We start from the raw sequence: 57,671 nt of genomic DNA on the forward strand, positions 1-57,671 counted from the left end.
TAGATAACGGATGAGATACCGTACAGACCCGCTCGACACAGACGAACCCTCCTGCACCCCGACACAACCAACAAGAGGAGGGCGGCGCCGGCGGAAGGGCTGAAAACGGACCCACCGCCGGCACCGCCGGCAGCGGGTGCACCGCCGGCACCGCCGGCAGCGGGTGCACCGCCGGCACCGCCCCGAGTGCCACCGGGACCGTCCCGTCCCCGGCCACCGGAGAATCCCGTCCCGCCGCGCGCCCAGGCACCGGATCGTATGACCGGCCCTCCGTCCCACGCGGCCCCGGCGCCACCACCGCGAGCGGTGCCTCAGGCGGAGTCGCGGGCAGTGCCTCGGGCGGAGTCGCGACCGGCACCTCCCGTCGGCGCGTCGCAGTCACCACCTCCTCGACAGAAACCGCCGGTCGTGGACGAACAGCCGACCGTCAAGATCGACGCGGTTCCTTCCGGGGACGACCGTCCGCCCATCGAGGACGACGCGAAGGCACACAACCCCGCGCTGCCCCGACCGGTGGGTAGTGGCACCCTCGGCCGTCTCGCTCAGAGCAAGCAACGCAAGCGGAAACGCCTCCGGTTCGCAGTGCGAGCGGCAGTGGCCTTCGTCTCGGTCCTGGCGCTGCTGGGCAACGGTGCGGTGTGGGGATACGTCCGTTCCACGGAGGCCGGCTTCTCCCAGATCGCCGCACTGGACACCGAATCGGACGACATCGTCGACCCGATCGGCCAGACGGGCGACGAGACCTACCTGATCGTGGGCACCGACACCCGCGCCGGCGCCAGCGGTGCGATCGGAGCCGGAACCGTCGACGACGCCGAGGGCGCTCGTGCCGACACCGTCATTCTCGTCAACATCCCCGCGGATCGCAGCCGCGTGGTCGCGGTGTCGTTTCCCCGCGATCTGGACGTGGAACGCCCGGTATGCCGCGGATGGGACAGCGCGACCGGCGACTACGATTCCGAACTGTATCCGGCCGCCGAAGGCGACAAGCTCAACGCGACGTACGCGCTCGGCGGGCCGAAGTGTCTGGTCAAGGTGATCCAGAAGATCTCCGGGTTGAAGATCGGTCATTTCGTGGGCATCGACTTCGCCGGCTTCGAATCCATGGTCGACGAGATCGGTGGGGTCGAGGTGTGTACCCCCATACCGTTGATCGACAACGAGCTCGGTCCCCTCATCGAGACACCCGGCACCCATACGCTCGACGGGAAACGCGCACTCGACTACGTCCGCGCCCGCAAGATCGATTCGGAGGGCAACAGCGACTACGGCCGGATCAGCCGACAGCAGAAGTTCCTGTCGTCGCTGCTGCGTTCGACATTGTCGAACAAGGTGTTGCTCGATCCCGGGAAGCTCAACGGGTTCATCGGCGCCTTCACCCGCGCTACCTTCGTCGAGAACGTCAACACCGAGTCGCTCGTCAAACTTGGGCGTTCGATGCAGAACGTCGAGGCCGGCGCGGTGTCCTTCCTCACCATCCCCACCGCCGGCACCAACGACTGGGGCAACGAGATTCCCCGGACGGACGACATCGAGGCGATCTTCACCGCCATCATCGACGACCTGCCCCTGCCGGGTGAGAAACGCGAGGACGTGCCGGAGGAGACCGCACCCGCACCCGCCGAACCTCTGCCGGCACAGCTCGCCGTCGATCCCTCGTCGGTGTCGGTGCAGGTCTCGAATGCCTCCGGTGTTTCCGGCCTGGCGAACCGGACCGCGGAAACCGTCGCCGCCTACGGTTTCCCCGTGTACTCGATCGGCAACTACGCCTCGGGCACGAGCACCCAGACCGTGATCCGCTTCGGTGCGGGGCAGGAAGCCGATGCCGCGACCGTCGCCTCGGCCTTCCCCGGGGCGGTCCTACAGGAAGCTCCCCCGTCCGCCCAGCTCGGCAGCATCGTGGAGATCGTCCTGGGCACCAGCTTCGACGGCACCGTTGTCGCTCCGACCCCGGCAGGCACACCGCTCGCCCCGATGAAGATCCAGACCCGGTCGGAGTCGTCGGTGGAGCTTCCCGCGGATCTCGCGATCACCAACGCCGCCGACGATCTGTGCACGTAGAGGCCACTGTTCGGCCGATGCCGTTCACCTGCGGTTCATACGATGCTCGCCGTTCGGACCGGTCGAGGTCGTAGGCTGTGCCATTATGCGCGTCGTCTACAACGAACAGATGGGCGAGCTCGGCGATCTCCTCGGGGAGATGGCCGGACTCGCCGGAACCGCGATGGAGCGGTCCACCAGAGCTCTTCTCGAAGCCGATCTCGCTCTCGCCGAGCAGGTGATCGACGAGCACGAGAAGATCACCGAACTCGGCGCGATCTGCGAGGAGAAGGCGTTCCAGCTTCTCGCGCTGCAGGGTCCGGTCGCCGGTGACCTGCGTGCCGTGGTCAGCGGGATCCAGATCGTGGCCGACATCGATCGCATGGGTGCGCTCGCACTGCACATCGCGAAGGCGACCCGCCGGCGTCACCCCAATCATGTGCTTCCGGACGAGGTGAAGGGGTACTTCGCCGAGATGGGACGGATCGCGGTGGCTCTCGGTGCCGCGACCCGCGAGATCCTCGAGACCCGCGATCCCGCCCGTGCCGCCCGCCTCCACCACGAGGACGAGGCGATGGACGACCTGCATCGTCACCTGTTCACCGTTCTCATGGACCGCGAATGGGAGCACGGCGTCGCCGCGGCCGTCGACGTCACCCTGCTCGGCCGCTACTACGAGCGCTTCGCCGATCACGCCGTCGAGGTGGGTCGCCGGGTGATCTTCCTCGTGACCGGCAAGCTCCCCACCGAGGAGGAGATCCGTCAGCTCGTCGAGAAGGTCGACAGCCTGACCGTCTACCCCGAGAGTCACTGACCTTCGAGTCACCGACCTTCCGAACCGACGAGACCCCGACCGGACGAATCCGGTCGGGGTCTCGCACGTCGGGGCAGGCTCAGCCGAAACGGCCCGAGATGTAGTCCTCGGTGGCCTTCTTGCTGGGATTGGAGAAGATCTTCTCGGTGTCGTCGATCTCCACCAGACCGCCGGGGCGGCCCGTCGCCTCGAGGTTGAAGAACGCCGTCTGGTCGCTCACGCGCGCAGCCTGCTGCATGTTGTGCGTGACGATGACGATGGTGAAGTCCTTCTTCAGCTCACCGATCAGGTCTTCGATGGCCAGCGTCGAGATCGGGTCGAGCGCCGAGCACGGTTCGTCCATGAGCAGCACGTCGGGCTGCACCGCGATCGCGCGGGCGATGCACAGACGCTGCTGCTGACCGCCGGACAGGCCGCCGCCCGGCTTGTCGAGGCGGTCCTTGACCTCGTTCCACAGGTTGGCGCCGCGCAGCGACTTCTCGGCGATCTCGTCGAGCGTCTTCTTGTCGCGCACACCCTGCAGCTTGAGGCCGGCCACGACATTGTCGCGGATCGACATCGTGGGGAACGGGTTGGGCCGCTGGAAGACCATGCCGATCGTCTTGCGGACGCCGACCGGGTCGACGTTCGGATCGTAGATGTCCTCACCGTCGAGGAGGACCGAGCCCTCGACATAGGCGCCGGGGGTCACCTCGTGCATGCGGTTGAGCGACCGCAGCACGGTGGACTTGCCGCAACCGGACGGGCCGATGAAGGCGGTCACGCTCCGCGGCGGCACGGACAGGGTCACGTCGGCCACGGCGTGGAACTTGCCGTAGTAGATGTTGACGTCCTTGAGGTCCAGACGTTTGGCCATTACCGGCTCCCTACTGGTGTATCGATGTGAGAAAAAGTCTGCGGACTACTTCTTGCCGACCTGCGAGTACCGGCTGATCAACTTGGCGGCGATGTTGAGGATCGCGATGACCAGGATCAGGGTGAGTGCGGCACCCCAGATGCGCTGCGAACCGGCGGCGGTGGGGTTGTTCATCTCGGCGACCATGACGCCCGGGAGGGTGCCCTGCTCGCCGCCGAACAGTCCGAAGTTGATGAAGGGCGCGTAGCCGACGAGGATCAGCAGCGGCGCCGTCTCACCCATGACGCGGGCGAGGGCGAGCATGATGCCGGTGATGATGCCGGCGAGCGAGGTGGGGAGCACGATGCGCGCGATGGTCTTCCATTTGGGCACACCGAGGGCGTAGGACGCCTCGCGCAGATCCTGCGGGACGATGCGGAGCATCTCCTCCGTGCTGCGCACGACCACCGGAACCATGAGCAGCACGAGCGAGAGCGAGACCGCGAAACCCGACTTCGGCATGCCGAAGGTCGACACCCACAGGGCGTAGATGAACAGCGCCGCGACGATCGAGGGGACACCGCTGAGGATGTCGACCATGAACGTCGTGATCCGGCCGAGCCGGGACTTGCCGGCGTACTCGACGAGGTAGATCGCCACGAAGACGCCGAGTGGGATCGAGATGATCGCACACACGAGTCCCTGCAGGAGGGTGCCGACCAGAGCGTGGTAGACGCCGCCGCCCATCGACGAGGACGTCAGTCCGCTCAGCGAGTGCGTGAACCAGGTCGGCGACACGAGCGCGGGAAGACCCTTGGCGACGACCGTGATCAGCACCCAGGCGAGCGGGATCAGCGCGACGACGACCGAGAGGGTGACGAGCACCGTGGCTGCGGTGTCCTTCGCGCGGCGACGTCCGCTGACACGCTGGAAGGCCGGGGTCTTGACCGGAGAGGTGAGCGTGGTGGTCGACATGGATCAGTCCTTCTTTCCTGCGACGATCATGCGCGCGGCGGCGTTGACCACGAAGGTGAGCACGAAGAGCACGAGGCCGGCGGCGATGTACGCACCCGCCTGGATGTCGTTGTTGAATTCGGCGTAGCCGAGCGCGATCTTGGATGCGATCGTCGCGCCGCCGTCGAACAGCGACCAGGAGAACGCCTGCGAGGTGGTGCGCAGGATGAGGTACAGCGCCATCGTCTCGCCGAGCGCGCGGCCGAGGCCGAGCATCGATCCGCTGATGTAGCCGGACTTGCCGAACGGGATGACGGTCGTCCGCACGACCTCCCAGCGGGTCGCTCCGAGCGCGAGAGCGCCTTCGATGTGGGCCACCGGGGTCTGGACGAACACCTCGCGGCTGACCGCGGCGATCGTCGGCAGGATCATCACGGCGAGGACGATGCCGGCGGTGAAGATCGTTCCGCCGCCCACGATGGAGCCGCTGCCTGTGGCGAACAGCGGGAACCAGCCGAGATCGGTGTTGAGCCATTCCGCCACGGGGCGCAGGAACGGGGCGAGGACGAGCATCCCCCACAGGCCGTAGACGATCGAGGGGACCGCGGCGAGCAGATCGATGACGTACGCCAGCGGTTTCCGGAGCCGATCGGGGCAGTAGGAGGTGAGGAAGATCGCGATGCCCAGAGCGACGGGCATGGCGAGGAACAGCGCGAAGAACGAGACGAGCACCGTCACCTGGAACAGATCGAGGACACCGAACGCCATGTCGGCGATGTCCTGCGTGATCCACTCGCGGCTGGTGAGGAAGTTGACCTGGTTGCGCTGCAGGGCCGGGACGGCGCGCCAGACCAGGAAGACCGCGATCGCGCCGATGATCACCGAGATCAGGACGGCGGAGCCCGATGCCAGTGAGCTGAAGATTCGGTCTCCCGGCCGCACGACGGTCTTGCGTGCCTGGTCCGGGGATGGGGATGGGGTGCTGATCGTGTCCTCCGTGATGCCGGTGACACCGCCCGTTCCTGAGCGGGTCGGTTCGTCGGCCGCGATGGGAACCGACGTGTTGTGCGCGTCACTCATGTGCGCTCGCAATCCTTCTCAGCGTATTCGTCAGGAACGGGCGGGTCGATGATCGCTCGGTCACTCGGGACCGGGCGATCTCGCGGTCATCCGGCGGCGATGGCGTCGATCGACTCGGTGAGGCGGCTCTTGAAGGCGTCGGGCAGCGGGACGTAGCCCTGCTCGGACAGACCTTCCTGGCCCTCGTTGGCAGCGGAGATCAGGAACGACTTGACGGCGGCCGCGGTGTCGGCATCGTAGCCGCCGGAGCACACGATCTCGTAGGTGGCCAGCACGAGCGGGTACGCACCTTCCTCGGTGCTGCCGAAGATCGACGACAGGTCGAGGGTGAGGTCGCCCTCGGAGGACGGCACGAACTCGGCACCCGCGATGGCCTTACCGGCGGTCTCCTCGTTCAGGTCGACCGGGCCGGAGCCGTTGTCGATCTTCGCGATGCTCAGGTTGTTCTGGTCCGCGAAGGACTTCTCGACGTAGGTGATCGAGTTGGGCGAACCGGAGACGGCCTGCGCGACACCCGCCGAGCCCTTCGCGCCCTCACCGACACCACCGGTGAAGTCGGAACCGGCCCCGCTGGTCCAGGCACCGTTCGAGGCGGTCTCCAGGTACTGCTGGAAGTTGTCCGTCGTGCCCGACGAGTCGGAGCGGACGATCGGGGTGATGTTCGCGTCCGGCAGCGCGGCACCCTCGTTGAGCGCAGCGATGGCCGGATCGTTCCACTTGGTGATCGAGCCGTTGAAGATCTTGGCGGCGGTCTCGGCGTCGAGCACGAGATCGTCGACACCCTCGACGTTGTAGGCCAGCGCGACCGGGCCGAAGACCAGGGGCAGGTTCCATGCCGGGTTTCCGGCGCAACGCTCGGCGGCCTGCGCTGCCTGCTCGTCCTTGATGGCCGAGTCCGAACCGGCGAAGTCGATCTGGTTCGCGATGAACTGCGTGCGGCCGTCACCCGAACCGGTGGGGTTGTACGCGATGTTGACGGTCGCGTCCTTCTCGGAGCACACGGCGATGTAGGTGGAGACGAACTGGTCCATCGCGTTCTTCTGCGCCGACGAGCCCGCACCCGAGAGGTTGGACTTGCCGTCGCAGGCCGCGGCGGACGCGGACGCGTCGACGTCTACCGATCCGGCGTTGTTGTCGCTACCGCACGCAGCGAGCGTGAGGGCTCCCGCGGCCACAACACCGAGCAGGGCGCCATTGCGCTTGAGGTTCACCTGTTCTCCTCCGGAAGTAACTTCACACGACCGCGGCGCCGAACGGCGGCGGCATCGTGGCGCGGGCCGTGCCGGCGCCGGGTCGGCAGTACTCGACCCGTTAGAGAAGGTAGGAGGAATCGGTGGACACTCGGACGACCGTAGGTTAACGCGGGATGAACACGCCGGATACACCTGGCGATGGTGTTGCGACCATCACTCGAACTTCACCCGGATCCGGTGTGTCGGGTGGGCGGTGTTCACCTTCGTGGGGAACGGAGGTGTTCACTTCCGGGCGTAGGCGACATCCACGTGGAACCGCTCGAAGCCGAGCTTGCCGTAGGTGTTCAGCGCTGCGGTGTTGTCGCCTTCGACGTAGAGCAGGACTCCGGGCAGACCGCGATCGCGGAGGTAGTGCAGACCCGCGAGGGTGAGCAGGCGACCGAGCCCACGGCCCTGGGCGGACGGGTCGATGCCCACCACGTAGACCTCGCCGAGCTCCGGGTCGGATGCGGTGGCCGGGTGCACCTTGGTCCAGTGGAAGCCGAGCAGTCGATCGTGCTCGGCGGGGTCGAACGCGAGGAACAGACCTTCGGGATCGAACCACGACTCGCGTCGGCGTTCCTCCACGTCGGCGGCCGTCCAGCGGCCCTGTTCGGGATGCCATTCGAACGCCGCGGCATTGACACGGAGCAGTTCGGCGTCGTCTTCCGGGCCGCCGTAGGTGCGCAACTGCACCGACTCGGGGACCTCGAGGGCGGGAAGGTCGTCCTCGGTGAGGGGGCGACGCAACTGGAGGAGTTCGCGCACTCCCGTCAGACCGAGATGTCGCGCCACCGCCTGCGCGGCAGGCAGATCGCCGTGCGCCCAGACACGGGTGCCGTCGCCACCTTCGGCGAGTGCACGTCCGACGAGTTCGCGGCCCAGTCCACGGCCGCGCCGCGACGGGTCGACGACGATCTCCGCCATCGCGGGATGGCCGTCCTGGGCAGGCACGACGTTCGCGTAGCCGGTCACGGCACCGTCGCCCGCGAGCGCGACGAGATGCCGGGCCGAGCCTTCCCGGCCGAGGGAATGTACCGCCTGTTCGGAGATCGGCGCGGTGCCGTCGGCCTGTGTTGCCCGGGACAACACGGCGCGCACGGCTTCGGCCTGCTCGGCGGACGGGAGGTCGACGAATTCCGTATCGGTGCTCACGGAACGAATTGTGCCCCGGAGTCCCCTGCGCCGGTGTCCCCCGCGCCGGAAGGCGGGATCCGCGGGTCGTCGAGAAGCGTGCCGTCCACATCGTCGTCGTCGACGTCGGGAGTGACAGTGCCGCCCTTGCCGGCCCTGGTGGACGGACGCACCGCCTTGTAGCCGACGTTGCGGACGGTTCCGATCAGCGCTTCGTGCTCGGGGCCGAGCTTCGCGCGCAGGCGCCGGACGTGGACGTCGACGGTGCGGGTGCCACCGAAGAAGTCGTACCCCCAGACCTCCTGCAGCAGCTGGGCGCGGGTGAACACCCGGCCCGCGTGCTGGGCGAGGTACTTGAGGAGCTCGAACTCCTTGTACGTGAGGTCGAGCGGACGTCCGCGCAGGCGGGCGGTGTAGGTGCCCTCGTCGATGGTGAGTTCGCCGAGGGTGATCTTGCCCGTGTTCTCCGGCCCCACCGCGACTCCCGAGCGGCCGATCAGCAGCCGCAGGCGTGCATCGAGCTCGGCCGGTCCCGTGGTGGACAGCAGGATGTCGTCGAGTCCCCATTCGGGGTTGACGGCCACGAGTCCGCCCTCGGTGAGCACAGCGACGACCGGCACGGCCGAGCCGGTACTGCCCAGCAACCGGCACAGCCCTCGCGCTGCCGCGAGATCGGTGCGGGCATCGACGATCGCGATGTCCGCGGAACCTGCTTCGAGCAGCGACGATACTTCTGTGGGAGCCGGCCTGACCGAATGCGGGAGCAGCGTGAGGGACGGCAGGACCGCATCCGGATTCGGGTCGGAGGTCAGAAGGAGCAGCTCCACCGGGCCTCCAGTTCTTCGCGCGACCAGCGCGGATAGGGGTCGTCAACGTCGTGCAACAGGGTAACGCCCCGATTGTTACCGCTATGTAAGCACGACAATTCCGTGAACGGCCTCCGAGCGGACGGGCCCGGTCCGGCCTCCGGCGCATCCGACACAATGGTGGGCGTGCGCAAACTGATCTTCGGTCTCGTAGTCCTGCTCGGACTCGCGGTCCTCGCCGATTTCGGCGCGGCGGCGTGGTCGGAATACCGCGTCTCGCGTGCGCTGCGGGAGGGTGGCGTTCTCGAATCCGATCCGGCGGTGACCATCCACGGGTTCCCCTTCCTCCTCCAGGCCCGCAACGGTCACTACGAGAACGTCGAGATCGTGGCCGACAACGTCCACACCGATCTGCTCGGGGACATCACCGTCGAGGCCAATCTGATCGGTGCGCACGCCGAGGCCGGCGAACTGCTCGACGGGTCGATCCGGACCGTGCCCGTCGACCTGCTGTACGGCCGGGTCATGCTCGACGCCACCGAACTAGGACAGCTCTACGGCATCCCCGACCTGCAGGTTTCCGCTCCGCCGGCGAACAAGTCCGACGGCACGGGCGGATCCGGTGGCTCCGGGCCGACGACGGCCGGCGGGGTCGTCCTCACCGGAACGGTGCCCGTCGGACCGGTGGAGGCCACGGTCAGCGTCCAGGCCGATCTGGTGCTCGACGGCGACCGCGTCCACATCGTCGCGTCGGATCTCTACTTCGGCCCCGAGGGACGCGCCGATTTCTCGGTGCCCGACATCCTGAAGCCGGCGGTGCTGGGACTGTTCACGACGACGATCGAACCGCAGAATCTGCCGTTCGGAGTCCGGCCCACCTTCGTCGAGGCGCGCGGCTCCCGGATCGTCATCGAAGGTGAGGCCCGCGACGCCGTCATCGATCTGCAGGAGGTGCAGAGCCCGGCATGATCGCAGTGATCGTCCTCATGGTCGTGACAGTCGCCACACTGGTGGTGGGCACGGCCCTGCGCACCCGTTCCGGCAGACTCCGCGCCATCGGCGTCGCCGCACCGGCCGGGACCCACGAACTCGATCCCGCGCTCGCCACGGCAGGAATCGGGGACGGTGTTCCGGTGGTCCTGCACTTCTCCGCACCCTGGTGCGGACCGTGTGCGGCGGTGCGGCGTGTCGTCGTGCAGGTTCTGGACCGCGCCGGCGGCCCGGCCCGCGAGGTCGAGCTCGATTTCGACGAAAATCCCGCCCTGGCACGGAAACTCGGAGTCCTCTCGCTGCCCACCACGTTCGTCTTCGACGGCGACGGGCGCGAGCGGTTCCGCGCGTCCGGCGTTCCGACGGCCGACGACCTGCGCACAGCACTCGCGTCGTTGTGATCCCGGGGGTCCCCCAACCACGGTGACGTGGGTTAAACTCCCTCGCGTGCAGAACCGCCACGAGCTGATGCTCACCCGACGCCGCGCAGTCGATCTGTGCCGCCTCGGTGGCTGTTGTTGTCCCTGCTGAACGTGTCGGCGGGTTCGTCCCGACGCTGCGGCTGACGCCGCTTCCACCGATACGTCGCCCCGCGGTAGTACGTCGCCTCCGCCCAGCGAATCAGAATCCAGCAGGAGCTTCTCCATGTCCGTATCCACTTCCGGCACGCCCGGACGGCAGGTCGACGTGCGCGGCCCCCGATTCGCGGCGTGGATCACGACCGGCGTCCTCGTCGTCGTCCTGATCGTCGCCGCCTTCTCTCCCGTCGCTGCATCCGTACTCCTGGCCCTGCAGACGATCGTGTTCGCTCTCGGAGCGGCACTCGGCCCGCGACGCAGCCCGTACGGTGCACTGTTCGCGCGGCTCGTCGCTCCCCGCCTCGGTGCTCCGATCGAGACCGAGCCGGTGGAGCCGCTGCGGTTCGCGCAGCTCGTCGGATTCGTCTTCGCCCTCGTCGGAACCGTCGCGTTCTTCGCCGGCGCGACCGTCGTGGGCTCGGTGGCGGCCGGCTTCGCGCTGTTCGCGGCACTGCTCAACGCCGCCTTCGGCGTGTGTCTCGGCTGCCGGATCCACCCGCTGGTCGCTCGGATGCGTCGCGTGCCCGCCTGACCGGCGGTCACCGGACTCGACACCCTCACCTCCACCGGCACGGAGCCCGCCCGGGTTCCGGTCCCGCAAACCTCCCGATTCCCTCACCGAAAGGAACACCCATGGCTCGCTCCGATGTCCTGGTCTCCGCCGACTGGGCAGAGCAGAACCTCCACGCGCCGAAGACCGTTTTCGTCGAGGTCGACGAGGACACCAGCGCCTACGACGGTGGCCACATCGAAGGTGCCGTCAAGCTCGACTGGCGCAAGGACCTGCAGGACGGCGTCCGCCGCGACTTCCTGAACCGCGAGCAGTTCTCCGAGCTCCTCTCGCGCAAGGGCATCGCGAACGACGACACGGTCGTGCTGTACGGCGGAAACAACAACTGGTTCGCGGCGTACGCCTACTGGTACTTCACGCTGTACGGCCACCAGGACGTCAAGCTCGTCGACGGCGGCCGCAAGAAGTGGGAGCTCGACGGCCGTCCGCTGTCGAAGGACGAGGTCACCCGTCCGGCCACCGAATACAAGGCCGCCGAGCCCGACTACTCCATCCGCGCCTTCCGCGACGAGGTCATCGATTCGATCGGCACCAAGAACATCGTCGACGTGCGTTCGCCCGACGAGTTCTCCGGCAAGATCCTCGCTCCGGCCCACCTGCCGCAGGAGCAGGCGCAGCAGCGCGGCCACGTCCCCGGTGCCATCAACATCCCGTGGAGCACCACCGCCAACGAGGACGGCACCTTCAAGTCCGACGAGGAACTCGAGAAGCTGTACGCCGAGAAGGGCTTCGACGACAGCAAGGAGACCATCGCCTACTGCCGTATCGGTGAGCGCTCGAGCCACACCTGGTTCGTGCTGCAGGAGATCCTCGGCAAGCAGAATGTGAAGAACTACGACGGCAGCTGGGTCGAGTACGGCTCGCTCGTCGGCGCCCCGATCGAACTGGAGGTCAACTGAACATGTGTGGAGCACCCGTCCAGACCCAGACCCTGCCCGCCGGCGTGGACACCGAGAAGGAGACGGTCATCACCGGCCGCGTCCTGAACGCCGACGGTGAGCCCGTGGGCGGCGCGTTCGTGCGCCTGCTCGACGGCACCGACGAGTTCACGGCCGAGGTCGTCGCTTCGGCGACCGGCGACTTCCGTTTCTTCGCCGCTCCCGGCGACTGGAAGATCCGCGCTCTGTCGAGCTCCGGCAACGGCACCTCCACCGTGAGCCCCACCGCTCCCGGCGTGCACAACGTCGATGTGACGGTCGCGAAGTAGCACGACCGGAACACTCACGAAGGGCTCTGCTCCATCAGGAGCGGAGCCCTTCGTCGTACCGGAAGAGCCGCCGTCTAGAATGACCGCGTGGTCATCTTCTTCGAAATCCTGCTGGTCGCCGCAGCGCTGCTCATCACCTGGTTTGCGCTCTACACCATCTACCGTGTCGTCTCCGACGGATCGTGACGAACGGCGGATCGGACGGTACGCGGCGTAGCGGCGACGAGGCGATCGCCCGCGCCGCCGAACGCGCTCGCGTCACCGCCGAGCTGAACATCCCCGTCCTGTCCGGGCTCCCGGGCGCCGAGGACACCGCGAACCTGCGGCTCGGCCCCGACCTGAACCCCGCCCTCCTCGCCGTCCTGCCGCTGGTCGGGGTGTGGCGCGGCGAGGGCGAAGCCAACGATCCCGAGACCGGCGACTACCCGTTCGGTCAGCAGATCACCGTCGCGCACAACGGCGGCCCGTATCTCGTGTGGGAGGCGCGTTCGTGGCGTCTCGACGAATCGGGTGCCTACGCGGGCGAGGATCGGCGCGAGAGCGGCTTCTGGCGTGTGTCCGGAACGGGCGCACCCGACAGCGACGATCCCGAGACGCTCGAACTGCTGCTGACGCACAGCTCCGGCGTCGTCGAGCTGTTCTACGGCACCGCCCTCACGCAGTCCTCGTGGGAGCTGGCGACCGACGTGGTGATCCGCACCAAGTCCGGTGAGGTCGTCGGCGGAGCGAAGCGCCTCTACGGCATCGTCGAGGGTGGCGATCTCGCCTACGTCGAGGAGCGCGTCACCGCCGACGGCGAGCTGAAGCCCCGGATGTCCGCCCGCTTGTCACGCCATATCGGCTGATCGAGCCTCTTCCCTCCGACCGGGCCGACCGGGCCTGATCCCCGACGGGGCGGCCCGGCCCGCTCCTGTCAGTCGTCCTTCAGGGCCGTCGTGCCCTGGTTTTCCCGTGCATGCGCGCCGCTCCCCCGCGCTCCGAGCGCCTCGAGTTCGTCCGCGTGTACCTTCGCGATGCCGGCATCCTCGGCATCGGTTCCGTCGTCCCCGCTCTCGTCGGGGATGGCCCGCGTCCGGACGACGACCTCGGGGGCCGGTAGTTCCTCGGCCGCCTCGAGGTCTTCGGCGGACCGCACCTCCGGCCACTGCCGGGTGACCGGTTCCGGCCGTTCGCCGAGGTCCTCACGGATACCGCGCACGAGGCTGTACATCATGACGAAGCCCATCACGAAGAACGGCAGACCCACCACGGTGATGACCTGCTGAAGTGCGTCCAGGCCGTCCTTGCCGGTCGCGACGAGCATGGTCGCGGCGACCAGGCCCATGAGCACCGCCCAGAACAGACGCTGGTGGATGGGCGCCTTCTCCTCGTGGCCGGAGGCCATCATGTCGAGCACCATGGCGGTCGAGTCCACCGAGGTCACGAAGAAGATCACCACCAGGATGATCGCGATCCCCGAGACCAGTCCGGTGAGCGGGAAGTTTCCGAGGAACTCGAACAGCGCACCCGGGATGTCGCCGTCGTCCACGACCCGTTCGACGAGACCGCCGTTGCCCTCGAGTTCGATGTGGAACGAGCCCATCCCGAAGATGCTGAACCAGATCACCGAGAACAGCACGGGCAGACCGAGGACACCGCCGACGAACTCGCGGATGGTCCGGCCTCGGGAGATGCGGGCGATGAAGATACCGACGAAAGGCGACCACGTGATGGTCCACGCCCAGTAGAAGACCGTCCAGGTGTTCTGCCAGCCGGAGTCGGCGAAGGTGTCGGTCCAGAACGCCAGTCGCGGCAGGGCCTCGGCGTAGATGCCGGCCGATTCGATCATGCCTTCGAGCAGGAACAGGCTCGGACCGGTGACGAGCACGAAGACCAGCAGCATCACGGCCATGCCGATGTTGATGTTGGACAGACGTTTGATGCCCTTGTCGAGACCGAGAGCCACCGAGATACCGGCCATCACCGTCACGACCGCGATGAGCGCGATCTGGATGATCCCGGATTCCTGAATGTCGAACAGCTGCGCGAGACCGGCGTTGATCTGCAGGGTGCCCAGGCCGACCGAGGTCGCGACCCCGAAGATCGTACCGATGATCGCCACGACGTCGATGGTCTTGCCGATGGGACCGTAGATACGGCCCCCGAGCAGGGGCGCGAAGATCGAGCTGACGCGCGGCGGCAGGTGCCGTTTGTAGATGAAGTAGCCGAAGCCCAGGCCGGGCAACGCGAAGATGGTCCAGGTGTGCAGCCCGAAATGGTAGAGCGCGAAGCCCATGGCCTCTTCCGCAGCTTCCACCGACTGCGGCTCGACGTCCTGCATGGGTGGGTTCGCGAAGTGCGAGATCGGTTCTGCCACGCCCCAGAACATGAGAATGGTGCCGATACCGGCTGCGAACAACATGGCGAACCACGCCAGGGTCGAGTGCTCCGGCCGTTCGTCGTCACCGCCGAGCCGGACCCGGCCGTAGTGAGTGAAGGCGATTCCGACGAGGAACAGCAGGAAGGTCGTGACGCCCAGGATGTAGAACCATCCGAGATTCGTCATGATCCAGCTGGACGCAGTACTGAAGATCGAGTCGACGCTGTCGGTGAAGGCGATCGTCACTACGACGAAGAGCAGCGCGATGATCGCGGACGAGAAGAAAATCCCCGGTGACGTGCGTAATTTCAACGAATCGTGAGCTTTTTGAAGTACCGGCACCCCCTCGGGGTACCCACAACGGATGATCTTGCACACCCGGAATGCCGACCTCGCCCGAGACGCGGACAGCCCCCGAGCCGCACCGCCGGACGGATCTCTTTCGCATCTCGGCGGTCCCGATCGGACGGACCGGGAACTCGGGGGCCGGGTGACTACCTGGGATTCGCCAGCCGCACGCGGTCGGTGAATTCCGTCGTCGGCAAGCAGCTAGCGGGTAGCCACCTCACGCGTCCGAATATCATTCACTTCCAGACCACCTCCTTCCTCGTGTACCTGCGAAATTACGCCTCGCCCGGGGAGCTGTGCAACGGATTTTTCTCGACGCGAACGACCAGGTCGGCGGCCGTGTCCGCGGGTAGGCGGTGGGTGACCACCACGACGCTGCGTTCGGGGCCGACCAGACACGCATCCCGGTCCAGGAGGAGCCGCTGCAGCCGCTCCGCGCTCTCGTCGTCGAGATGCTCCGTGGGTTCGTCGAGCAACAGGATCCGCGTGGGCGACAGCAGGGCCCGGGCCAGCAGGATACGACGGCGTTGTCCACCGGAGACCGTGCGGGCCCCGGCTCCGAGAACGGTGTGGACGCCCTGCGGGAGTCCGTCCACCCACTCCCCCAGCCCCACCGCCCCGAGGGCGGCCGACGCCTCGGTCTCGTCCACGTCACCCCGCGCCACGCGCAGGTTCTCGAGGATCGACGTGTCGAACAGGTGGGCGTCCTCCGCGAAGAACCCGATCTGCCGGCGCACCGCACCGGGATCGATGTCCGCGAGGTCGACACCGTCGAGGGTCACCGTGCCCTGGCGTGGGTCGAGCAACCCCGCGAGTGTCATGAGCACGGTGGTCTTGCCGCTGCCGCTGCCGCCCACGATCGCGACGCGACAACCCGGCCGCACGTCGAGGTCGACCGGTTCGGTGGCCGGTCCGCCGGGCCATCCACCTCGTAGCCCCTCCGCACGCAGCCGGCCGGGGCCGTGGGCCGGTGCGGTGCCGTGCGGGACCGTCCGATCGGCGCGGTCGAGCAGATCAGTGATACGACGGGCTGCCAGGCGTGCTCGGTTGAGGGTCTGCGCGGCGGCCGGCAGTGCGGCGGTGGCCTCGAACGCCGACAGGGGCAGCAGGACGAGGACGCCGAGTGTCGTCGGGCTCATGGCCGCGGGTCCGGAACCGAAGACCGTGATGCCGACGAGAAGGGCACCGAGCACGCTCGCCCCCACGGCGAGGGGTGCGGCGGCGTCGGCGAACGCGGCGGGGACCGCCGACCGGTCGGTGGCGCGGACGGAGGCGACGTTCGCGGCGCGGGCCCGCCGGGTGAGCGGATCCAGCCGTCCCGCGACCCGCAGTTCCGCCGCGTGGTCCAGCACCGTGACCGCGTCCTCGGTGAACCGGGTGCGGGCCGCGTTCGCATCGGCGTCCGCGCGTGCGGCCGCGCGTGCCGACAGCCACGGCGCGAGCAGCCCGGCGACGAGCAGAGCCACCGCGAGCACCGCACCGGCGGCGGGCGCGATGACGGCGACGGTCGCGACCGCCGCGAGGGAGAGCACGGACGCGACGGCGATGGGCACGAGTGCGCGCACCACGACGTCACCGAGGGCGTCGACGTCGGCGCCGGTGCGAGCGAGCAGATCGCCGCGACCGAGGCCCAGGGCAGCGGCCGGATCGCCGTCCGCGAGTCGCCGATAGAGATTCGCCCGGGCCGACGTCGTGCCGCGCAGAGCGGTCTCGTGCGTCGCCAGACGTTCGAAGTAGCGGAACAACCCGCGGGAGATGCCCAGTGCCCGTACCGCGACGACCGCGACGGTCAGGTCGAGGACGGGGGGCATCTCCCACGCGCGCACGATCAGCCACGCCGACAGGCCGGCGAGCAGCAGCGCGCTGCCGAGGGTCGCGACACCGGCGAGGACGGCGAGCAGCACCCGGCGCGGTTCGAGTTCGAGCAGGGCCATCGCGCGGCGCAGGTCCTTCATCGGGATTCCTCCGCGGCCCTCATCGGGTCACCTCCGTGATCGGTGCCGCGTGGACGGTGACGACCTCGTCCGCGATGGCGAGCAGGGTGGGGCGGTGCGCGACCACCACCACCGTCCGCCCGGCCGCGGCGAGACCGCGCAGTGTGTGGAGCACGGTGGCCTCGGTGTCTTCGTCGAGGTGGGCGGTCGGTTCGTCGAGCAGCAGCACCGGACGCGAGGAGGCGAGGGTGCGGGTGAGCGCCAGCCGCTGCCGTTGGCCGAGCGACAGACCTGTGCCGCCCGCCCCGACGACGGTCTCCCAGCCGTCCGGGAGTTCGGCGAGCACGCTGTCGAAACCGGTGGCCGCACAGACGTCGTCGAGGTCGGTGGTGTCCGGGTCGACACCGGTGAGCCGAAGATTGCCGGCGAGGGTGCCCGGCAGCAGCACCGGTCGTTGCGGGAGCCACGCCACCTGCGACCACCAGCCCTCGTCGCCCACGACGGGCCGGCCGTCGACGGTCACGGCCCCTTCGCTCGGCTGGGCGAGACCGAGCAGCGCCAGCAGAGCCGTGGACTTGCCCGCCCCGTTGGCACCGGTGAGCGCGGTGATCTTCCCGGGACGGCAGACCGCGTCGAGTCGGTGCGGGGCGTTCCCGCCGCGTCCGGGGACGCTCATGCCGTCGAAGACGATCTCGCACATCTCCGCTCGGCCGGTGCCGATCGTTCTCGCGGACTCGCCTCGCGGGTGCACCTCGCCCGGAGCCGAGTCGAGCACGGCGAACGCCTTGTCGGCCGCGGCCATCCCGTCCTCGGCGGCGTGGAACTTGTTGCCGACGGTCCGCAGTGGGAGGTAGGCCTCTGGCGCGAGGATCAACGCGATGATGCCGGCTTCGAGGGGCATCGATCCGTAGACCAACCGCATACCGATACTCACGGCGACCAGCGCGACCGACAGCGTGGCAAGGAATTCCAGCACCGTTCCGGACAGGAAAGCCACGCGCAGAGCCGACATCGTGGTCGCGCGGTGCTCGTCGCCGAGTTCGCGCACGCGATCGGCGGGCCCCTTCTCGCGCCCGAGTGCGCGCAGTGTCGGGAGTCCCGCGAGCAGGTCGAGCAGTTGCGACGAGAGGGTGGTCATCGCGCGCAGGGTGCGGTCGGCCTTGCCCTTGGTGAGCAGGCCGATGAGGATCATGAAGATCGGGATCAGCGGGAGAGTGACCACGACGATGATCGCCGAGGTGAGGTCGTGCACGGCGATCACGACGATCGTCACCGGCGTGAGGATCACCGCCAGCACCAGGGCCGGCAGGTAGCCGGTGAGATAGTCCTTCAGTCCGTCGAGCCCGCGGGTGAGGACCACCGCGATCTCGTCGCGTCGCGGATCGAGTGCTCGCGGAGGCAGATTCGCTGCGGCATCGAGGACGTCGTGCTCGAGTCCGGCGACCACGCGGGTCGCGGAACGGTGCGCGTACCGCGACTGCAACCACGTCACCGCGACCCGCACGACGATCGCCGCGGAGAGGATCACCAGTTCGGTCGTCCAGTCGGCGATCGACCGGGCGTCGGTGGTGATGACACCTGCGAGCACCCGGCCGATCATGAGCGCGGTGACGACGACCATCACGACATCGACCACCGAGGTGGCCACCGTCAGGACGAGATATCCGCGAGCCGCGGCCGAGTAGCGCCACAACCGCGGGTCCACCGGTCCCCGCCGGCGCGCGGAGGCGTCGGCAGGGACGGAGGAGTGCGTCGTCGTCACTTCGAGCCGATCTTCAATCCGATCGAGTGCGGGATGTGGTCGGTGGACAGACGCCGGCGGAACACCCAGTACGTCCAGCCCTGGTAGGCCAGGACGACCGGAGTCATGAACGCTGCGGCCCACGTCATGACCTTCAGTGTGTACGGGCTCGACGAAGCGTTCTCGATCGTGAGCGACCACGCCGGGTCGAGCGTCGAGGGCATCACGTTCGGGAACAGCGACGCGAACAGCAGGACCACGGTCGCGGCGATCGCCACGGTGGTGAACACGAACGCCCAGCCCTCACGCTCGGCGACGGTCAGCGCGACCACCGCGAGCAGGGAGACCGCCGCGACGGCGACGAGGGCGATCGTCCAGCCCTTGCCGTAGGCGAGCTGTGTCCACACCACGAACGTGCCGGCCACGAGGACCGCGGGCACGGCCAGCTTCCGCGACAGCGCCACGGCGTCGGTCCGGACCTCGCCTTCGGTCTTGAGCGCGATGAAGACCGCACCGTGCAGGGCGAAGACGAGCGCCGTCGTCGCCCCGCCGAGCAGGGCGTACGGATTCAGCAGGTCGAAGAAGCCGCCGATGTACTGCTTGTCGGCGTCGATCGCCACGCCGCGCACGATGTTCGCGAACGCCACGCCCCACAGCACTGCGGGGACCCACGAGCCGAAGATGATCCCCCAGTCGCAGCGGCGACGCCAGGCCGGGTCGTCGATCTTGCCGCGCCATTCGATGGCGCATACCCGCACGATCAGGGCGAGCAGGATCAGCAGCAGCGGGAGATAGAAACCGGAGAAGAGGGTCGCGTACCACTCCGGGAACGCCGCGAACAGCGCACCGCCCGCGGTGATGAGCCAGACCTCGTTGCCGTCCCAGACCGGACCGATCGTGTTGAGCAGCACCCGGCGCCTGGTGTCGGCCTCGGCGGTCCTGCCGCGCCCGAGCACCGGGAAGTGCATGCCGACACCGAAGTCGAACCCCTCGAGGACGAAGTAGCCGGTGAACAGCACTGCGATGAGGATGAACCAGATTTCTTGAAGTCCCATGTCCGCCCACTCCTAGTACGCGAAGGACAGCTGTGTCGGCTGCGTGTCGTCTGTGTCGTCGCCGGAACCCGGCGGCTGGGCGTCGTGTTCCTGCGGACCCTCCATCGCGTACTTGCGGATGAGCCAGAACCATACGACTCCGAGTGCCGCGTAGACGAGGGTGAAGGCGATCAGCGAGGTGAGCACCGTGCCGGCGGCGTGATCGGAGACGCCCTGGTCGACGGTGAGCCGGATCATGTCCACGCCTGTCGGGTTGGGGTGCACCACCCAGGGCTGCCGGCCCATCTCGGTGAAGATCCAGCCCGCGCTGTTCGCCAGGAAGGGGGTGGGGATCGCGATCAGCGACAGCCACGAGAACCATTTCTGATCGGGTACCCGGCCTCGGCGGGTGACCCACAGCCCGGCCAGGGCCAGGGCCGCGGAACCGGCGGCCAGGCCGATCATCGCGCGGAACGACCAGTAGGTGACGAACAGGTTGGGCTTGTAGTTACCGGGGCCGAACTGCTCCTCGTACTGCGCCTGCAGATCCTCGACGCCCTGCAGCGTCACGCCCGAGAATTCACCCTGGGCGAGGTAGGAGAGGACGATCGGCACGTCGAGGACGTGGACGACGCCGTCGCAGTCGTTGTGCGTGCCGACGGTGAGGATCGAGAAATTGGGGTCGGTCTCGGTATGGCACAGCGATTCGGCCGAGGCCATCTTCATCGGCTGCTGCTCGAACATGAGCTTGGCCTGGACGTCGCCGGTGACGAACAGCCCGATGCCGGAGATGATCATCACCATCAGCCCGAGGCGGGTCGCGGGGCGGAACAGTCCGCGGGCGTCGTCCTCGAGCTTCTGTGCCTCTTCGGGTTCCGAGGCGCGGATCGCGGCGGCGCGTCGCATGTTGCGGACCATCCACCAGCCGCCGATGCCTGCGACGAAGGTTGCGGCGGTGAGGAATCCGCCGGCGACCGCGTGGGGGAAGGCCGCGAGCGCGGTGTTGTTGGTGAGCAGTTCCCAGATGCTCGTCAGCTCGGCGCGTCCGGTCTCGGGGTTGTAGACCGCCCCGACCGGGTGCTGCATGAACGAGTTCGCCGCGATGATGAAGTAGGCGGAGGCGTTCACGCCGATCGCGACGAGCCAGATGGTCGCGAGGTGTACGAGTTTCGGCAGCCGTGTCCAGCCGAAGATCCACAGGCCGAGGAAGGTCGACTCCATGAAGAAGGCGACGAGGCCTTCGAGGGCGAGGGGTGCGCCGAAGACGTCGCCGACGAAGCGGGAGTACTCGCTCCAGTTCATGCCGAACTGGAATTCCTGCACGATGCCGGTCGCGACACCGAGCGCGAAGTTGATCAGGAACATCTTCCCGAAGAACTTCGTGAGGCGGTACCAGTGGTCCTTGCCGGTGACCACCCACATCGTCTGCATGATCGCGACGAGCGGCGCGAGGCCGATCGTCAACGGCACGAGGATGAAGTGATACACCGTCGTGATCCCGAACTGCCACCGGGACAGATCCAAGACGTCCATTGCCACTCCGAGGTGAGGCCCGGGTCGGTACGGGAATCCGAGCGTGGGCCGACGCTGCGGTTCTCGTTCGCACAATCATGCCGGTAGCACTTCTCCCGGCCTTGTTACTACCGAATGTAGTAGCGATTGCGGACAGTGGAACACGTTCGTGTCACCCGACACATCGGACACACGTCACATCGGAGGTGGAACAGCGCAGCGGACACCCGCCGCCACTCACCCGGCGGCGTCGACCGCCTCGTTCACTTGGCGGCGTCGACCGCCTTGCTCACGAGACCCTCGATCTCGCCCTCCTGCACACGTGACACCAGCGCGTGCCCGTTGAGAGTGTGCACACGCACCGCGAGAGCCACGCTCGAGATCAGCCAGACCCCGTCGGCGACGACGAGATCCGCCGGGCGCAACGGCTCGTACCGGACCGCGAAATCCTGTTCACCGGCCAGATCGAACAGCGCCTGCTGCGTGGTACCGGGGAGGATCCCCTGCTCCGGCGGCGGTGTGACCAGCGTCCGTCCGCGCGCGACGAGCACGGTCGAACGCGGACCTTCGAGCACAGAACCCTCGGCGCTGACGAAGATCACGTCGTCCGCCCCGACCGCCTCGGCGTGGCGCAGCGCCGCCATGTTCGTCGCGTACGACAACGTCTTGGCGCCGAGAAGTTGCCACGGCGCCTTCTGCGCGAGGTCTGTCGAGTAACCCCGCTCCAGGGTCACCACCGACACACCGTCGCGCCGGACCGTGGCGACACGTTCGGCCACCGGCGTCACGAGCAGGAAGGCCGTCGGGGTGTCGCCGCCCTCGCGACCACGCGTGTAGACCAGCCGCAGGACACCCTCCCGCTCCGCGCCCCACTGTTCGAGGGCCACATCGACGGCCAGCCGCCAGTCGTCGCGATCGGGCTCGGGCAGCTGCACGGAGGCCGCGGACGCCACGAGGCGGGCAAGGTGCAGTTCGAGCGCACACGCCCGACCGCCTCGCACGAGCAACGTCTCGAACACCCCGTCGCCACGAAGAACACCGAAATCGTCGGCGTGCAGAAGGGGTGCGTCCGCATCCCTCACCTCGCCGTCCAGCGTCACCAGCACCCGCTCAGCCATGGGGCTCAGCCTAGCCACTGGCAGACCTGCCGGCCGGTTCCCCATAGACTGGTGTCGTGACCGAGTCTCCGATCGTGTCCGAAAGCGCCCTTCTCGCACTTCCCGGCGCAGTCGCCTCGCCCTCCGGTGGGCCCGATGCCGGACTTCCCTGGCATTACGGCGACCCGCTCGGCGAACAGCGTGCCGCGTCCACTGCAGCCGCGGTGGTCGATCGTTCCACCCGCTTCGTCATCGCCGTCCCCGGCGATGAACGCCTGAGCTGGCTGCACACCATCACCAGCCAGCACATCGCCTCGCTCCCCGCGGGTTCCTCCGCCGAGAACCTCAGCCTCGATGCGAACGGCCGCGTCGAACACCATTTCGTGCAGACCGACCTCGACGGCGTGACGTGGATCGACACCGAAGCCGATCGCGGACCCGATCTGCTCGCCTTCCTGAAGAAGATGGTGTTCTGGGCGAAGGCCGAACCCCGCGACGGCAACGAACTCGCGATGCTGAGCCTGCTCGGGCCGGAGTCCGGAAGCCCGGCCGTGCTGTCCGCGCTGGGCATCGACTCGTTGCCGACCGAGCCCTACGCGGCCGTCGCTCTGCCCTCCGGCGGGTTCGTGCGCCGGATGCCGTGGCCCACCGAGCACTCCTTCGACCTTCTGGTGCCGCGTGAGTCGCTCACCGCGACCTTCACCGCGCTGCGAGACGCAGGCGCACGCCCCGCCGGCAGCTGGGCCTTCGACGCTCTGCGCGTCGAAGCGGTCCGTCCCCGCATCGGTGTCGACACCGACGAACGCACCATCCCGCACGAGGCCCGCTGGATCGGTGGCCCCGACCAGTACGGCGCCGTCCACCTCGACAAGGGGTGCTACCGCGGCCAGGAGACCGTCGCGCGCGTCCACAATCTCGGTAAGCCCCCGCGACACCTCGTCCTGATCCATCTCGACGGCTCGGCCGACGGACGACCGGAGACGGGCGACGACATCACGGCGGGAGGCCGCACGGTCGGGCGGATCGGCACGATCGTCGACCACCACGAACTCGGGCCGATCGCGCTCGCGCTCGTCAAGCGCACCATCACGCCCGACACGGCGCTCGTCGCGGGGCCGTGCGCGGCATCCATCGACCCCGACTCCATCCCGCCCGACGACGGCATCCAGGCAGGAAGGGCGGCGGTCGAGCGATTGCGCGGCCGGTGACCGCCGATACAGCCGGCATGCGGCCGGCCACCTCGGGGACCGTCGCAGCGGCCTGCATCGTGCACACGCTGCACGAGACCGGACTGCGACGCAATCCCGTCACCGCGATCGACAAGCGTCCCGTGGACGGTCCGGTGCACGTCGGCGAACTCGGACTGGCCGGCGACCGCCAGTGCGACACCGCCAACCACGGCGGTCGTTTCAAAGCCGTCTACGCCTTCTCGCAGGCCGAGTCGCGGCGCTGGGGCACCGAACTCGACCGCGAACTGCCCATCGGCTGGTTCGGCGAGAATCTGCACGTCGCCGGGTTCTCCCCCACCGACGCCGTCATCGGTGAGCGGTGGCGTGTCGGTGGGGGCGGTCTGCTCCTCGAGGTGACCGGGCCGCGCACGCCCTGCCGCACCTTCGCGATCCGTTCGCACGAGGGCGACTGGGCCACGCGGTTCACCGCCCGGGGCGACTGCGGCGCGTACCTGAAGGTGATCGTCGAGGGACCGGTGGGTGCGGGCGATCGGATCGTCGTCGAGCACGTCCCCTCCCACGGAGCGACGGTGCGCGATCTGTTCACCGGGCGGGGCCACGAGCGGGTCGCCGCGATGCTCGAGCAGCAGTCCGGTCTCGCTCCGAGCGTCGTCGCCAAGGCCCGGCGCCTCGCGGGACGACCACAGAAGGGTTCCGTGGGTCGGTCACGGAAGGGAGAGGCCCGTTGAGCGTCGAACTGGTCGAGGTGGTGCGTTCGGGTTTCCGGGAATGCGTCCACCGCGGGTCGCTGATCGTCCTGGACCCGGACGGCGAAGTGCTCGTCTCGGTGGGCGAGGTACACACGCCGATCTATCCGCGGTCGTCGAACAAACCCCTGCAGGCGGTCGCGCTGCTGCGCGCCGGCTTCGTTCCCCGCGACTCGGCGGAACTCGCGATCGCCACGGCCTCGCACGAAGGTGAGGCCGACCACGTGGAGGCCGTCGACCGGCTCCTGACCGGCGCGGGTTTCACCGAGAACGATCTCCGCTGCCCGACGGACCTGCCCGGCAACGAACTCGCCCGCGCCGAGGTGCTCGCCGCCGGAGGCACACCGCGGTCGATCTACATGAACTGCTCGGGCAAGCACGCGGCCATGCTCGCGGCGTGCACGGCGAACGGCTGGGACACCGACGGCTACACCGACAGCGGTCACCCGCTGCAGCAGTGGGTGACCGAGACGATCCTCGAGCTGACCGGCGACATCGAGGACACCGACCTCGGGATCGACGGCTGCGGACTGCCGATCGTGCCCGTCCCGCTGTTCAATCTGGCCCGCGCCTACTCGCGGCTGGCGACGGCGGAGGCCGGCACACCCGAACGCGCCGTGGCCGACGCGGTGCGCGAGCATCCGTTCCTCATCTCCGGCACCGGTAAGGACGACCTGAAGCTCATGCGTGCGGTGCGCGGCCTGCTGTGCAAGGCGGGCGCCGACGGAATCCACGCCGGTGCACTGCCGGACGGCACATCCTTCGCTTTCAAGATCGACGACGGGCACGAGCGGGCACGCCTCCCGCTCACCGCGGCCCTGCTCCACCGCCTCGGTTCGGGAACCGCCGCGGGCTCCGCGACCTTCGACTCCGAACGGCTGGCCATGCTCTCGTCCGCGCCGGTGTTCGGCGGCGGCGTGCGAGTCGGCACCGTCCGGGCCGTCCCGGGGGTGTTCTGAAGGGCATCTTTATCACATTTCACCAGCATTCATGCAGGTCGGGTCGTTATGAGGCGTAACGGACACCGGCCCAGCCGGGTGTGTGGAGGCGCAACCGAACTTTCCACGCTAAAGTGGGCGTCAGGAAAATACTCAACACACCGGGGCCGCCACTTTTCCCCAGGCCGCCCCGTCAAAGCGCGAGGGGGTTGGCCATGGGCCGCGGCCGGGCTAAGGCAAAGCAGACCAAGGTTGCACGGCAACTCAAGTACAGCTCGCCGTCCACCGACTTCGAGAGCCTCCAGCGAGAGCTGTCTGGCGGAGCAACCAACTCGCAGCGGGACGAAGTCTTCGCCGAGCAACGTTCCGGATGGGACGACGACTACGACGACGACTGGCGTCGCTGACCTGAATCACTCTCCGACGGAGGGGGAGGCCGATCTTTCGGCTCCCCCTCCGTCGGTGTGGTCGGCATTCGACGCGAGGCCGGGCGGCGCTCGTTTCCGTCCTCGGCCTTCGAGTCTGTGACTTCCGAGTTCACGACACGGCAGTAACCGAAAGGCCGGTCTCCCAGTTTTCCTGGGGGAACCGGCCTTTCGTCGTGTTCGCGTGGGGCGACGCGTGCGCCTGTCAGAAGCGCGGATGATCTCCGAGCAGCACCGCGCGCTCGTCGGCGCCGTCCTGCGCCTTGCGGACCGTGCCCAGCGTCCAGCAGTCGATGTGCCGGGCGGTGAGCACCGCCAGAGCGCGATCGACATCCTCGGGGGCCACGATGGCCACCATGCCGACGCCCATGTTGAAGGTCTTCTCCATCTCGGCCCGCTCGACCCGTCCGCGCTGCGCGATGAGGCCGAAGACCGGAGCGGGGCTCCAGGTGGTGCGGTCGAGTTCGGCCACGAGCCCCTTGGGCATCACACGCGCGAGGTTCGCGGCGAGTCCGCCACCGGTGACGTGGCAGAAGGTGCGCACCTCGGTCTCGGCGGCGAGCGCGAGGCAGTCCTTGGCGTAGATGCGGGTGGGCTCGAGCAGTTCCTCACCGAGGGTGCGACCGAACTCGTCGACGTGCGCCGTCAGGCTCATCTTGCCGATGTCGAGCAGGACCTTGCGGGCGAGCGAGTAACCGTTCGAATGCAGACCCGAAGCGCCCATCGCGATCACGACGTCGCCGGGGCGCACACGGTCGGGTCCGAGGAGCTTCTCGGCCTCGACGACACCCACGCCGGTCGCGGACAGGTCGTAGTCGTCGGCGGCCATCACGCCCGGGTGCTCGGCGGTCTCGCCACCGAGCAGCGCGCATCCGGCCTGGACGCATCCCTCGGCGATACCCGCGACGATCTCCGCGACGCGCTCGGGCACGACGCGACCGACCGCGATGTAGTCCTGCAGGAAGAGCGGCTCGGCACCGCAGACCACGAGGTCGTCGACGACCATCGCGACGAGGTCGAGACCGACCGTGTCGTGCTTGTCGAGTGCCTGCGCCACCGCAAGCTTGGTGCCGACGCCGTCGGTGGACGCCGCGAGCAGCGGCTCCTTGTATCCGCCCTTGAGGGCGAACAGACCGGCGAACCCACCCAGGCCGCCCATGACCTCCGGGCGGGTGGCCTTCTTCGCGTGCGGGGCGAACAGTTCGACGGCTCGGTCACCGGCCTCGATGTCCACGCCCGCCGCGGCGTAGGAAGCTCCGGGGGTTGCGTCCTCGGTCATGAGTTGTCGGCTCCAGCCTCGAGTTGTGTCTTGTCGTGAAAAATCTGGCTACGCGCGGGCCGGGTACCTGCGTCCGGGCATGCGAAACGCACGCCGAACCGGGCCGACCGCGGCACTTACGGTACCCGACCAGCTTCTACGGCCGACTGAGAACGTCCGCGTTGTCGTTGTCCAACACGGTCGGAGTGACCGAATCGGTGTCGACGACGCCGAAGGCGTCCTTGCCCGCCCGGTGTTCGGTGGGAAGGGCGATCGGGTAGTGACCGTCGAAACATGCAGCGCACAAACGGGATGCGGGCTGCTCGGTGGCACCGATCATGCCGTCGATCGAGATGTAGCCGAGCGAATCGGACCCGATCGACCGGCGCACCATCTCGACCATCTCGTCGTAGTCGTGCCCCTCCTCGACGCTGTCGCGGGTGCCTGCGCCGTTGGCGATCAGCTCGGCCGGCGACGCGAAGTCGATGCCGTAGAAACACGGCCACTTGACGGGCGGCGACGCGATGCGCACGTGGATCTCGAGGGCACCGGCCTCGCGCAGCATCCGGATCAGGGCGCGCTGCGTGTTGCCGCGCACGATCGAGTCGTCGACCACGACGAGCCGCTTACCGCGGATCACTTCGCGCAGCGGGTTGAGCTTGAGCCGGATACCGAGCTGCCGGATGGTCTGGCTGGGCTGGATGAAGGTGCGTCCCACGTAGGCGTTCTTCATCAGGCCCTGCCCGTACGGGAGTCCCGAACCCTGCGCGTACCCGACGGCGGCCGGGGTGCCCGACTCGGGCACCGGGATGACCAGATCGGCGTCGATCGGATGTTCCTTCGCGAGCCGGCGTCCGATCTCCACGCGGGTCGCGTGCACGGAGCGACCGGCGATGGTCGAGTCGGGGCGCGCGAGGTAGACGTACTCGAAGACACAGCCCTTGGGCTCGGGGTTGGCGAAGCGCGACGAGCGCACACCGTTCGCGTCGATCGCGAGCAGCTCGCCGGGTTCGATGTCGCGGACGAAGGACGCGCCGACGATGTCGAGAGCGGCGGTCTCGCTGGCGACGACCCAGCCGCGGTCGAGCCGTCCGAGGCACAGCGGGCGGATGCCCCACGGGTCGCGGGCCGCGTAGAGGGTGTGCTCGTCCATGAAGGTCAGGCAGAACGCGCCGCGCAGCTGCGGGAGCAGCTCCATCGCGGCCTCTTCGATCGTGCTGTTCTTCGCGCCGTGGGCGAGCAGCGCACCGACGGTGTCGGAGTCCGAATTCGCCGCGCCGGGCCGCGTGGGATCGAGCACACCGAGGCGGCGTCCGCGTTCGGCGAGTTCGGCGGTGTTGACGAGGTTGCCGTTGTGGCCGAGCGCGACGCCCGAGCCGGAGGCGGTGGTGCGGAAGATCGGCTGCGCGTTCTCCCAGGTCGTGGACCCGGTGGTGGAGTAGCGGCAGTGACCGATGGCGATGTGCCCGGTCATCGCGGCGAGCGTCTGCTCGTCGAAGACCTGGCTGACGAGTCCGAGGTCCTTGAACACGAGCACCTGCGAACCGTCGGCCACGGCGATGCCCGCGGCTTCCTGTCCGCGGTGCTGCAGCGCATAGAGACCGTAATAAGTGAGCTTGGACACGTCCTCGCCGGGAGCCCACACTCCGAACACTCCGCACTCTTCGCGGGGTTCGTTCTCGGGTTCGGTGGAGGCGAGAAGATTACGTGTGTGGACCGACAGATCGGCACTGGTCACGGACGTGCTCCCTGAGGCTGGACAAGCGGGGCTCCCCCCATTCTACGGCCCGCGGGAGGTGCTCCTCCCCACACACCCGTTGTGCACCCCGCCGGACGTCAGAGTCGGGCGATCGGGAGCAGCCGGCCGATCTCCGCGGCGCGCCCACCCGATGCCTCCACCGCCCCCGAGGTCACGGCCCCGTCGAAATCGATGCTGCCGACCACCAGGCGCAGCCACGTGCGCGGATCGGTCTCCACGACGTTCGGCGGTGTTCCCCGCGTGTGGCGGGGGCCTTCGATGCACTGGACGGCCACGAACGGCGGCACCCGCACCTCCACGCTCGATCCGGGCGCGAGTTGCTCGAGGGTGCGGGCACTGAGCCGCACCGCGGCGGCGAGGTCGGGTCGCGGCGGCTTCTCGTCGCGCTCCCCCGTCACCCACGGACCGACCCGCTCGAGGGCGGTGCGCAGCTCGGCGGGGTCGACGGGTCTCCGTGGTGCCATATCGCCGCAGCCTAACGACCCGCGTCGCGCTCGGAGGTTTCCGGACGGGTCGCGACACCCACCGCGACGGCGCCACCGGCATTGATCGCCAGGTGCAGGAGCATCGGGGCGAGGACGCTGCCCGTCCGTCGTCGTAGTTCGTCGAACACCACACCGCTCGAGGCAGTGAGCACGACGGTTCCGGGAACGGAGTCCCCGGCGTGACGGGCGGGCACGACGTGCCAGAGCCCGAAGGCGACGGCCGTGAGCACCCGGTCCCGGCGTCGCGACGCCCGGCGCGCCAGCGCGTACAGCACCGAACGGAACATCAGCTCCTCGGCCAGGACCGTCCCGAAGGGAATGTGCACGAACACCCACTCGGTGTGGTCGGCGCGACGCGCTCCCGCCGCCATCCGTCGTCGCACGGGCGGGACGGCGAGCATCACGGCGTAGGCCGCGACCGGCACCACCGCCGATGCCGTCCCCCACAGCACTCCCCTGCCCGTACGGCGCCAGCCGAGCTCGGCTGCGGAGACACCGGCCGCGCGGGTCGCCGCGGCGAGCGCGAGTCCGAACCCGGCGTTCGCCGCGGCTCTCCCCCGCGGACCGAGATCCACCGCCGGAAGGACGAGGTTGTTCCACGCGACCAGCACGGCAGCGCATCCCGCAGCGAGGAATCCCCCAGTGGGCCGCGCGCTCACTTCTCGGGCCCGTCGTGATCGGCGAACGCCTCGAGGGCGATGCGTACCCGTTCGGTGTCGTTCTCGGTCCAGCCCTCGGGCCGGGTGACCGCGATCCATCCCTCGAGCACCGCCGACCCGTAGTTGTGGCCGTGCCCGTCGGGCACGCCGGCCGCGTTGGTGAGATCGGCGGAGACCTGCCAGAAGGTGACGAACGGGAACCACCGCATCTGCGGCAGCCGGTCGGGTCCGGGCGGCTCCGACAACCAGTCGGGGCGGGAGAACAACAGGTCGGGCGACCACCAGACGACAGGATCGGAGGCGTGCTGGATGTAGAGCACGCGCGGCGACAACCACGGTGTGTCCGGCTCGTGGATCGCCTCCCGGCTGTCGGCGAAACGCACGACGAGACCGTCCGCGTACACCGGCTGCACCTCGGTCGTCCCGGGATCGCGGCGCTCGACGAGCTGCCGCCACAGGCGGTTGGAGTTGGGCGGGCCCACCCACAGCACCCCGTCCATCCGGGCGCGGATCTCGGCGAGACTGTCGAAGGCACCCTCCCCGGACTGCGTCCCGAGACTCTCGCCGTAGAGGAACAGGTCGGGGCGATCGTCCTCCGGCAGCTGCGACCAGCGTTCGTACACCCGGTCGACCAGCATCTCGCCTGCGGCAGCCGCCTTCTCGCGGTCGGCGAGGAACGAGATCCAGCTCGGGAGGTACGAATACTGCCAGGCCACCATGGCCAGGTCGCCGTTGTGGACGAGTTCCATCGCGCGGGCCGCCGTGGGGTTGACCCAGCCGGTGCCGGTGGTGGGGATCAGGACGAGCGTCGACCGCTCGAAGGCGCCGGTCCGCTCGAGTTCGTCGAGGACGAGATCGATGCGCTCTTCCGGCGTGGGGGCGGTGTCGAGACCGACGTACACCCGGATCGGTTCCAGGGCGGGACGGCCGTTGACCGCGGCCAGTTCCTCCGCATCCAGGCCTCGTGCGACGAAGTTGCGGCCCTCGAATCCGAGGGTCTCCCAGGGCGCGAGGGATTCGGGGCTGCCGGACTTGGCGGGCTCGACCGGCTGGACGGCGCCGGGACGGGTGGTGTCGTCCTGCAGACCGAAAGCCTGATTGACGACGGCATAGGTGCCGCGGATGAGTACACCGTCGATGAGCATGAAGGTGGCGAGCACCACGACGAGCACGCCCAGTGTGCGAGCGAGACCGAGCGGCATCCCCGTGCGACGGCTCAGCTGGGCGGATATCCAGCGCCCGATGTCGCGTAGCCCCCGCCACAGGGCGATGAGGGCAGCGGCGACGGCCAGGCTCAACAGGATGGTGCGCAGATATCCGCTCGTGGTGCTGCCCTCTGCCCCCATCAACGCCGCGAGCTGGCGTTGCTCACCGGCGGACAGGACGAGCGCGACGAGTGACGCGAGGACGGCGGCGACCGGAACCGCGACCTTGATCGCGCGCAGCACCGGGAGCGGTGGCGGCCACCACCGCCGCCCGGGGAGCACGAACCGCGCCACGGCCCAGCCGACGACGCACCCGACGCCGTAACCGATCGCGGCGTTGATGCCGCCGATGAGGCCCTGGAAGAGCCAGTCGCGCGGAAGCAGCGAGGGTGTCAGCGACCAGCAGAAGAACAGTGCGGCGAACGCGATACCGGTGAAATCCAGGCCCAGCCACCCCCACACCCGGGCGGTGAGGGGGTGGCGATCACCGAAGTCGGTGACCGCGGCGATGATCCGGCCCTGCCGGGCCTCGAACGCCGCCAGCCGATCGACCCGGATGGCCGGCACGGTTATCCGAACAGAGCAGGCAGGGTCCCTTCCCACACCTCGCGCAGCTCGGTCATGGGGATCGAGAACAGGCCCTGGACCTCGACGGAGTCGGATCCCTCGTCGACGACACCGATGCGCACCCACGGCATGTTGCGCGCGGTGCACATGCCCGTGAAGCGAGACTCCTCGGTGCGCGGCACGGCCACGAGCACACGACCGGCCGACTCGGAGAACAGCGTCACGAACGGATCGGCACCCTCCGGAAGCAGCACGCGGCAGCCGGTCTCGCCCGCCAGCGCGGCCTCGACGACGGCCTGCGCGAGACCACCCTCGGACAGATCGTGCGCGGCCGAGATCAGGCCGTCGCGCGAACCGGCGGTGAGGATCTCCGACAACAGCCGTTCACGATCGAGGTCGACCTGCGGCGGAACGCCACCGAGGTGGTCGTGCTCGACCTGCGCCCAGATCGATCCGTCGAACTCGTCGCGGGTCTCACCGAGCAGGATCAACGTCTCGCCCGGTTCGAGGCCGATGCCGGTGGGGATGCGGCGGTGCACATCGTCGATCACGCCGAGCACCGCGACGACCGGGGTCGGCAGGATCGCGGTGGCACCGGTCTGGTTGTAGAAGCTGACGTTGCCGCCGGTGACGGGAATGCCGAGCTTCGCGCAGCCGTCGGCGAGGCCGCGCACGGCCTGCTGGAACTGCCACATCACGCCCGGATCCTCGGGCGAACCGAAGTTCAGGCAGTTCGAGACGGCCTTCGGCGTCGCGCCGGTGACGGCAACGTTGCGGTAGGCCTCGGCGAGGGCGAGCTGGGCGCCCGCGTACGGATCGAGCTGGGTGTAGCGGCCCGAGGCGTCGGTGGCGAGCGCGATGCCGCGTCCGGTCTCCTCGTCGATGCGGACCACACCGCTGTCGGCGTTCTCGGCGAGCACGGTGTTGCCGCGCACGTAACGGTCGTACTGCTCGGTGATCCACTTGCGGCTGCACAGCGCCGGCGACGCCAGCATCTTCAGCAGCGTCTCACGCAGTTCGTCGGTGGTCTCGGGTCGCTTCAGGCCGGCCGTGGTGTTCGCGACCAGCGCGTCCTGCGAGGACGGGCGTTCGATGGGACGCTCGTAGACCGGGCCCTCGTGAGCGACCGTGCGCGGCGGCACGTCGACGACGGTCTCGCCGTGCCAGTCGATGACGAGACGCTCGCCGTCGGTGACCTCCCCGATGACGGTCGCCAGGACGTCCCACTTCTTGCAGACGGCCATGAAGGCGTCGACGTTGTCGGGCGTGACGACCGCGCACATGCGTTCCTGCGACTCCGAGGACAGCACCTCGGCCGGGGTCATGCCCTTCGCGCGCGTCGGGACACGCTCGAGGTTGATGTGCATACCGCCGTCGCCGGCGGCGGCGAGCTCGGAGGTCGCGCAGGACAGTCCGGCACCGCCGAGATCCTGGATGCCGACGACGAGCTTCTCGCGGTAGAGGTCGAGGCAGCACTCGATGAGCACCTTCTCGGTGAAGGGATCGCCCACCTGCACGCTCGGCAGCTTCTTGGGTCGGCCGCCGTCGCTGTCGTCGAACGTCTCGGATGCGAGGACGGAGACACCGCCGATGCCGTCGAGACCGGTGCGAGCACCGAACAGGATGACCTTGTTGCCGGTACCCGAGGCGTGGGCCAGGTGCAGGTCCTCCACGCGCATCGCTCCGGCGCACAGCGCGTTGACGAGCGGGTTGCCCTGATAGGAGGCGTCGAAAACGGTCTCGCCACCGACGTTGGGCAGGCCGAGCGAGTTGCCGTAGCCACCGACACCGCGTACGACACCGTCGACGACGCGACGGGTGTCGGGGTGATCGGCGGCACCGAAGCGCAGCTGGTCCATCACGGCGATCGGGCGGGCACCCATGGCCATGATGTCGCGGACGATGCCGCCCACGCCGGTCGCGGCGCCCTGGTACGGCTCGATGTACGAGGGGTGGTTGTGCGACTCGACCTTGAAGGTGACGGCCCAGCCGTCGCCGATGTCGACGACACCGGCGTTCTCACCGATACCGGCGAGCATCGACTCGCGCATCTCGTCGGTGGTGGTCTCGCCGAAGTAGCGCAGGTGCACCTTCGACGACTTGTACGAGCAGTGCTCGGACCACATCACCGAGTACATGGCGAGCTCGGCGTCGGTGGGGCGCCGGCCCAGGATCTCCTTGATCCGGGTGTACTCGTCTTCCTTCAGACCCAGCTCCCGATAGGGCTGAGCGGCGTCGGGGGTTTCGGCGGCGTGGGAGACGGTATCCACGTGCGGTGACACTGGGCGTCGGGTCCCTTCACTCTGGGATCGAAAACGGCAGGCCGGGCGGGAACTGCCGCGGACCAGTCTATCGGTGTGCAGGGGCGACGGGGTTCACCGGTGCGGGCACGAGCTCCGAGGGTGTGACGGTCACCTCGGTGCCCAGCGCATCGAGGGTGACGGTGCCCGAGTGTTCGCCGTCGAATCGGTACCACCCGTCGACGAGGGTGAAGGTGGCGAGCACGGGCGGCCCGCCGAGATCGACGATCCAGTACTGCGGGACTCCGGCCTCCGCATATTCGGAGAACTTCGTGACCCGGTCGGTGCGGGCCGTGCCGTCGACGGTGACCTCCACGACCAGCTTCACCTCGGCGATCGGGGCCCGATCGGGGTCGGCGTCGACGAGGGACCGTCCCACGACGATCACATCGGGGCACCGCACCGTCAGCGGGTTCTCCGCGACCAGCACCTCGACGCCTCCGATCGCAGACCATTCGTCGGGCAGCTTCTCGTCGAGGAGCAAGGCCAGGGTCACCGCGGCGTGATCGTGTGCTGTTCCCGGCCGGGGCGCAGCGATCAGCACGCCTTCGCACACCTCGACGTGGTGCCCGTCGGATTCGGGCAGGGCCGACCACTCGTCGAGGGACAGCAGCCGATCGGGATAGGACGGGACGTTCATTGCATTCCCCCGTTCTCGCCGATCGGACACGACCGTCTTCAGTGTGTCACCGGTGGGCGTGGCGGGGTGGGCGAACGCGGTCACGACGCGGGGGTCAGGAAAGCGGTCAGGGCCTGCGCGTAGCTCGTCACGTCGTCCGCGCCCATGAACTCGCGCGCCGAGTGCATGGCGAGTTGCGGGGCGCCGACGTCGACGGTCGTGATGCCGGTCCGCGACGCGGTGATGGGGCCGATCGTGGAACCGCACGGCAGGTCGGCGCGGTGCACGTACCGCTGCAGCGGAACCCCGGCCTGCTCACAGGCCAGCGCGAAGGCGCCGGCGCCGGTCGCGTCGCTCGCGTAGCGCAGGTTCTGGTTCACCTTCAGGACCGGTCCGCCGTTCACCGCGATCCGGTGGGCGGGTTCGTGTCGCTCGGGATAGTTGGGGTGCGTGGCGTGCGCCATGTCGCCCGACGCGACGATCGAGCCGGCGCGGGCACGCAGGAACTCCTCGCGTCCGCCGCCCCGGAGCAGGACGATCCGCTCGAGGACGGTGTTGAGCAGTTCCGAGAAGGCGCCGCGGTCGGACATGCTGCCGACCTCCTCGTGGTCGAACAGAGCGAGGAGCGGCATCGGGCCGCCGTGCGCGGCGACGTGGTCTGCGGCGTCGAGCAGCGCGTGCAGTCCGGCATAGCAGGTGCCCTGGTTGTCGAGGCGCGGTGCGCTGACCAGATCGCGGCCCGGTCCGACGACCGCGCTCGGAGCGAGGTCGTGGGTCATCAGCTCCCAGCCCAGCACCGCGCCCGGGTCGATACCGTGCTGCTCGGCGACCCACGCGATGAACGAGCGCGGTTCGGTGCCGACTCCCCAGACGCCGTCGACGTGACGCTGCGGGTCGAGGTGCACGCCCTTGCGGTCCTCGGACAGGTGGATGGCGAGCTGCGGAACCCGCAGGACCGGCGCGTCGACGCGGACGAGAACGTCCTCGGTGGTCTCACCCGAGCGCACGGTGAAGCGGCCGGAGATCCCGAGGTCGCGGTCGAGCCACGAGTTGAGCCACGCACCGCCGTACGGTTCGAGACCCACGAGCCGCCAGCCAGCCGACGTGAGGTCGGGATGCTGCTTGACGCGCAGATTGGGGCTGTCGGTGTGCCCGCCGACGATGCGGAAGGGCGCGGCCGGATCGTCGGCGACACCCTCGGTGCTCCACGCGAGCAGCGACCCGCCCCGCACCAGGAAGAAGCGTCCCGGTTCGGAGGGCCAGGCCTGCTGCTCGTGCAGTTCGACGAATCCCGCCTCGCTCAGCGCCGCGGCGACGGTGGCGCAGACGTGGAAGGGCGACGGCGACAGGTCGACGAAATTACAGAGACCCCGAGCATCGGCACGCGTGGAAGACATGACTGCATCTTCGCATCACGGACAGGCTCAGTGCCCTCCGGCGACACAGAACAGGTTGCCCTCCGGGTCGGCGAGCGTCACCCATCGGAAGTCGTCGCCCATGTCCTCTCGGTGGACCTCCTTCGCGCCGGCCTGCACGAAGCGCTCGACCTCGGCGTCGAGGTCGGGGGCCGTGAGATCGAGGTGCACGCGGTTCTTCCCCGGTGTCGGATCGGACACCTTCTGGAAACCCAGCCTGATGCCTTGCGGCAGGGCGACGATGAAGAACCAGCCGTCGTTCTCCTCCTCGATACGCCCGTCCGTGCGCTCGGCCCACCATCTCGCGAGCGGACCCGGATCGGACGTGTCGAAGGTGATCATTGCGATGGTCGCTGTCATGACGCGACGGTACCGCCGGGGACCGACAGGTGATATCCGTCGAGGAACGGGCCGATTTGGGTAGTCCTACTCAGGACATACCGACCTGGCTCGGGCAAACTGATCCGCGATGTCGCGCATGGGGGATGACGACGACATCGCGCCCGGGACTTGATCGGGGGGTCGAGCTCCGGGGTTGTAGGGACGAGGGATTCCGCAGCCGATCGGGACGGTCGCGGGGTCCCTCGTTCCGTCTCTCCGGTTCCGGGACTTCAGGTTCGGAGGATCACGCGAAACCCCTGGAACGAGCGAAGTCCCCACCGGACCCGGGGGGTCGATGGGGACTTCGCCGGAAGCTCCGGTCAGGCGATCACGCGTTGACGACCGCGTCCAGCACGCTGTAGAACATGCCGAGTCCGTCGTCGCTGGGGCCGGTGAGCGCCTCGGTGGCGTGCTCGGGGTGCGGCATGAGACCGACGACCCGGCCGTTCGCCGACGAGATGCCGGCGATGCCGCGCTGCGAACCGTTCGGGTTGTCGCCCGCGAAGCGGAACACCACGCGACCTTCACCCTCGAGCTCGTCGAGCACCTTCTCCGGTGCCTGGTAGCGGCCTTCACCCGACTTGAGCGGGATGAGGATCTCGGCGCCGGCCTCGTAGCGCGAGGTCCACGCGGTGGTGTTCGACTCGACCTTCAGCCACTCGTCGCGGCAGACGAAGTGCAGACCGGCGTTGCGGGTGAGCGCGCCCGGCAGCAGACCCGCCTCGCACAGCACCTGGAAGCCGTTGCAGATGCCGAGGACGGGCATGCCCTTCTGCGCGGCCTCGACGACCTTGCCCATCACCGGCGCGAACCGTGCGATGGCACCGCAGCGCAGGTAGTCGCCGTAGGAGAAACCGCCGGGCACGATCACCGCGTCGACACCCTTGAGATCGGCGTCCCCGTGCCACAGGCTCACGGCCTCACCACCGGCGAGATTCACCGCACGGGAGGCGTCGACGTCGTCGAGCGTTCCCGGGAAGGTGATGACTCCGATGCGTGCGCTCATGCGTCACCGTCGATCCGCCGGATGGCCCAGTCCTCGATCACCGTGTTGGCGAGCAACGACTCGGCGATCTTCTCGAGCTCCTCGTCGCCGACGCTGCCGTCGACCTCGAGCTCGAAACGCTTGCCCTGACGGACGTCGGTCACGCCCGCGAAGCCCAGCCGCGACAGCGCCCCGGTGATGGCCTGACCCTGGGGGTCGAGAATCTCGGCTTTGGGCATGACTTCGACGACGACACGCGCCACGTGCTGCTCCTCGGTAGTAGTGCTGGCGCCCGGGGACGGACACCGGACATCCAGCAGTTTACCGGCCGCGGCCACCGGGACGGGCATCGGCCGAGGTCCCCCTCGTACGAGACCTGTCACACCCGTTCAACGCCGCTCGGCAGCAACGAGTTCGCGCACGCGGGGCGGCGGAGGGCGGGAGGAGGCTACCGAAGCGGAGTTCCTGTCCGTAGCCGGTCGTCGGGCTCCTTCCGGCGGCATACTCGACGACATGCACCTGACCCATTTCGGCCACTCCTGCATCCTCGTCGAGCACCTCGGCGCGAAGCTCCTCTTCGACCCCGGAAATTTCTCCCACGGGTTCGAGGGCATCACCGGCCTCGACGCGATCCTCGTGACCCACCAGCATCCCGACCATGCCGATACCGGCCGGCTGCCCGCGCTCCTCGAGGCCAATCCCGGTGCGCAGCTGTTCTCCGACCCTCAGTCCGCGAGCCTGCTCGAGGGCGACTGGACCGCGGTGCGTCCCGGCGATTCGTTCTCCGTCGGATCGCTCACCGTGCGCGGCACCGGCGGACGGCACGCGGTGATCCACCCCGACCTGCCCGTCATCGACAACACGGCCTTCCTCGTCGGCGACGAGGAGAATCCGTCGCGGCTGCTGCACCCCGGCGACTCGCTGTACATCCCGCACGAGCGCGTGGACGTGCTGGCCCTGCCGTCGACCGCGCCGTGGCTCAAGATCTGGGAGGCGATCGACTACCTGCGCGCCGTGAATCCGCGGGTCGCGGTGCCGATCCACCAGGGCATCGTCAACGACAGCGGTCGCGGCGTCTTCTACGGCCGGTACAGCGAGATGGCGCCGGAGGGCACCGAGTTCCGCGTGCTGCCGCACGAGGACGGAGTCGAGGTCTGACGCTGCTCTGTTCCGACGAGGAGGTTCAGCGGGCGGCGGCGCGACCCGCCGCCCGCCCCGAGAAGATGCATCCGCCGAGGAAGGTGCCTTCGAGCGACCGGTAGCCGTGCACGCCGCCACCACCGAATCCGGCGACCTCACCGGCGGCGAAGAGCCCCTCGAAGACCGATCCGTCCGACCGCAGGACGCGCGACGACAGGTCGGTCTCGAGCCCGCCGAGCGTCTTGCGGGTGAGCAGGTGCAGCCTGACGGCGATGAGCGGCCCGGCCTTCGGGTCGAGGATCCGATGCGGTGCGGCGATGCGGACGACGCGGTCGGGTGCGTAGGCCCGTGCCGCGCGCACCGCCGCGACCTGCAGATCCTTCGTGTACTTGTTGTCCATCTCGCGGTCGCGGGCCTCGACCACCGAACGCACCTGCTCGTAGTCGAGCGGCGCCTCGGGGGTGAGTTCGTTCATGCCCGCGACGAGATCGGCGAGCGTGTCGCGGACGACGAAGTCGACGCCGTGCTGCTTGAAGGCCTCGACCGGTCCGGGTGCGCCCGCCTTGACGCGCTGCAGCAGCAGCCGGATGCTGCGTCCGGTGAGGTCGGGGTTCTGCTCGGAGCCGGAGAGCCCGAATTCCTTCTCGATGATCTTCTGGTCGAGCACGAACCAGGTGTGGTCGTGGCCGGTGCTCACGATGTGCTCGAGGGTGCCGAGCGTGTCGAAGCCCGGGAACAACGGCACCGGTAGCCGCTTGCCCGTGGCGTCGAGCCACAGCGAGGAGGGACCGGGGAGGATGCGGATGCCGTGACCGGGCCACACCGGGTCGTAGTTGGTGATGCCCTCGGTGTAGTGCCACATGCGGTCGCGGTTGACGATGTTGCCGCCGGCCTTTTCGGTGATCTCGAGCATCCGGCCGTCGACGTGCGCGGGCACGCCGCTGAGCATGTGCTTCGGCGGCTGCCCCATGCGCTTCGGCCAGTTCTTCTTCACGAGGTCGTAGTTCCCGCCGATGCCACCGGAGGTGACGATCACGGCTCCGGCGGAGAACTCGAAGTCTCCGACGACGGTGCGGGAGGACGCCACGCCGCGCGGCGCGTCGGTGGGCTCGAGGATCGCCCCGCGCACGCCGGTGGCAGCTCCGCCCGTGACGACGAGTTCGTCGACCCGGTGCCGGTGCTTCAGCGTCACGAGTCCGCGTTCGACGCCTTCGCGGAGCTTGCGCTCGAAGATCTCGACGAGACCCGGACCGGTGCCCCAGGTGATGTGGAACCGCGGGACCGAGTTGCCGTGCCCCGCAGCGTCGTACCCGCCGCGTTCGGCCCAGTTGACCATCGGGAAGATCTTCAGGCCGCGCTGCTTCAGCCAGGCGTGCTTCTCCCCGGCCGCGAATTCGACGTAGGCCTGGGCCCACCGCCGCGGCCACCGGTCCTCGACCTCGCGGTCGAAGCCGGCCGTGCCCATCCAGTCCTGCAGGGCGAGCTCGTAGGAATCCTTGATCCCGAGCCGCCGCTGTTCGGGACTGTCGACGAAGAACAGACCACCGAACGACCAGAAGGCCTGTCCGCCCACATTGTTCGAGTTCTCCTGATCGACCAGGAGAACCGTACGGCCGGCGTCGACGAGTTCGCCCACCGCTACGAGTCCCGCGAGTCCCGCCCCCACCACGATCACGTCAGCGTCCATGGCCGCAAACACTACCGAGCGAATGCGGCGACCGGGAGGCCCCGCGAGGCGGCCGGGATCACGCCGCGGTGATCCCCGTGGGACGCCGCGGCCGGCTGTAGACGGCCGGTTCCGCACCGTGACGCAGTGCGATGTCCACGGCGGCGAGGATCGCCTGCCGGGGTCCGGGCTCGGCGAGCCGAGGAGCCGCGATCGCCAACCGGAGCAACTCGCCCCGCCGTGCCACCCGCGACGCGCCGATCACCATTGCCCGGCACCACCACGGCTCCGACTTCGCACCGTCGCCGATGCCGTACACCCGCGACTTCGTCACGGTGCCTGCCGCGAGATCACGGATCCCCGCGATGTCCGCCATCACCCGGAATCCGACCTGCGGAAGTGCGGCCACCGCTCCGGGCGACGCGAGCCAGCGCGGAGGTGCGAACAGCCGCGTGCGGAGTCCCGTCTCCTCGAGCACGCGGTCGGCCGCGAGCAGGCGCAAGCGCGCCTCGTGTTCGGGCAGTACGGCGAACTCGGCGCGACGACGCTTCGTCGCCGCCTGGTCGTATCCGTGCAGCACGATCGCGTCACCACCCTCACGCCGCTCGAGAAGCCACTCCTGCGTCGCCGGATCGCGGACGAGACGGTAGTGGTCCTTCAGGCGTGGTGCGACGAGCAGCGACAACGGCACGCCACGCGCGTCCATCTCCCGGGCGAATCCGTCCACGACATCGCGTGTGACGTCCCGGATCCCCGAGACCGACACGATCATCCGTCCGTTCATGACGCAGAGCCTGCTCCATGCAGGTGAACAGACACCCGGCCTTCCGGGGAAGTCCCGGTGAAAACCCGGCCGTACCGGCTCCCATCCCGCTGATCGGGACTGTGTCGACGGACACAATCGACCGGACATAACGTCCGGGCGTGGCAGTCCCGAATCAGACCTATACCCGCCTCCTCTCGCCCGGCACCATCGGACCCATCACCCTCGACAACCGGGTGGTGATGCCCGCCATGGACATGAACCTCTGCGAGGACGGTGAGATCGAGCAGGGCGACATCGATCATTTCGTCGCCCGCGCGGCCGGGGGTACCGGCCTGATCGTCACCGGCTGCTGCGCGGTCGCCTATCCGGCCGGCTGCACCAGCACCAAGGAACCCGGATTGTCGGAGGACCGTTTCATCCCCGGTCTCCGTGCTCTCGCAGACGCCGTTCACGAAGCCGGCAGCAAACTGTGTGTCCAGATGGTGCACCACGGCAAGGTCGCACGCATCGACACCCTGCAGGGCCGGCCGCAGCTCGTGCCGAGCATTCCGAAGCCACCGAGCGACATGAGCGCGATGGCCGACTGCACGCCCGAGGAACTGCAGCGTATGGCCGCCATCCAGAGCGGAAAGCCGGCCACCTACAACGAGGCCACGGAGAGCGACATCGAGTGGCTCGTCCGGATGTTCGCCGAAGCCGCCGGCCGGGTCGCGGCCGCCGGAGCGGACGCCGTGGAGATCCACGCCGCGCACAACTACGTCCTCGGTGCCTTCCTCAGCCGCTACACGAACCAGCGCACCGACGAGTACGGCGGGTCGCTGGAGAACCGGGCCCGGCTGACCTGCGAGGTGATCCGCGCGGTCAAGGCAGCAGTCGGCGATCGTCTCGCCGTCATCGTGCGCCTCGCAGGGCAGGAATACGGGGAGACGGACGGTCTCACCGTCGAGGAATCCGCCGCTGCCGCCGCATTGTTCGAACAGGCCGGGGCCGACGCCATCCACATCACGGGCACCGCACTGAACGCGTTCGCGAACTTCACCGACGGCCCCCTGCCGGACAAGGTCGGCTACTACACCCACAACGCGGCGGTCGTCAAACGTGCGGTGTCCGTTCCGGTCATCACCGTCGGCCGCATGCTGCCGGAGGTCGGCGAGCAGATGATCGCCGAGGGCGTCACCGATTTCGTCGCGATGGGCCGTCAGCTGCTGGCCGATCCCGCTGTCGTCGCCAAGCTGAGGGAGGGACGCAGCGAGCAGATCCGCCCGTGCATCAACTGCTATGTGTGCGTGCAGGAGAACTTCTGGGACGCCACGCCGATCTGCGCGGTCAATCCGGCGCTCGGCAACGAGACGCTCGTGCCGTTCGTCCGCAGCGCGACGCCGAAGCACGTCGTCGTGGTGGGTGCCGGGCCCGGTGGCCTCGAGACGGCGCGCGTCGCCACCGAGCGAGGACACCGCGTCACCGTCCTCGACAAGACCGACCGGCTCGGCGGGACCCTGTGGTTCTCGACCCTCACCACCCCCGACAACGAACGGCTGCTGAAATGGCTGACGGCCGAGGTCGCCCGCCTCGGCATCGACGTGCGACTCGGCACCGAGGCCACCGCCTCATCGATCCGTGCCCTGAATCCGGACGTGGTGGTCGTCGCGACGGGCGCCGTGCGGGAGCGTCCCACCGTGCCGGGCGGGGACCTGCCGCACGTGCACACAGGCGACAGCATGCGTGCGCTCATGACGGGCGCGGGCGACGTCTCCGGCCAGTCGCCCCTGCTGCGGATGATGGGCCGATTGGGCAAGCTCGCGGGTATCACCACGAGCCCCCGGAGGATCCGTGATCTGAGCCGGCGGTTCCTGCGTTTCCTGCCGATGGCGAAGGACGTCGTCGTGATCGGCGGGTCGCTCGTCGGCCTCGAACTGGCCGAGTTCATGGCCGAACGCGGCAGCCGGGTGACCCTGCTCGCCGAGGGGCAGCAGCTCGGGGTGCCGATGGCGATGCCGCGCCGGTGGACCGCCGTCAAGCACGCGCGTGAGGTGGGTCTCGAGGTGCACCGCAACGCGACTGTCGAGCGCATCACGCGGGAGACGGTGGAGTTCACCGTCGGCGGCGAGACGAAGTCGGTACGTGCCCGGATGGTCGTCGTCGCGTCCGGGGTGTCGGCGGCGGCACCGCTCGCCGAGGAGCTGGCCGGCTCGGGCGTCGACGTCCGGGTCGTCGGGGACGCCGGTCGGGTCGACTACATCGAGGGCGCCGTCCACAGTGCGTGGAAGGTCGCGACCGAGCTGTGAGAGCGGGTGACGGCCGGCTCGTGCACCCACGAGCCGGCCGTCGCCCGTCGGGTCAGGATTTCTGGTTATCCGGTCCCACGAACCTGTCGCGGTGCACCGCCTCTTCGAGCGGGCGACCCTTGCGCCACCCGAACCGTTCGAGGTCGGGCACCTCCTGGAGCCGGGTGACCGGCCCGACGCACAGCCACGCGATGGGACGCGCGGGCGCGCTCACTCCGACGAAGTCGGCGAGGAATTCCTCCTCGTAGAACGACACCCAGCCCACGCCGAGGCCCTCGGCGGTCGCGGCGAGCCACAGATTCTGGATCGCCAGGACGGCCGAGAAGAGACCGGACTCGTCGACGGTGTGCCGGCCGAGGATGTGCTTGCCGCCGCGTTCGGGGTCGTAGGTCACGACGATGCCGGTGCGGGACTCGATGATGCCTTCGATCTTGATGGGGTCGAAGGTGCTCTTCCGGTCCTCGGGAAGCGAGTCGGCGAACGCCTGCCGGCAACCGGCGACGTGCCCGGCGAACTCCTTCAGACGCTGTTCGTCCTGGACGACGACGAAGTCCCAGGGCTGGGTGTTGCCGACGCTGGGTGCATGGTGCGCCGCGGCCAGGACACGCCAGAGCACGTCCTCGGCGATCTGCTCACCGGCGAACTCTGCGCGCACGTCGCGGCGCATGCGGATGATGTCGTAGAGCGCCTCACGCGCTTCGGTCCCGAGCACGTCGATCAGGCCGGAAGGATCTCTTCGAGGGCGTCGAGGATCTCCGGCGCATCGGGTTCCGTGCGGGGACGGAAGCGCCCGGCGACCGTGCCGTCGGGGGCGATGAGGAACTTCTCGAAGTTCCACTGGATGTCGCCGGCTTCCCCGGAGGCGTCCGCGTGCTTCGTGAGCTCGGCATAGAGCGGATGGCGGTTCTCGCCGTTGACCTCGATCTTCTCGAGCAACGGGAAGGTCACCCCGTAGGTCGTGGAGCAGAACTCCTGGATCTCCTCCGGCGTGCCGGGTTCCTGCCCCATGAACTGGTTGCACGGCACTCCCACCACGAACAGTCCGCGGTCGCGGTACTCCTGCGCGAGCTTCTCGAGCGCCGTGTACTGCGGGGTCAGCCCGCATTTGGACGCGACGTTGACGACGAGAACCGCGTGGCCCTCGTATGCACCGAGACTTGTGGGTTCACCCGAGAGGGTGTCGATCGGGATGTCCTGGAGAGGCGTGGTCATGGTTCCAAACTAGCTTGTGCTCCATCACTCTCCCCAACAGCAGCGCTACGTCTTCTCCCCGGAAGTCTCCGGGCCCGCCGGACCCGCTTCCGGAACTGCTCGTCCCTCCCCCTCGCCGGGAACGGGAGCACCCGACGGGAACCCCTCTGCGATGTAGGACTCGTAGACCGGTCGCCATGCGGTCTCCGAATCGGTCGTCTGCGACGGCGGTGCGCCCGCCGGCACCGCGTCGAACTCGTCGAGGCAGACCGTCCAGCCCGCGGCGACCATCGCGGCGGTCTCCCGGTCGCCGAGGACGTTGACGAACACGAACAGACACCCCTGCGGAGTCGGGTTCAGCGTGAACCACAGTTCGTCGCCCTCCCACGTGTAGGCGAGGCTGCCGCGCGGCTCGCACGCCAGGACCGTGCCCTTCGTGGGCTCGGTGTCGGGATCGTCGGTGAAGGTGATCGTGCCGCCTTCGCGCAGTTCGATGTCGACGGCGGCGGGGAACCATCGCGAGAGTTCGGCCGGTTCGGTCACCGCGCTCCACAATCGTTCCTGCGGATACGGGTACTCCCGCTCGAAATGGAGGGCGGGACGTCCTCGGACATCGACGAATCGAGCTCGGTTCTTCACAGCGACCCCCGAAGTTGTGCGGCTGGAGAGCGAGGCGTGCTTCCTCCCGGAAGTATGCTCCTGGATCCGCTTCGGAAACGGCTGTCCGCCACGAAAATTTCCGTGGCGGACAGCCGTTGTCGTAGCGGACGGACCGGGTCAGACGGAGACCTTCTCCAGGCTCGCCGGTTCGCGCTCGGGAGCGGGCTCGTGATCGTCGACCATCATGCTCTCGTCGAACGGCAACCGTCCGCTGAGCACCTCGTCGACCCGTTCGCGGTCCACCGACTTGGTCCACGTGCCGATGAGCAGGGTCGCGATGGCGTTGCCGGAGAAGTTGGTGACGGCACGCGCCTCGGACATGAACCGGTCGACACCGACGATCAGGCCGACGCCGTCGAGCAGGTCGGGGCGGTGGCTCTGCAGACCGCCGGCCAGCGTCGCCAGACCGGCACCGGTGACCCCGGCCGCACCCTTCGAGGCGACGATCATGAACAGCAGGAGCGAGAGCTGCTCACCCATGTTCAGGGGACTGCCCATCGCGTCGGACACGAACAGGGCGGCCATCGTCAGGTAGATCGCGGTGCCGTCCAGGTTGAACGAGTAACCGGTGGGCACGACCACGCCGACCGTGGTGCGCTGGACACCGAGGTGCTCCATCTTGGCGATCAGGCGCGGCAGCGCGGACTCCGACGACGACGTCGCGAAGATGAGCAGGTACTCGCGGGCGAGGTACTTGACGAGCTTGAACACTGAGACACCGGAGACCGCTCGCAGCAACGATCCGAGAACACCGAAGACGAACACGACGCACGTGAGGTAGAAGGCGATCATCAGAACACCGAGCTGCAGGACCGCGCTCAGACCGGTCTGGCCGACGACGTTGGCGATGGCACCGAACGCACCGATCGGGGCGAGCCACAGGATCATCGTCAGGATGCGGAAGACCAGCTTCTGCAGGTGGCCGATGCCCCGCAGGATCGGTTCACCCGACTTGCCGATGCCCTGGATGGCGAAGCCGACGAGCAGCGCCACGAACAGGGTCTGCAGGACGCTGCCCTCGGTCAGTGCGGACAACAGGGAGGTGGGGATGATCGACGCGATGAAGTCGACGGTGCCGCCGGCGGCATGCGCCTTCTCGGCGAGTTCGGCACCCGATCCGGCGTTGGCCGGATCGAGGGTGAGCCCCGAGCCCGGGTCGAGCAGGTTGCCCACACCCAGGCCGATCGCGAGGGCCACGGTCGACATGCCCACGAAGTAGATCAGCGCGAGTCCACCGATCCGGCCGACGCTCGCCGCTGCCCGGACCGACCCGATGCCGAGCACGATGGTGCAGAAGATCACCGGGCTGATCATCATCTTGATCAGGTCGACGAACATGGTGCCGAGGACACCGAGCGACTTGCCCGTCTCGGGGGCCAGCCATCCGACGGCGATACCGGCGACGACGGCGATGATGACGCCGATGTACAGCCAGTGGGTACGGTCGCGGCGTTTCTCGCCCCGCACGGTTGTGGTGCTCATGGAGTGCCCTTCGATCATGCGCGGGCTCGTCGCGCGATGTTCACGGATAACGGGATGCGGTGACGCACCGGCGAGGACTCGGGAATCGACCGTGGTTCGGTCGGGTACTACGGGACCCTGGTAGGGGCCGCTCCGCGCCCGGGTGGTGACCGGCATCACGTCCACATAAGGACATGGTGGTAGCCGGGTCGCCGCGGGAGAAGTTTGTGTACATAGTGTTCACGGGAGGTGAACGGTGAACCGTCGCCAGGCGAGACCGCCGATGAGCGTGGCGGGCCAGCTGCTCATCCTCCAGTCGGTCGTGTTCACGGTGGTAGCGATCGTGGCGGGTGCGCTCATCGTCGTCGACGAACGGCGCGACGCCGACGACGCCACCCGTCGCGGCGTGACCGATATCGCAGTGACCACCGCGGTGTTCCCGGAGATCGCCGAGGGGCTGCTCGCCCCCGACCCGACCGCCACGCTCCAGCCGCGCGCCGAACAGATCCGTGAGGCGACCGGAGTGGACTTCGTCGTGATCGTGGACCCGGACGGGCTCCGCGTGACGCATCCGGTCCCGGAGAGGATCGGACTCCCGTACACCGGCCACATCGACGAGGCCCGGTCCGGGCAACCGTTCAGCGAGACGTACACGGGCAGCCTCGGATCGTCGATCCGCACCATCGCGCCGGTCTACGACGACGGCACGCTCGTCGGATTCGTGTCGGTCGGGGTGACACGGGAGAGGATCGCCGAGAACTTCGTGCGGAGCCTTCCGGGCATCGTCGGGCTGGTGGCGGCCGGGCTCGTGGTCACCGCGGCGGGGGGATACCTGATCGCGCGGCGCCTGCGCCGTCAGACCCTCGGGCTCGATCCCGACCAGCTGCGGCGCATGTACGAACACCACGACGCCGTCCTGCACTCGATCGGCGAAGGGCTGCTGGTGTTCGGTGGAGCACCCGGCGCCTCACCGCAGGTCGACGTCGTCAACGACGAGGCACGCCGCCTGCTCGGCCTTCCCCCGACCGGGCCGGTCCCCTTCGACGCCCTGCCCGAGACACTGCGCGAACTCGCAACCACCGGCGAGGCACGCGACGAGGTGCACCTGACGCGCGACCGCACCCTCGTCGTCAACAGCGACGCGGTGAACTGGAACGAGCGTCGCATCGGCACCGTCGTCACCCTCCGCGACCACACCGAGTTGCGCGGTGTCCTCGGTGAACTCGACTCGGTCCGCGGATTCGCCGAGTCGCTGCGGGCGCAGGCCCACGAGTCGGCAAACCGTCTGCACACCATCGTCACGATGGTCGAACTCGGCCGGACGGAGGACGCGGTCGCGTTCGCGACGCAGGAACTGGCGGTCTCCCAGCACCTGATCGACCGGTTGACCAGTGCCGTCCACGAGCCGGCGCTGTCGGCGTTGCTGCTCGGCAAGATCGACGAGGCCGCCGAGCGAGGTGTGGAACTGACCGTCACCGACGACACGGAACTGGGCCCGGTTCCGTCCATCCCGGCGCGCGATATCGTCACCCTCGTCGGGAATCTCATCGACAACGCCATCGACGCCTCCCATGCGTCGGACGACCCATGGGTGGAGGTGACTGTGCGTCGGGACGATTCGTCGATGATCGTGGAGGTCGCCGACAGCGGGCCGGGGATGTCGCCGGAGGTGCTGGCCCGGGCCATGCAGCGCGGCTACTCCACCAAGTCCGAGCAGCGCGGCCTCGGACTCGCACTCGTCGCCCAGGTCGTGGCGCGTCACGGGGGAACTCTGCGCACCGAACCGTCGCTGGGTTCGATGATCGTCGCCGTGATCCCCCTGGAGAGCCGGTCGTGATCCGGGTGCTCGTCGTCGAGGACGAACCGCTCATCGCCGAGGCCCACCGCGAATACGTCGGGAGGGTGGACGGATTCGAGGTGGTAGGTGTCGCGCACACGGGTAGCGACGCCGTGCGGGCGGTCGCGTCGGCTGCGCGGGTGGGCACACCGGTGGATCTGGTGCTGCTCGACATCGGGCTCCCCGACACGAGCGGCCTCGAAGTGGCTGCACGCCTGAGCGCCGGTCGTCCGAGTCCCGACATCATCGCCGTCACGTCGAACCGCGATCTGGAGGTCGTGCGGACGGCGGTCGCGCGGGGTGTGGTGCTGTATCTGCTCAAGCCGTTCACCTTCGCGGCACTGCAGGACAAGCTCGAACAGTACGTGGCCTACCGCTCGGCGTTGCGCGACGCCGAGACCGCGGCGGGCCAGCACGATATCGATCGCGCCATGTCGGCTCTGCGCACGAGCAGTTCCCGTCCGTCCACACCCAAGGGCATCTCCCCCGACACGCTGTCGAAGATCACCGATTTCCTTCATCACGCCGACGGGCCGCGAACCGCTGCGGAAGTCGGATCGGCCGTGGGGGTCTCACGCGTGACGGCGTGGCGCTATCTCGAACGGCTCGCCGACGACGGCGCCGCGACCCGACTCACCGAATACGGCCGCGCCGGTCGACCGCAGGTCCGGTACGAACTGCGCAGGTGAGCAGTTTGCTATCGGCTACACAGTTCGTCATTCGCGTCGGCAATTGCTGCGGCGAATAGCGAGAACGCGAGCGGATACCGAGCTCAGCCCGCAGCGGTCTCCGCGCGGTAGGCACCGGACGTCTCGAGCACCCACGCGAACTCGAACGCGACCTCGCGCCACTTCTCGTACCGGCCCGACACACCGCCGTGTCCCGCGCTCATCTCCGTCTTGAGCAGCAACGGCGCATCGCCGGTCTTCGTCGCGCGTAGCTTGGCGACCCACTTGGCGGGTTCGACGTAGAGCACGCGCGTGTCGTTGATGCTGGTGATCGCGAGGATCGCCGGGTAATCCTTGGCCTCGACGTTCTCGTAGGGGCTGTAGGAGCGCATGTACTCGTACACCTCGGGATTCGCGAGCGGGTTGCCCCACTCGTCCCATTCGATCACCGTGAGCGGCAACGACGGATCGAGGATCGACGTGAGCGGGTCGACGAACGGGACGTTCGCGAGGATGCCCGCGAACAGTTCGGGCGCGATGTTCGCGACCGCACCCATGAGCAGGCCACCGGCGCTACCACCGTCGGCGACGAGCTTCTCCGGGCTCGTGACACCGGTGTCGATCAGGTGCCGCGCGCACGCCACGAAGTCGGTGAAGGTGTTCTTCTTCGTCAGCGACTTGCCGTTCTCGTACCAGTGCCGGCCCATCTCGCCGCCGCCGCGCACGTGCGCGACCGCGAACACCATGCCCCGGTCGAGCAGCGACAGCCGCGCGACGGAGAAGGCCGGGTCGATACTGGCCTCGTACGAGCCGTAGCCGTACAGCAGCGTGGGCGCGTTCTCCGGGGTGCCCTTCCGCACGACGATCGACAACGGGATCGTCGTGCCGTCCTCGGCGGTCGCCCAGTCGCGGCGCTGCTCGTAGAGCGACGGGTCGAAGTCGCCGAGCACCGGCTGCGACTTGAGCAGCGTCAGCTCGCCCGTGCTCACGGTGTAGTCGTAGACCCGGCTCGGGGTGATGAACGAGGTGTAGCCCAGACGCAGGGTGGGCTGGGTCCATTCGGGATTCGCGCCCGGTCCGACGGCGAAGAGTTCCTCGCCGAATTCGAGTTCGGTGAGCGTGCCGTAGCCCTCGTCGGTCAACGGCCACACCGCGAGCCGGGTGAGGGCCTCCCGACGGTAACCGAGCACGAGGTGCCCTTCGAACGCGTCGACGTCCTCGAGGCGCACGTCGTGCCGGTGTCCGATCAGGGTGCGCAGGGCGGACGGGTCGTCGACGGGAGCTTCGGCGAGCACGAAGTTCTCGGCCTTCTCCCCCGTCTCGGGGTCGACGTCGTTGTGCAGGACGAGGAATCGGTCCTCACCTGCGATCACCGCGTGTTCCGCGCCGTACTCCACACCTTCGCGGCGCGGCAGGATCACACGGAATTCGCCTGTGGGGTCGGCGGATTCGAGTACCCATCCCTCGGTGGTGATCTTGGACCCGACCCAGATCATGAGGTACTTCTCGCTGCGCGTCGAACCGATCGACACCCAGTACCGCTCGTCGGGTTCGTGGAAGACCTTCACGTCCTCGTCGACGGCGGTGCCGAGCTTGTGCCGCCAGACGGTGTCGGGCCGCCACGACTCGTCGACCGTCTGATAGAAGACGTGGCTGTGGTCGAGCGCCCACGTCGCCCCCGGTGCGGTGCCGGGGATCTCGTCGGCCAGCAACGCGCCCGTGGCCAGGTTCTTGAATCGCAGCGTGTACCGCTCGTCGCCGACGACATCGGTCGAGTACGCGAGCAGCGTGCCGTCGTGGCTGATCGAGAACGCCCCGAGCGAGAAGAACTCGTGCCCTTCGGCCTCGACGTTGCCGTCGAGGAGCACCTGTTCGCCGGGGAGTTCGACGCCCGGGGTCACGTTCGGCGGTGTCCAATCGTCGGCGTCGGCGATCGGGCACCGGCACTGGATCGCGTACTGCTTGCCCTCGACCGTGCGGGCGTAGTACCACCACTCACCCATCCGGGTGGGGACCGACATGTCGGTCTCCTGAGTGCGCGACCTGATCTCCTCGAAGATCGTTTCACGCAGCGGAGCGAGATGTTCCGTCTGCGCCTCGGTGTACGAGTTCTCCGCTTCCAGATACGCGACGACCTCGGGGTCGTTCTTGTCGCGCAGCCATTCGTAGTCGTCGACGAAGGTGTGCCCGTGATGGGTGCGCGCGAGCGGCACCTTCTTCGCGACCGGCGGAGTGATCTTCGAGGAGGTCATATGCGGTCAGCCGATCCAATCGTCGAAGGACAGTCCCGAAATACGTTCGTACGCCTCGATGTAGCGAGCTCGCGTCTTGTCGACGACGTGCTGCGGCAGCGGCGGGGGCGGGGGGTCGGAGGCGCGGTCCCAGCCCGATTCGGGTCCGGTGAGCCAGTTCCGGACGATCTGCTTGTCGAAGCTGGGCTGAACCTTGCCCTCCTCGTACTCGTTCGCGTCCCAGTAGCGGGACGAATCCGGGGTGAGGACCTCGTCGGCGAGCACCAGATTGCCGGCCTTGTCGAGACCGAACTCGAACTTGGTGTCGGCGAGCAGGATGCCGCGGTCGGACGCGTACATGGCGGCGCGGTCGTAGATGTCGAGCGTGTCCTGGCGCAGCTTCATCGCCAGGTTCAGACCGACCTTCTCGACGACGTCGTCGAAGGAGATGTTCTCGTCGTGGTCGCCGAGCGCAGCCTTGCTGGCCGGGGTGAAGATCGGCTCGGGCAGTCTGCTGGCCTCGACGAGCCCCTGGGGCAGGGTGACACCGCAGACGGAGCCCGTGGCCTGGTAGTCGAGCAGGCCGGAGCCGGTGAGGAAGCCTCGGGCGACGCACTCGACGGGCACCATCTCGAGGCGCTTGACCACGAGTGCGCGGCCGAGGACCTCCTCGGGGATACGCTCGTCGTCGGGTTCTCCCGCGAGGTGGTTGTTGGTGGCGTCGAGCAGCTTGAAGAAGAACACGCTCATCGCAGTGAGGACCCGCCCCTTGTCGGGGATCGGGGTCTCGAGCACGTGATCGTAGGCCGAGATCCGGTCACTGGCGACGAGGAGCAGGTGCTCGTCGTCGATCACGTACAGATCGCGCACCTTGCCGCCGGCGAGGTGTTGGTAGGACTCGAGTGAAGGACGCACGCTGACACCCTAGTGCTCATCGAGTGGCTGCACCGCACCCCGTGGCGGATATCCCACTCGTTCACAGCCGGGTGGAACAACGAACGTACGAGTGGGAACAGGAGTGGCATGGCCGCATCGTCGCGAGTGGACGTCGGGTTCGGGTCCGAGCGGGGCCCGATCCTCGTCGCCCTGATGCTCGCCACCGCCCTCGTGGCGCTCGAGAGCACGATCCTGGCCACCGCGATCCCGACGATCGTCGCCGACCTGGGTGGCTTCACCCAGTTCCCGTGGTTGTTCTCCGCCTATCTGCTCACGCAGGCGGTGCTCGTCCCGGTGTACGGCAAACTTTCCGACGTCTTCGGCCGCACCCCGATCCTGTTGTTCGGTATCGCGGTGTTCGCGGTGGGTTCGGTGCTGTGCGCGCTGTCGTGGAGCATGCCGGCGCTGATCGCGTTCCGCGCGGTGCAGGGCCTGGGCGCCGGCGCCGTGCTGCCGATGGCCCAGACCATCGCCGGGGACATCTACACCGTCGCCGAGCGCGCCAAGGCGCAGGGCTATCTCGCCAGTGTGTGGGGGATGTCGGCGGTGATCGGCCCTGCCGTGGGCGGTGTCTTCGCCGACTTCCTGTCGTGGCGGTGGATCTTCTGGATCAATGTGCCGTTGTGTGCCCTCGCGGCGTGGGTGCTCGTCCGCAACTTCCGCGAGGACACGCCGTCGGGACCGCGACCGCGCGTGGACTGGGCCGGCGCGGCGACACTCGCGGTGGGCGCCGCCCTGCTGATCCTCGGCCTGCTCGAGGGCGGGCAGTCCTGGGCGTGGACGTCGGCGACCGGGATCGGCATCTTCGCCGCCGGTGCAGCCCTGATCGCGGTGTTCGTGTGGATCGAGTCCCGCGCCGCCGAGCCGATCCTGCCGATCCGGCTGTTCACGCGACGTGTGCTGGTCACCACCAGCGCGGTGTCGTGCCTGGTGGGTGCGGTCGTGCTGGGCCTGACCTCGTACGTGCCGTCGTTCGTGCAGGGTTCGCTGGGCACCACGGCGCTCGTCGCGGGGTTCACGCTGGCGACGATGACGATCGGCTGGCCGATCGCGGCGGCGCAGTCGGGCCGACTCTATCTGCGGATCGGTTTTCGCAACACCGGTCTGGTGGGTGCGGTGCCGCTGTTGTGCGGCGCGGCGCTGTTGACGCAGGTCGGGGTGGATTCGGCTCCCTGGGAGGTGGCGCTCTGCTGCGTGCTCGTGGGACTCGGGATGGGGTTGATCGCCAGTCCCGCGCTGATCGCGGCGCAGTCCAGCGTCGACTGGTCCGAGCGGGGCGTCGTCACGGGCGCGAACGCCTTCGCACGTGCGATCGGCAGCGCGGTGGGCGTGGCGGTGTTCGGTGCGCTGGCCAATGCAGCCCTCGGGGGCGCAGCGGCGGACGAGACCGTCACCGGAACTCCCGGTGCGGCGCAGTTGGCGGACTCGGTGGCGCCGGTGTTCGTCGCCGTTCTGGTGTGCGCCGGACTGCTCGTGTCGTGCGTGTGTTCGATCCCGAATCGTCCGGCAGCGGCCGGGTAGGCGACACGCCGCGTGCCTATACCGTTACCTGTGCGCTGTTTCGTATTCGCTCGGAATCGGGCACCATCTCTGCGGTGAGAACGACAAGCGGCGGCAAGGACACCATCGACGACGTGACGTACTTCCCCGTCGGGGCTGCGGAACACGCTCTGCAGCGACTGGCACACGCCACGGCGATGCAGGACACGACGGATTACGAGTCGCTGCGCTCGGCCATGGACGCGGAGTACTTCTGGCGCGGTGTCGCCGAGACCTTCCGGATCGCGGACGAGGCGTTCCGGATCGTGTCGTCCGCGACACGCGACCGGCAGGACATCTCCGCGCACGTCATGGCGCGCGCTGCCGACTGGGTGGGCACCATCGAGCTCGCCACCGAAGGTTCCCGGTTGTACGGGGCACTCGTCGCCTACACCCAGGGTGTCAGCGAAGGGTATTCGGCAGTGGAGGCGTGGGCGCGCGACGGACGAGCATGACGCGATGCGGGGCCGGGGTGTCCATCCGGCCCCGCCTCCTCTCGTCCTGGGGGACCGTCCGTCAGGCGACGGCTTCGAGATCGCCCGCGTCCCGGAAACGCCGCAGTGTCGGAGTCGAGACGAACATCACCGCGATGACGGCCACACCGGCGACGCCGTAGACGGTCAGGGCCATGGAGATCGGTACCAGGGAGGCCACGACTCCGGCCGCGACGGCGCCCACGGAGGTACCGGCCGTCACCTGCGCGCCCCACACCGCCGCGATCCGTCCGCGGTACTCGTCGGAGGTGTTGCGCTGGACGGTGGCGTACCGCACGACGTCCGCGAGCGAGTCACCGAATCCGTGTGCGGCGAGACCGAACAGCACCACGGCGAGGATGCCGGTCGCACCGGCACCCACCAGACCCGCGGCCGAGACCGCCATGAGCAGGTAGACCACCAGCCCGTACCGGCGGATCGACCCGGTCCAGCCGCTGGTCAGCGACCCCACGACGGCCCCGACGGCGGGCGCCGTGTAGAGCAGGCCCACCACCGACGGACCGACGCCGAGCACTTCGTCGGCGAATTCCGGGATGAGCACGGCCCAGCCGGACAGCAACATCGCGAGGAACCCCACGATCAGCACCTGGCCCACCACACGGTTGTGTGCCGCGTACCGGAAGCCCGACATCACCGATCTCAGCGGTGATTCCTCCGCGACATGCGTCGGGGGCAGCGACGGCAGGCGGGTGATGCAGAAGGTGGTGATCGCCGTGGTGAACGCGGCCAGCGCGTAGGCCACGCCCACGCCACCGGCGGCGATGACGACACCGCCGAGGGCCGGGCCGATCATGGCGCCGAGGTCGGCCGTGAGCGCCATGAGCGCACCGGCCGCGGCGAGCTTGTCGCGCGGGATCAGGCTGGGAGTGACCGCCATGAGCGCGGTCGACGAGATCCCGCCCGCGATGCCGTCGACGACGGCGAGCACGTAGATCGCCCACATCTGCGGTACCGGCAGGATCGCGTTGACCGCCAGCAGGGCGAAGGCGACGCCCGCGGTGCCGCGCGCGATCGCGATGACATTCCGCCGGTCGTAGCGGTCGGCGAGCACCCCGCCGGCGAAGGTGGCCGCGAAGGTGGTGACACCGATCACCGCGGAGACCGCGGCGACCTGCGCCGTCGAGCCGGTGAGCTGGTACACCTGCACGGGCACCGCCACGATGAGGAAACCGAGACCGAACAGCGAGACGACGCGTGCGGTGAACAGGTACCGGAATTCGCGGCTGGTGCGCAGCGGGTCGATGTCGATGAAGAGTTTCTCGAAGACGGCCACGATCACCCGCTCATCCGCGGGCGAGCAGCGCGATCCACTGCTCGAGGTCGGGGGCCGAGGCGAGATCCACGAAATCGACTTCGACTCCGGCGCTGCGCCACTGCTCCACGAGGGCCATCAACCGCACCGAGTCGAGTCCCTGGTCGACGAGGCTCGCCGACGGATCGAGTTCGTCGACGTCGATGTCCAGGATCCTGGCGGTGTCGGCAAGGACGGTAGTGCGATCGAGCACGGAGTTCTCCTTCTTTCGATATATGCACGGTGCAGGATGCTGCACCGTCGGGCGGTGCCGGAGGCGCCTTACGTCGCGGTGCCGGAGGCGCCTTACGTCGCGGTGCCGGAGGCGCCTTACGTCGCGGTGCCGGAGGTGCCTTACGTTGCGGTGCCCGTGAGCTTTCTCGCGGTGACGACGACCTGCACCGTCTCCTGCCAGATCCGCGCGATCTCGGCGAGCGTGTCCGCGTCGACCACGTCCGCCGCGGCGGCGAACTCGCATTCCAGAACCGCGCCGTCCGGGGTGTCCTCGGTGATCGCGTCCACCTGGAGGACATGGTCGAGCGGCATGTCCGGATCCACCGAGCCGCCGATCGCGGCGGCGCCCGGTGCGCCCGACCACGGACTGCCGGACCCCTCGCCGAGCGTGAGCCGGCCGAGGTAGTTGAAGACGACGGCCGGCGGCACGTACCGGGCGAAGCGGTCGCCGAAGTCCGGGTTCAGTCGCCGCAGCATCCCGAAGCCGATGCCGTTGTCGGGTCGCGCCCGCGACGCGCGGACCACCGCGCGCAGTGCCGCGACCGCCGCCTCGGTGTCCCGGGACGCGGAGGCCACGTCGACCTCCGTCAGATCCACCGTCACCGGATACATCGACGTGAACCAGCCGACGGTGCGCGACAGGTCGGCGCCCGGGACCACCTGTTCCTCCCGGCCGTGTCCCTCGAGGTCGATGCGGACGAGGTCGCCGCCCCGGACCGACGCCACCGCGACGGCGAGGGCCGCGAGGAGGATGTCGTCGACGACGTCCGCGGCCAGCACCCGTTCGGTGACGTCGACGGGCAGCTGCACCCGAGTCGACCGGGTCGAGAGGACGGTGTCGCGTGCCGGGTCGAGCGGGCGCGAACCGAGTATCGGTTCGTCGGTGTCGACCGCCTGCTGCCAGGTCGACCACGACGCGGTGATCCGTTCCGATCGTGCGGCTTCGGCGAGTTCGGCCGCCCACACCCGGAAGGGTGTGCCGCTCGACGGCAGTGTCACCGTGTCCCCGCGCTCGGCCTGTTCGACGGCGTCGGCGAGGTCGGGGACGAGGATGCGCCACGACACGCCGTCCACCACGAGGTGGTTCACGACGATCAGGACGCGTCCGGCCTGGTGCGGCCCGAAATCGAACCACACGAGCTGCACCATGCGTCCGCCGGCGGGATCGAGTGCGGCGTACGCGTTCTCGCGATACTCGTCGAACAGCTCGCCCCAGTCCCGTCCGGTGGCGTCCACTCGCCGCACCGAGCCGGTGAGGTCCGGGACGGCCTCGGGGACGGTCCACGACGGCCGTCCCTCGTCGTCGATGCGGAAGGTCGAACGCAGCATCGGGTGGGCGGCCACGAGCGCCTCGACCGCGGTCCGCAGAACGCCGAGCGTGAGTCCGACCGGCGCGACGAGCAGGCGTGCCTGTGAGAACCGGGACAGGCCCGTCCACTGCTCGAGGGTGTCCCACACGATCGGCGTGACGGTCACCTCCCCCGTCGCCTCGCCGACGGCAACAGGGTGGGTGTCTCCCGTGTCGTCGTCCACGGCGGCCGCGAGCGCTTCCACGGTGCGCAGTTCGATCACCTGGCGGGTGGTGATCCACAGCCCGGCGGCCCGGACCTTCGACACGAGCTGGATCGAGACGATCGAATCGCCACCGAGCGAGAAGAAGTCGTCGTCGATCCCCACCCGGTCGAGCCCGAGCACATCCGCGACGAGATCGGCGAGGACCCGCTCGGTGCCGGTGCGCGGCGCACGCGCCCCGACCAGCGACGAGAAGTCCGGTTCGGGCAGGGCCTTGCGGTCCACCTTGCCGTTGGCGGTGACGGGGAAGGTGTCGAGCACCAGCACCACGGCGGGCACCATGTAGTCGGGCAGGCGCTCGGCGACCGCGGCACGGACCACCGCCGGATCGACGTCGCCGTCGGGGGTCACGTAGCCGACCAGGCGTGTCACGCCGCGACTGTCGGTGTGCGCGTTCACCACCGAGTCCCGCACGCCGCGCACCGCGGTCAGTGCGGCCTCCACCTCGCCGAGCTCGACCCGGAAACCCCGGATCTTGACCTGGTCGTCGCCCCGGCCGAGG

At 68.7% G+C, this 57,671-nt stretch carries 54 protein-coding genes (1 of these 54 running past the window's edge); 20 read left to right on the forward strand and 34 right to left on the reverse strand.

Annotated elements, in window-relative coordinates:
- Positions 1-258 precede the first annotated feature (258 nt).
- Together A8G18_RS15295 and phoU are read left to right on the forward strand one after the other, a co-directional pair.
- Positions 259-2,061 (forward strand): LCP family protein, encoded by a 1,803-nt coding sequence (locus A8G18_RS15295; RefSeq protein ID WP_064064543.1) that lies wholly within the window; start codon positions 259-261, stop codon positions 2,059-2,061.
- An 85-nt stretch (positions 2,062-2,146) separates the two neighbouring features.
- Positions 2,147-2,854 carry a phosphate signaling complex protein PhoU gene (gene phoU, locus A8G18_RS15300; RefSeq protein ID WP_016932743.1) on the forward strand — a complete coding sequence of 236 codons (708 nt, stop codon included), beginning with the start codon at positions 2,147-2,149 and terminating at the stop codon, positions 2,852-2,854.
- A 79-nt stretch (positions 2,855-2,933) separates the two neighbouring features.
- On the opposite strand, the gene pstB is transcribed toward phoU, so the two are convergent.
- The 6 genes from pstB to A8G18_RS15330 form a co-directional block, all read right to left on the reverse strand.
- Entirely contained in the window at positions 2,934-3,710 is a 777-nt protein-coding gene (gene pstB / locus A8G18_RS15305; protein ID WP_016932744.1) for a phosphate ABC transporter ATP-binding protein PstB, read from the reverse strand.
- Between the two features lie 45 nt (positions 3,711-3,755).
- The gene (pstA, locus tag A8G18_RS15310) at positions 3,756-4,664 is read right to left on the reverse strand and encodes a phosphate ABC transporter permease PstA (protein WP_064064544.1); all 909 of its coding nucleotides are present in this window, start codon (positions 4,662-4,664) and stop codon (positions 3,756-3,758) included.
- Positions 4,665-4,667: 3 nt separating this feature from the next.
- Positions 4,668-5,723, reverse strand: coding sequence for a phosphate ABC transporter permease subunit PstC (gene pstC, locus A8G18_RS15315; protein WP_016932746.1), 1,056 nt, complete (start codon positions 5,721-5,723; stop codon positions 4,668-4,670).
- An 86-nt stretch (positions 5,724-5,809) separates the two neighbouring features.
- Positions 5,810-6,934, reverse strand: coding sequence for a phosphate ABC transporter substrate-binding protein PstS (gene pstS, locus A8G18_RS15320; RefSeq protein ID WP_064064545.1), 1,125 nt, complete (start codon positions 6,932-6,934; stop codon positions 5,810-5,812).
- 264 nt (positions 6,935-7,198) lie between these two features.
- A complete protein-coding gene (mshD, locus tag A8G18_RS15325; RefSeq protein ID WP_064064546.1) occupies positions 7,199-8,110 on the reverse strand; it encodes a mycothiol synthase in 912 nt (303 codons plus the stop codon).
- On the reverse strand, positions 8,107-8,916 hold the full coding sequence (locus tag A8G18_RS15330; protein WP_064064547.1) for a winged helix-turn-helix transcriptional regulator: 810 nt from the start codon (positions 8,914-8,916) through the stop codon (positions 8,107-8,109). The genes mshD and A8G18_RS15330 overlap by 4 nt, the downstream gene beginning before the upstream one ends.
- Before the next feature lie 165 nt (positions 8,917-9,081).
- Here A8G18_RS15330 and A8G18_RS15335 point away from each other — a divergent pair, with 165 nt between their 5' ends.
- The 7 genes from A8G18_RS15335 (at position 9,082) to A8G18_RS15360 (ending at position 13,086) form a co-directional block, all read left to right on the forward strand.
- On the forward strand, positions 9,082-9,864 hold the full coding sequence (locus tag A8G18_RS15335) for an LmeA family phospholipid-binding protein (protein WP_026002977.1): 783 nt from the start codon (positions 9,082-9,084) through the stop codon (positions 9,862-9,864).
- Positions 9,861-10,286, forward strand: coding sequence for a thioredoxin family protein (locus A8G18_RS15340; protein WP_064064548.1), 426 nt, complete (start codon positions 9,861-9,863; stop codon positions 10,284-10,286). The genes A8G18_RS15335 and A8G18_RS15340 overlap by 4 nt, the downstream gene beginning before the upstream one ends.
- A gap of 46 nt (positions 10,287-10,332) precedes the next feature.
- Entirely contained in the window at positions 10,333-10,416 is an 84-nt protein-coding gene (locus A8G18_RS23680) for a putative leader peptide (protein ID WP_363887211.1), read from the forward strand.
- A gap of 114 nt (positions 10,417-10,530) precedes the next feature.
- Complete coding sequence (locus A8G18_RS15345; protein WP_016932752.1) at positions 10,531-10,995, forward strand: DUF4395 domain-containing protein; 465 nt, start codon at positions 10,531-10,533, stop codon at positions 10,993-10,995.
- Between the two features lie 101 nt (positions 10,996-11,096).
- The gene (locus tag A8G18_RS15350) at positions 11,097-11,933 is read left to right on the forward strand and encodes a sulfurtransferase (RefSeq protein ID WP_016932753.1); all 837 of its coding nucleotides are present in this window, start codon (positions 11,097-11,099) and stop codon (positions 11,931-11,933) included.
- A 2-nt stretch (positions 11,934-11,935) separates the two neighbouring features.
- Positions 11,936-12,241 (forward strand): DUF1416 domain-containing protein, encoded by a 306-nt coding sequence (locus A8G18_RS15355; RefSeq protein WP_006551801.1) that lies wholly within the window; start codon positions 11,936-11,938, stop codon positions 12,239-12,241.
- Between the two features lie 182 nt (positions 12,242-12,423).
- The gene (locus A8G18_RS15360; protein ID WP_064064549.1) at positions 12,424-13,086 is read left to right on the forward strand and encodes a heme-binding beta-barrel domain-containing protein; all 663 of its coding nucleotides are present in this window, start codon (positions 12,424-12,426) and stop codon (positions 13,084-13,086) included.
- Positions 13,087-13,154: 68 nt separating this feature from the next.
- Here A8G18_RS15360 and A8G18_RS15365 read toward each other — a convergent pair whose 3' ends face one another.
- Positions 13,155-14,846: a BCCT family transporter gene (locus tag A8G18_RS15365; protein WP_245207893.1), complete on the reverse strand. Its 1,692-nt coding sequence runs from the start codon at positions 14,844-14,846 to the stop codon at positions 13,155-13,157.
- Between A8G18_RS15365 and A8G18_RS23440 the strand changes: the two genes are divergently transcribed.
- Positions 14,785-14,922 (forward strand): hypothetical protein, encoded by a 138-nt coding sequence (locus tag A8G18_RS23440; RefSeq protein ID WP_245207894.1) that lies wholly within the window; start codon positions 14,785-14,787, stop codon positions 14,920-14,922. The two genes, A8G18_RS15365 and A8G18_RS23440, sit on opposite strands and share 62 nt — an antisense overlap.
- A gap of 301 nt (positions 14,923-15,223) precedes the next feature.
- Here the strand turns inward: A8G18_RS23440 and cydC are convergent, their stop codons facing one another.
- The 5 genes from cydC to A8G18_RS15390 form a co-directional block, all read right to left on the reverse strand.
- On the reverse strand, positions 15,224-16,903 hold the full coding sequence (gene cydC, locus A8G18_RS15370) for a thiol reductant ABC exporter subunit CydC (protein WP_064064550.1): 1,680 nt from the start codon (positions 16,901-16,903) through the stop codon (positions 15,224-15,226).
- Between the two features lie 19 nt (positions 16,904-16,922).
- On the reverse strand, positions 16,923-18,644 hold the full coding sequence (gene cydD, locus A8G18_RS15375; RefSeq protein ID WP_064064551.1) for a thiol reductant ABC exporter subunit CydD: 1,722 nt from the start codon (positions 18,642-18,644) through the stop codon (positions 16,923-16,925).
- Positions 18,641-19,678: a cytochrome d ubiquinol oxidase subunit II gene (gene cydB / locus A8G18_RS15380; RefSeq protein ID WP_064064552.1), complete on the reverse strand. Its 1,038-nt coding sequence runs from the start codon at positions 19,676-19,678 to the stop codon at positions 18,641-18,643. The genes cydD and cydB overlap by 4 nt, the downstream gene beginning before the upstream one ends.
- A 12-nt stretch (positions 19,679-19,690) precedes the next feature.
- Positions 19,691-21,190: a cytochrome ubiquinol oxidase subunit I gene (locus A8G18_RS15385; protein WP_064064553.1), complete on the reverse strand. Its 1,500-nt coding sequence runs from the start codon at positions 21,188-21,190 to the stop codon at positions 19,691-19,693.
- Between the two features lie 242 nt (positions 21,191-21,432).
- Positions 21,433-22,287 carry an aminodeoxychorismate lyase gene (locus tag A8G18_RS15390; protein WP_016932856.1) on the reverse strand — a complete coding sequence of 285 codons (855 nt, stop codon included), beginning with the start codon at positions 22,285-22,287 and terminating at the stop codon, positions 21,433-21,435.
- 56 nt (positions 22,288-22,343) lie between these two features.
- Between A8G18_RS15390 and ygfZ the strand changes: the two genes are divergently transcribed.
- From ygfZ to A8G18_RS15410, 4 genes are all read left to right on the forward strand, one after another.
- The gene (gene ygfZ, locus A8G18_RS15395; protein WP_064064554.1) at positions 22,344-23,474 is read left to right on the forward strand and encodes a CAF17-like 4Fe-4S cluster assembly/insertion protein YgfZ; all 1,131 of its coding nucleotides are present in this window, start codon (positions 22,344-22,346) and stop codon (positions 23,472-23,474) included.
- 17 nt (positions 23,475-23,491) lie between these two features.
- Positions 23,492-24,184: an MOSC domain-containing protein gene (locus tag A8G18_RS15400; RefSeq protein WP_064064576.1), complete on the forward strand. Its 693-nt coding sequence runs from the start codon at positions 23,492-23,494 to the stop codon at positions 24,182-24,184.
- Positions 24,181-25,161 (forward strand): asparaginase, encoded by a 981-nt coding sequence (locus tag A8G18_RS15405; RefSeq protein WP_064064555.1) that lies wholly within the window; start codon positions 24,181-24,183, stop codon positions 25,159-25,161. Before A8G18_RS15400 ends, A8G18_RS15405 begins: the two co-directional genes overlap by 4 nt.
- 194 nt (positions 25,162-25,355) lie before the next feature.
- Positions 25,356-25,547, forward strand: a complete 192-nt coding sequence (locus A8G18_RS15410; RefSeq protein ID WP_006551813.1) for a DUF3073 domain-containing protein — start codon at positions 25,356-25,358, stop codon at positions 25,545-25,547.
- A gap of 223 nt (positions 25,548-25,770) precedes the next feature.
- Here the strand turns inward: A8G18_RS15410 and purM are convergent, their stop codons facing one another.
- From purM to purS, 11 genes are all read right to left on the reverse strand, one after another.
- Positions 25,771-26,844, reverse strand: a complete 1,074-nt coding sequence (purM, locus tag A8G18_RS15415) for a phosphoribosylformylglycinamidine cyclo-ligase (RefSeq protein WP_016932860.1) — start codon at positions 26,842-26,844, stop codon at positions 25,771-25,773.
- 136 nt (positions 26,845-26,980) lie between these two features.
- Positions 26,981-28,561 carry an amidophosphoribosyltransferase gene (purF, locus tag A8G18_RS15420; RefSeq protein WP_016932861.1) on the reverse strand — a complete coding sequence of 527 codons (1,581 nt, stop codon included), beginning with the start codon at positions 28,559-28,561 and terminating at the stop codon, positions 26,981-26,983.
- A 98-nt stretch (positions 28,562-28,659) separates the two neighbouring features.
- The gene (locus tag A8G18_RS15425) at positions 28,660-29,046 is read right to left on the reverse strand and encodes a sterol carrier family protein (RefSeq protein WP_064064556.1); all 387 of its coding nucleotides are present in this window, start codon (positions 29,044-29,046) and stop codon (positions 28,660-28,662) included.
- Between the two features lie 11 nt (positions 29,047-29,057).
- A complete protein-coding gene (locus tag A8G18_RS15430) occupies positions 29,058-29,726 on the reverse strand; it encodes a CPBP family intramembrane glutamic endopeptidase (RefSeq protein WP_064064557.1) in 669 nt (222 codons plus the stop codon).
- Positions 29,723-31,498: an alpha/beta hydrolase gene (locus tag A8G18_RS15435; RefSeq protein WP_064064558.1), complete on the reverse strand. Its 1,776-nt coding sequence runs from the start codon at positions 31,496-31,498 to the stop codon at positions 29,723-29,725. Before A8G18_RS15435 ends, A8G18_RS15430 begins: the two co-directional genes overlap by 4 nt.
- A 2-nt stretch (positions 31,499-31,500) precedes the next feature.
- Positions 31,501-33,780, reverse strand: coding sequence for a phosphoribosylformylglycinamidine synthase subunit PurL (purL, locus tag A8G18_RS15440; protein ID WP_064064559.1), 2,280 nt, complete (start codon positions 33,778-33,780; stop codon positions 31,501-31,503).
- A 67-nt stretch (positions 33,781-33,847) separates the two neighbouring features.
- Positions 33,848-34,438 (reverse strand): Uma2 family endonuclease, encoded by a 591-nt coding sequence (locus A8G18_RS15445; RefSeq protein WP_064064577.1) that lies wholly within the window; start codon positions 34,436-34,438, stop codon positions 33,848-33,850.
- Positions 34,439-34,518: 80 nt separating this feature from the next.
- Positions 34,519-35,814, reverse strand: a complete 1,296-nt coding sequence (locus A8G18_RS15450; protein WP_064064560.1) for a M18 family aminopeptidase — start codon at positions 35,812-35,814, stop codon at positions 34,519-34,521.
- 27 nt (positions 35,815-35,841) lie between these two features.
- Positions 35,842-36,192 carry a VOC family protein gene (locus tag A8G18_RS15455; protein ID WP_064064561.1) on the reverse strand — a complete coding sequence of 117 codons (351 nt, stop codon included), beginning with the start codon at positions 36,190-36,192 and terminating at the stop codon, positions 35,842-35,844.
- A 349-nt stretch (positions 36,193-36,541) separates the two neighbouring features.
- Complete coding sequence (purQ, locus tag A8G18_RS15460) at positions 36,542-37,219, reverse strand: phosphoribosylformylglycinamidine synthase subunit PurQ (protein ID WP_064064562.1); 678 nt, start codon at positions 37,217-37,219, stop codon at positions 36,542-36,544.
- A complete protein-coding gene (gene purS / locus A8G18_RS15465; RefSeq protein WP_006551824.1) occupies positions 37,216-37,461 on the reverse strand; it encodes a phosphoribosylformylglycinamidine synthase subunit PurS in 246 nt (81 codons plus the stop codon). Before purS ends, purQ begins: the two co-directional genes overlap by 4 nt.
- Positions 37,462-37,711: 250 nt before the next feature.
- Between purS and A8G18_RS15470 the strand changes: the two genes are divergently transcribed.
- Positions 37,712-38,356, forward strand: a complete 645-nt coding sequence (locus A8G18_RS15470) for an MBL fold metallo-hydrolase (RefSeq protein WP_016933641.1) — start codon at positions 37,712-37,714, stop codon at positions 38,354-38,356.
- Positions 38,357-38,381: 25 nt separating this feature from the next.
- On the opposite strand, the gene A8G18_RS15475 is transcribed toward A8G18_RS15470, so the two are convergent.
- Positions 38,382-40,025: an FAD-binding dehydrogenase gene (locus tag A8G18_RS15475; RefSeq protein ID WP_064064563.1), complete on the reverse strand. Its 1,644-nt coding sequence runs from the start codon at positions 40,023-40,025 to the stop codon at positions 38,382-38,384.
- A gap of 58 nt (positions 40,026-40,083) precedes the next feature.
- Positions 40,084-40,788, reverse strand: coding sequence for a DUF2334 domain-containing protein (locus A8G18_RS15480; RefSeq protein ID WP_026003176.1), 705 nt, complete (start codon positions 40,786-40,788; stop codon positions 40,084-40,086).
- 140 nt (positions 40,789-40,928) lie between these two features.
- On the opposite strand from A8G18_RS15480, the gene A8G18_RS15485 reads away from it, so the two are divergent.
- Positions 40,929-43,055, forward strand: a complete 2,127-nt coding sequence (locus A8G18_RS15485) for an oxidoreductase (RefSeq protein WP_064064564.1) — start codon at positions 40,929-40,931, stop codon at positions 43,053-43,055.
- A 52-nt stretch (positions 43,056-43,107) separates the two neighbouring features.
- On the opposite strand, the gene bluB is transcribed toward A8G18_RS15485, so the two are convergent.
- The 4 genes from bluB to A8G18_RS15505 all read right to left on the reverse strand — a co-directional run bounded on the left by bluB (position 43,108) and on the right by A8G18_RS15505 (position 46,388).
- A complete protein-coding gene (gene bluB / locus A8G18_RS15490) occupies positions 43,108-43,767 on the reverse strand; it encodes a 5,6-dimethylbenzimidazole synthase (RefSeq protein WP_115311538.1) in 660 nt (219 codons plus the stop codon).
- A gap of 5 nt (positions 43,768-43,772) precedes the next feature.
- Positions 43,773-44,267 (reverse strand): glutathione peroxidase, encoded by a 495-nt coding sequence (locus tag A8G18_RS15495; RefSeq protein ID WP_016933636.1) that lies wholly within the window; start codon positions 44,265-44,267, stop codon positions 43,773-43,775.
- Positions 44,268-44,312: 45 nt separating this feature from the next.
- Positions 44,313-44,885, reverse strand: coding sequence for an SRPBCC family protein (locus A8G18_RS15500; RefSeq protein WP_064064565.1), 573 nt, complete (start codon positions 44,883-44,885; stop codon positions 44,313-44,315).
- Positions 44,886-45,023: 138 nt separating this feature from the next.
- On the reverse strand, positions 45,024-46,388 hold the full coding sequence (locus tag A8G18_RS15505; protein ID WP_064064566.1) for a cation:dicarboxylate symporter family transporter: 1,365 nt from the start codon (positions 46,386-46,388) through the stop codon (positions 45,024-45,026).
- 262 nt (positions 46,389-46,650) lie between these two features.
- Here A8G18_RS15505 and A8G18_RS15510 point away from each other — a divergent pair, with 262 nt between their 5' ends.
- The gene (locus A8G18_RS15510) at positions 46,651-48,204 is read left to right on the forward strand and encodes a sensor histidine kinase (protein WP_064064567.1); all 1,554 of its coding nucleotides are present in this window, start codon (positions 46,651-46,653) and stop codon (positions 48,202-48,204) included.
- Positions 48,201-48,893, forward strand: a complete 693-nt coding sequence (locus A8G18_RS15515) for a response regulator (protein WP_016933340.1) — start codon at positions 48,201-48,203, stop codon at positions 48,891-48,893. The genes A8G18_RS15510 and A8G18_RS15515 overlap by 4 nt, the downstream gene beginning before the upstream one ends.
- A gap of 83 nt (positions 48,894-48,976) precedes the next feature.
- Here the strand turns inward: A8G18_RS15515 and A8G18_RS15520 are convergent, their stop codons facing one another.
- Together A8G18_RS15520 and A8G18_RS15525 are read right to left on the reverse strand one after the other, a co-directional pair.
- Entirely contained in the window at positions 48,977-51,124 is a 2,148-nt protein-coding gene (locus tag A8G18_RS15520; RefSeq protein WP_064064568.1) for a S9 family peptidase, read from the reverse strand.
- Between the two features lie 6 nt (positions 51,125-51,130).
- Entirely contained in the window at positions 51,131-52,018 is an 888-nt protein-coding gene (locus A8G18_RS15525; protein ID WP_064064569.1) for a phosphoribosylaminoimidazolesuccinocarboxamide synthase, read from the reverse strand.
- A gap of 108 nt (positions 52,019-52,126) precedes the next feature.
- Between A8G18_RS15525 and A8G18_RS15530 the strand changes: the two genes are divergently transcribed.
- Entirely contained in the window at positions 52,127-53,560 is a 1,434-nt protein-coding gene (locus tag A8G18_RS15530) for an MDR family MFS transporter (RefSeq protein ID WP_064064570.1), read from the forward strand.
- A 74-nt stretch (positions 53,561-53,634) separates the two neighbouring features.
- Positions 53,635-54,033 carry a hypothetical protein gene (locus tag A8G18_RS15535; RefSeq protein WP_064064571.1) on the forward strand — a complete coding sequence of 133 codons (399 nt, stop codon included), beginning with the start codon at positions 53,635-53,637 and terminating at the stop codon, positions 54,031-54,033.
- Positions 54,034-54,094: 61 nt separating this feature from the next.
- Here A8G18_RS15535 and entS read toward each other — a convergent pair whose 3' ends face one another.
- From entS to A8G18_RS15550, 3 genes are all read right to left on the reverse strand, one after another.
- Entirely contained in the window at positions 54,095-55,345 is a 1,251-nt protein-coding gene (gene entS, locus A8G18_RS15540) for an enterobactin transporter EntS (RefSeq protein WP_064064579.1), read from the reverse strand.
- 10 nt (positions 55,346-55,355) lie between these two features.
- On the reverse strand, positions 55,356-55,577 hold the full coding sequence (locus tag A8G18_RS15545) for a phosphopantetheine-binding protein (RefSeq protein WP_064064572.1): 222 nt from the start codon (positions 55,575-55,577) through the stop codon (positions 55,356-55,358).
- Between the two features lie 140 nt (positions 55,578-55,717).
- Positions 55,718-57,671, reverse strand: the 3' portion of a protein-coding gene (locus A8G18_RS15550) for a non-ribosomal peptide synthetase (protein WP_064064573.1). The gene runs 7,322 nt beyond the window's last position; the window shows 1,954 of its 9,276 coding nt (coding positions 7,323-9,276); its start codon lies off the right edge, out of view; it ends in the stop codon at positions 55,718-55,720.

It is taken from the genome of Rhodococcus gordoniae, from assembly GCF_001646655.1.
GTDB classification, from domain to species: Bacteria; Actinomycetota; Actinomycetes; order Mycobacteriales; family Mycobacteriaceae; genus Rhodococcus; species Rhodococcus gordoniae.

Coding starts and splice junctions, on each gene's coding strand:
- A8G18_RS15295 (WP_064064543.1), top strand. CDS start 259: ATGACCGGCCCTCCGTCCCACGCGGCCCCGGCGCCACCACCGCGAGCG.
- phoU (WP_016932743.1), top strand. CDS start 2,147: ATGCGCGTCGTCTACAACGAACAGATGGGCGAGCTCGGCGATCTCCTC.
- A8G18_RS15425 (WP_064064556.1), bottom strand. CDS start 29,046: ATGGCACCACGGAGACCCGTCGACCCCGCCGAGCTGCGCACCGCCCTC.
- purM (WP_016932860.1), bottom strand. CDS start 26,844: ATGACCGAGGACGCAACCCCCGGAGCTTCCTACGCCGCGGCGGGCGTG.
- A8G18_RS15345 (WP_016932752.1), top strand. CDS start 10,531: ATGTCCGTATCCACTTCCGGCACGCCCGGACGGCAGGTCGACGTGCGC.
- A8G18_RS15530 (WP_064064570.1), top strand. CDS start 52,127: ATGGCCGCATCGTCGCGAGTGGACGTCGGGTTCGGGTCCGAGCGGGGC.
- A8G18_RS15340 (WP_064064548.1), top strand. CDS start 9,861: ATGATCGCAGTGATCGTCCTCATGGTCGTGACAGTCGCCACACTGGTG.
- A8G18_RS15505 (WP_064064566.1), bottom strand. CDS start 46,388: ATGAGCACCACAACCGTGCGGGGCGAGAAACGCCGCGACCGTACCCAC.
- A8G18_RS23440 (WP_245207894.1), top strand. CDS start 14,785: ATGATCCAGCTGGACGCAGTACTGAAGATCGAGTCGACGCTGTCGGTG.
- pstA (WP_064064544.1), bottom strand. CDS start 4,664: ATGTCGACCACCACGCTCACCTCTCCGGTCAAGACCCCGGCCTTCCAG.
- A8G18_RS15510 (WP_064064567.1), top strand. CDS start 46,651: ATGAGCGTGGCGGGCCAGCTGCTCATCCTCCAGTCGGTCGTGTTCACG.
- pstC (WP_016932746.1), bottom strand. CDS start 5,723: ATGAGTGACGCGCACAACACGTCGGTTCCCATCGCGGCCGACGAACCG.
- A8G18_RS15355 (WP_006551801.1), top strand. CDS start 11,936: ATGTGTGGAGCACCCGTCCAGACCCAGACCCTGCCCGCCGGCGTGGAC.
- cydB (WP_064064552.1), bottom strand. CDS start 19,678: ATGGGACTTCAAGAAATCTGGTTCATCCTCATCGCAGTGCTGTTCACC.
- A8G18_RS15350 (WP_016932753.1), top strand. CDS start 11,097: ATGGCTCGCTCCGATGTCCTGGTCTCCGCCGACTGGGCAGAGCAGAAC.
- pstB (WP_016932744.1), bottom strand. CDS start 3,710: ATGGCCAAACGTCTGGACCTCAAGGACGTCAACATCTACTACGGCAAG.
- purQ (WP_064064562.1), bottom strand. CDS start 37,219: ATGAGCGCACGCATCGGAGTCATCACCTTCCCGGGAACGCTCGACGAC.
- A8G18_RS15480 (WP_026003176.1), bottom strand. CDS start 40,788: ATGAACGGACGGATGATCGTGTCGGTCTCGGGGATCCGGGACGTCACA.
- A8G18_RS15455 (WP_064064561.1), bottom strand. CDS start 36,192: ATGACAGCGACCATCGCAATGATCACCTTCGACACGTCCGATCCGGGT.
- A8G18_RS15475 (WP_064064563.1), bottom strand. CDS start 40,025: ATGGACGCTGACGTGATCGTGGTGGGGGCGGGACTCGCGGGACTCGTA.
- A8G18_RS15470 (WP_016933641.1), top strand. CDS start 37,712: ATGCACCTGACCCATTTCGGCCACTCCTGCATCCTCGTCGAGCACCTC.
- A8G18_RS15385 (WP_064064553.1), bottom strand. CDS start 21,190: ATGGACGTCTTGGATCTGTCCCGGTGGCAGTTCGGGATCACGACGGTG.
- A8G18_RS15400 (WP_064064576.1), top strand. CDS start 23,492: ATGCGGCCGGCCACCTCGGGGACCGTCGCAGCGGCCTGCATCGTGCAC.
- A8G18_RS15390 (WP_016932856.1), bottom strand. CDS start 22,287: ATGGCTGAGCGGGTGCTGGTGACGCTGGACGGCGAGGTGAGGGATGCG.
- A8G18_RS15410 (WP_006551813.1), top strand. CDS start 25,356: ATGGGCCGCGGCCGGGCTAAGGCAAAGCAGACCAAGGTTGCACGGCAA.
- A8G18_RS15495 (WP_016933636.1), bottom strand. CDS start 44,267: ATGACCACGCCTCTCCAGGACATCCCGATCGACACCCTCTCGGGTGAA.
- A8G18_RS15445 (WP_064064577.1), bottom strand. CDS start 34,438: ATGAACGTCCCGTCCTATCCCGATCGGCTGCTGTCCCTCGACGAGTGG.
- A8G18_RS15520 (WP_064064568.1), bottom strand. CDS start 51,124: ATGACCTCCTCGAAGATCACTCCGCCGGTCGCGAAGAAGGTGCCGCTC.
- A8G18_RS15450 (WP_064064560.1), bottom strand. CDS start 35,814: ATGTCTTCCACGCGTGCCGATGCTCGGGGTCTCTGTAATTTCGTCGAC.
- cydC (WP_064064550.1), bottom strand. CDS start 16,903: ATGAAGGACCTGCGCCGCGCGATGGCCCTGCTCGAACTCGAACCGCGC.